The 57,671-nt window shown below is 40.4% G+C and carries 38 protein-coding genes and 2 pseudogenes (2 of these 40 cut by a window edge); 26 read left to right on the top strand and 14 right to left on the bottom strand.

All coding sequences use genetic code 11. The features are described from left to right. The 10 genes from L1283_RS11295 to L1283_RS11250 form a co-directional block, all read left to right on the top strand. Positions 1-156, top strand: the 3' end of a protein-coding gene (locus tag L1283_RS11295; RefSeq protein ID WP_429626107.1) for a TolC family protein. It extends 1,119 nt beyond the left edge of the window; only the last 156 of its 1,275 coding nucleotides appear in the window; its start codon lies beyond the left edge, outside the window; the stop codon is at positions 154-156. Next, positions 153-1,259, top strand: a complete 1,107-nt coding sequence (locus tag L1283_RS11290) for an efflux RND transporter periplasmic adaptor subunit (RefSeq protein WP_088160932.1) — start codon at positions 153-155, stop codon at positions 1,257-1,259. The genes L1283_RS11295 and L1283_RS11290 overlap by 4 nt, the downstream gene beginning before the upstream one ends. Before the next feature lies 1 nt (position 1,260). Continuing rightward, positions 1,261-4,356, top strand: a complete 3,096-nt coding sequence (locus L1283_RS11285; RefSeq protein ID WP_429626106.1) for an efflux RND transporter permease subunit — start codon at positions 1,261-1,263, stop codon at positions 4,354-4,356. A gap of 407 nt (positions 4,357-4,763) precedes the next feature. Beyond that, positions 4,764-5,663 carry a dihydrodipicolinate synthase family protein gene (locus L1283_RS11280; protein WP_075991855.1) on the top strand — a complete coding sequence of 300 codons (900 nt, stop codon included), beginning with the start codon at positions 4,764-4,766 and terminating at the stop codon, positions 5,661-5,663. A gap of 170 nt (positions 5,664-5,833) precedes the next feature. Next, on the top strand, positions 5,834-7,291 hold the full coding sequence (locus L1283_RS11275) for an aldehyde dehydrogenase (NADP(+)) (RefSeq protein WP_088160934.1): 1,458 nt from the start codon (positions 5,834-5,836) through the stop codon (positions 7,289-7,291). A 35-nt stretch (positions 7,292-7,326) separates the two neighbouring features. Then, positions 7,327-8,325: a 4-hydroxyproline epimerase gene (locus L1283_RS11270; protein ID WP_145329514.1), complete on the top strand. Its 999-nt coding sequence runs from the start codon at positions 7,327-7,329 to the stop codon at positions 8,323-8,325. Positions 8,326-8,365: 40 nt separating this feature from the next. Beyond that, positions 8,366-9,628, top strand: coding sequence for an NAD(P)/FAD-dependent oxidoreductase (locus L1283_RS11265; RefSeq protein ID WP_088160936.1), 1,263 nt, complete (start codon positions 8,366-8,368; stop codon positions 9,626-9,628). A gap of 31 nt (positions 9,629-9,659) precedes the next feature. After that, the gene (locus tag L1283_RS11260) at positions 9,660-11,432 is read left to right on the top strand and encodes a DUF885 family protein (RefSeq protein ID WP_198386069.1); all 1,773 of its coding nucleotides are present in this window, start codon (positions 9,660-9,662) and stop codon (positions 11,430-11,432) included. 6 nt (positions 11,433-11,438) lie between these two features. Continuing rightward, positions 11,439-12,863, top strand: a complete 1,425-nt coding sequence (locus tag L1283_RS11255) for an APC family permease (protein ID WP_088163503.1) — start codon at positions 11,439-11,441, stop codon at positions 12,861-12,863. Further along, positions 12,850-15,081, top strand: coding sequence for a S9 family peptidase (locus L1283_RS11250; protein ID WP_088160937.1), 2,232 nt, complete (start codon positions 12,850-12,852; stop codon positions 15,079-15,081). The genes L1283_RS11255 and L1283_RS11250 overlap by 14 nt, the downstream gene beginning before the upstream one ends. 251 nt (positions 15,082-15,332) lie before the next feature. Here the strand turns inward: L1283_RS11250 and L1283_RS11245 are convergent, their stop codons facing one another. From L1283_RS11245 to L1283_RS11235, 3 genes are all read right to left on the bottom strand, one after another. Then, positions 15,333-17,006, bottom strand: a complete 1,674-nt coding sequence (locus L1283_RS11245) for a M1 family metallopeptidase (protein WP_088160938.1) — start codon at positions 17,004-17,006, stop codon at positions 15,333-15,335. Positions 17,007-17,028: 22 nt separating this feature from the next. Continuing rightward, positions 17,029-19,203, bottom strand: coding sequence for a S9 family peptidase (locus L1283_RS11240; protein ID WP_088160939.1), 2,175 nt, complete (start codon positions 19,201-19,203; stop codon positions 17,029-17,031). Positions 19,204-19,281: 78 nt separating this feature from the next. Continuing rightward, positions 19,282-20,670, bottom strand: coding sequence for an aminopeptidase P family protein (locus L1283_RS11235; RefSeq protein ID WP_088160940.1), 1,389 nt, complete (start codon positions 20,668-20,670; stop codon positions 19,282-19,284). Between the two features lie 506 nt (positions 20,671-21,176). Between L1283_RS11235 and L1283_RS11230 the strand changes: the two genes are divergently transcribed. The 4 genes and pseudogenes from L1283_RS11230 to L1283_RS11215 all read left to right on the top strand — a co-directional run. Then, entirely contained in the window at positions 21,177-22,061 is an 885-nt protein-coding gene (locus tag L1283_RS11230; RefSeq protein ID WP_088160941.1) for an AraC family transcriptional regulator, read from the top strand. 614 nt (positions 22,062-22,675) lie between these two features. Further along, positions 22,676-25,909 (top strand): SusC/RagA family TonB-linked outer membrane protein, encoded by a 3,234-nt coding sequence (locus L1283_RS11225; RefSeq protein ID WP_088160942.1) that lies wholly within the window; start codon positions 22,676-22,678, stop codon positions 25,907-25,909. A 44-nt stretch (positions 25,910-25,953) separates the two neighbouring features. Next, positions 25,954-27,465, top strand: coding sequence for a SusD/RagB family nutrient-binding outer membrane lipoprotein (locus L1283_RS11220; RefSeq protein WP_088160943.1), 1,512 nt, complete (start codon positions 25,954-25,956; stop codon positions 27,463-27,465). A 59-nt stretch (positions 27,466-27,524) separates the two neighbouring features. After that, positions 27,525-27,686, top strand: a pseudogene (locus tag L1283_RS11215) (transposase); the annotation flags it as partial. Between the two features lie 546 nt (positions 27,687-28,232). On the opposite strand, the gene fabF reads toward L1283_RS11215, so the two are convergent. The 3 genes from fabF to L1283_RS11200 form a co-directional block, all read right to left on the bottom strand. Further along, positions 28,233-29,471: a beta-ketoacyl-ACP synthase II gene (gene fabF, locus L1283_RS11210; RefSeq protein WP_145329506.1), complete on the bottom strand. Its 1,239-nt coding sequence runs from the start codon at positions 29,469-29,471 to the stop codon at positions 28,233-28,235. 61 nt (positions 29,472-29,532) lie between these two features. Next, positions 29,533-30,126, bottom strand: coding sequence for a TetR/AcrR family transcriptional regulator (locus tag L1283_RS11205; protein WP_075991866.1), 594 nt, complete (start codon positions 30,124-30,126; stop codon positions 29,533-29,535). A gap of 84 nt (positions 30,127-30,210) precedes the next feature. Beyond that, entirely contained in the window at positions 30,211-30,837 is a 627-nt protein-coding gene (locus L1283_RS11200) for a helix-turn-helix transcriptional regulator (protein WP_145329500.1), read from the bottom strand. A gap of 187 nt (positions 30,838-31,024) precedes the next feature. On the opposite strand from L1283_RS11200, the gene L1283_RS11195 reads away from it, so the two are divergent. From L1283_RS11195 to L1283_RS11170, 6 genes and pseudogenes are all read left to right on the top strand, one after another. Continuing rightward, positions 31,025-31,651 (top strand): superoxide dismutase, encoded by a 627-nt coding sequence (locus L1283_RS11195; RefSeq protein ID WP_145329497.1) that lies wholly within the window; start codon positions 31,025-31,027, stop codon positions 31,649-31,651. A gap of 1 nt (position 31,652) precedes the next feature. Beyond that, a complete protein-coding gene (locus L1283_RS11190; protein ID WP_145329494.1) occupies positions 31,653-32,150 on the top strand; it encodes a DUF2480 family protein in 498 nt (165 codons plus the stop codon). Then, entirely contained in the window at positions 32,150-32,704 is a 555-nt protein-coding gene (locus tag L1283_RS11185) for an NADPH-dependent FMN reductase (RefSeq protein ID WP_286851331.1), read from the top strand. The genes L1283_RS11190 and L1283_RS11185 overlap by 1 nt, the downstream gene beginning before the upstream one ends. 329 nt (positions 32,705-33,033) lie before the next feature. Then, positions 33,034-33,558, top strand: coding sequence for an IS110 family transposase (locus L1283_RS11180; protein ID WP_286851333.1), 525 nt, complete (start codon positions 33,034-33,036; stop codon positions 33,556-33,558). Beyond that, positions 33,555-33,998: a transposase gene (locus L1283_RS11175; protein WP_286851335.1), complete on the top strand. Its 444-nt coding sequence runs from the start codon at positions 33,555-33,557 to the stop codon at positions 33,996-33,998. Before L1283_RS11180 ends, L1283_RS11175 begins: the two co-directional genes overlap by 4 nt. A gap of 69 nt (positions 33,999-34,067) precedes the next feature. Further along, positions 34,068-34,361 (top strand): annotated as a pseudogene (locus tag L1283_RS11170) (integrase core domain-containing protein). Between the two features lie 335 nt (positions 34,362-34,696). Here the strand turns inward: L1283_RS11170 and L1283_RS11165 are convergent. The 5 genes from L1283_RS11165 to L1283_RS11145 all read right to left on the bottom strand — a co-directional run bounded on the left by L1283_RS11165 (position 34,697) and on the right by L1283_RS11145 (position 41,880). After that, a complete protein-coding gene (locus L1283_RS11165) occupies positions 34,697-35,986 on the bottom strand; it encodes an HlyD family secretion protein (RefSeq protein WP_286851336.1) in 1,290 nt (429 codons plus the stop codon). Beyond that, positions 35,987-38,173 (bottom strand): peptidase domain-containing ABC transporter, encoded by a 2,187-nt coding sequence (locus tag L1283_RS11160; protein WP_286851337.1) that lies wholly within the window; start codon positions 38,171-38,173, stop codon positions 35,987-35,989. 160 nt (positions 38,174-38,333) lie between these two features. Next, on the bottom strand, positions 38,334-39,995 hold the full coding sequence (locus tag L1283_RS11155; protein ID WP_312352239.1) for a vitamin K epoxide reductase family protein: 1,662 nt from the start codon (positions 39,993-39,995) through the stop codon (positions 38,334-38,336). A gap of 99 nt (positions 39,996-40,094) precedes the next feature. Continuing rightward, a complete protein-coding gene (locus L1283_RS11150; RefSeq protein WP_429626105.1) occupies positions 40,095-41,507 on the bottom strand; it encodes a TlpA family protein disulfide reductase in 1,413 nt (470 codons plus the stop codon). 184 nt (positions 41,508-41,691) lie between these two features. Continuing rightward, complete coding sequence (locus L1283_RS11145; protein ID WP_286851340.1) at positions 41,692-41,880, bottom strand: hypothetical protein; 189 nt, start codon at positions 41,878-41,880, stop codon at positions 41,692-41,694. A gap of 1,176 nt (positions 41,881-43,056) precedes the next feature. Between L1283_RS11145 and L1283_RS11140 the strand changes: the two genes are divergently transcribed. Further along, on the top strand, positions 43,057-45,024 hold the full coding sequence (locus L1283_RS11140) for a sensor histidine kinase (protein ID WP_286851341.1): 1,968 nt from the start codon (positions 43,057-43,059) through the stop codon (positions 45,022-45,024). Positions 45,025-45,036: 12 nt separating this feature from the next. Beyond that, entirely contained in the window at positions 45,037-45,663 is a 627-nt protein-coding gene (locus L1283_RS11135) for a response regulator transcription factor (protein WP_088160951.1), read from the top strand. A gap of 9 nt (positions 45,664-45,672) precedes the next feature. On the opposite strand, the gene cydB is transcribed toward L1283_RS11135, so the two are convergent. Both cydB and L1283_RS11125 read right to left on the bottom strand, forming a co-directional pair. After that, positions 45,673-46,749, bottom strand: coding sequence for a cytochrome d ubiquinol oxidase subunit II (cydB, locus tag L1283_RS11130; RefSeq protein WP_088160952.1), 1,077 nt, complete (start codon positions 46,747-46,749; stop codon positions 45,673-45,675). Between the two features lie 6 nt (positions 46,750-46,755). After that, on the bottom strand, positions 46,756-48,093 hold the full coding sequence (locus L1283_RS11125; protein ID WP_088160953.1) for a cytochrome ubiquinol oxidase subunit I: 1,338 nt from the start codon (positions 48,091-48,093) through the stop codon (positions 46,756-46,758). A 226-nt stretch (positions 48,094-48,319) separates the two neighbouring features. On the opposite strand from L1283_RS11125, the gene L1283_RS11120 reads away from it, so the two are divergent. The 4 genes from L1283_RS11120 to L1283_RS11105 all read left to right on the top strand — a co-directional run bounded on the left by L1283_RS11120 (position 48,320) and on the right by L1283_RS11105 (position 55,893). Next, positions 48,320-49,306, top strand: coding sequence for a hypothetical protein (locus L1283_RS11120; protein ID WP_088160954.1), 987 nt, complete (start codon positions 48,320-48,322; stop codon positions 49,304-49,306). A gap of 438 nt (positions 49,307-49,744) precedes the next feature. Then, positions 49,745-52,840 (top strand): SusC/RagA family TonB-linked outer membrane protein, encoded by a 3,096-nt coding sequence (locus L1283_RS11115; RefSeq protein WP_313262709.1) that lies wholly within the window; start codon positions 49,745-49,747, stop codon positions 52,838-52,840. Between the two features lie 34 nt (positions 52,841-52,874). Next, the gene (locus tag L1283_RS11110; protein ID WP_286851347.1) at positions 52,875-54,485 is read left to right on the top strand and encodes a RagB/SusD family nutrient uptake outer membrane protein; all 1,611 of its coding nucleotides are present in this window, start codon (positions 52,875-52,877) and stop codon (positions 54,483-54,485) included. Between the two features lie 73 nt (positions 54,486-54,558). Continuing rightward, entirely contained in the window at positions 54,559-55,893 is a 1,335-nt protein-coding gene (locus L1283_RS11105) for a sulfatase-like hydrolase/transferase (RefSeq protein ID WP_286851349.1), read from the top strand. Positions 55,894-55,976: 83 nt separating this feature from the next. Here the strand turns inward: L1283_RS11105 and bglX are convergent, their stop codons facing one another. Continuing rightward, positions 55,977-57,671, bottom strand: the 3' portion of a protein-coding gene (gene bglX / locus L1283_RS11100) for a beta-glucosidase BglX (RefSeq protein WP_312352241.1). The gene runs 582 nt beyond the window's last position; only the last 1,695 of its 2,277 coding nucleotides appear in the window; the start codon falls outside the window, past its right edge — the gene reads right to left on this strand; it ends in the stop codon at positions 55,977-55,979.

Here is a 57,671-nt window from a genome sequence, read left to right as displayed (position 1 = left end):
CGCAATTTCCAACAACGGAGACTGACCATCGTTGAATTTATAGATTTTATCAATAATTATATGGAAAACAAAGAATCAATATTGGAACGCAGGGCGAAATATCTTCAGTATAAGGAGGAACTGATGTACTTGATCGGAAAGGATATTTTCTCATGAAAAGTAATTTTTTAACGCCATTGACACTGCTGTCTATTTGTTTAGTGTGGAGCTGTCAGCCGGCGAAAAATGAAGAGCAGCCTATTCCAGCTGCTAAAGGCTTTTGTCTTAGCGCCGACTTTAAAAACCAAATTAAAATTGATTCGATACAGAAGCGAACGGTATTTGAACAGATCGCTTTAAATGGGGTTATCCAATACGATCAGGATGAACTTGCAGCGCTAAAGAGCCCTATACCTGGTATCGTGCAGTCTGTTTCGGTCAAGATGGGCGATTATGTAGAAAAAGGACAGATTCTGGTATCGCTTAAAGGGACCTCGGTCAATGATTTAGGAAAGGAACTGCGGGAACTTGAAAATAGCAAGCGGTTGACGGAGAGTAAATTGTTTAACCTGCGTAGCCTGCTGAAAGATGGTATGGCTTCCCAGCGGGAGCTGGAAGAGATGGAAAGTGAATTGAAAGCCGTGCAGATTGGAATCCGCCATGTGAAAGCGAACATGAGTTTGCTGAATGGTTCCTCGGAAAATGGTGTGTTTTACATCCGTGCGCCCAAAGCTGGCTATATCGTAGATAAAAAGGTGAGTCCTGGTATGACTGTTGGCGATGACGCCGATTTGCTGTCGGTCAGTAAGCTGAATGAGGTATGGGTTTCGGTCAATATCTATGCAAATAATTTACCTTTTGTTAAAAACGGGGCTCCTGTCAAGATCACTACACTGGCTTATAAAGGTGAAACTTTTGACGGTTATATTGATCAGGTCGCCAACTTCTTTGATCCGGAAGAACGTGTGGTCAAAGCGCGCGTGAAGTTGTTGAATAAAGACCTGAGATTGAAGCCAGGCATGAGCGTGGATGTGCTGGTCGAAAAGGCCGTTTCGGGACAGGAAGAGCGTATGCTGGCAATTCCGAAAGATGCCATTATCCTCCATAACAATCAGAATTTCGTTGTACGCTATAAAAATGACTGTGACCTGTCGGTTAAAGCTGTTGATATTGTCGCTGAGAATGAAACATACGCTTTTGTCAAATCTGGTGTAGTCGAGGGAGATCAGGTGCTGACGGAGAATGAGCTGATCGTATTTGATGAACTGATAAATAGGTAGGATGAAGAAAGTTGTACAAAATATTGTTTCATTCTCATTGAAACATTCCTTGGTCGTCCTGTTTTTTACGCTGGCATTATTGTTCGGCGGGATATATGCCTACCTCCATACACCGATTGAGGCTTTCCCCGATGTGACCAACACACGGGTTAGGATTATCACACAGTGGCCCGGGCGCAGTGCTGAAGAAATAGAAAAGTTCGTTACACTGCCTGTTACCAAAGAAATGAATACCATTCCAAAGAAAACGGATGTTCGTTCCATCTCCTTGTTTGGGTTATCTGTTGTAACGATTCAATTTGAGGATGGGGTAGCGGATTTTTATGCCCAACAGTATGCGGGTAATAAGATGCGTTCCATTGAGTTACCGGAAGGTGCTGAGAGTTCAATCGAACCACCATCTGGTGCTACCGGAGAAATTTTTCGCTATGTGGTGAAAAGTAATCTTCCGATCAAGGAAGTCTCTGCCATTCAGGATTGGGTGATTGAACGGGAGCTTGTCGGTGTGCCCGGCGTGGCGGATGTCGTCAGCTTTGGGGGGGAGGAAAAGATCTATGAAATAAAGATCAATCCAACAGAGTTGGCCAATTATAACCTGTCGCCACTGGATGTTTATGAAGCCGTATCACGTTCGAATATAAATGTCGGCGGCGATGTGATCCAGAAAGGAAATCAGGCTTATGTTGTGCGTGGGGTAGGCCTATTGGATAAGATCGATGATATCGGTAATATTTTGATCAAGGTGGTCGGCAATACACCGATTTTAGTCAAGCATGTTGCAGAAATAGAATTAGGCGCAAAACCGCGACTCGGACAGGTGGGACTCAACCAGGAAGATGATCTTGTCCAGGGAATCGTCATTATGCTCAGGGGAGAAAATCCATCTGCAGTTGTGACAAAGTTAAAAGAAAAAATAGTGGAGCTGAATCAACGTATTTTACCTGCAAATGTCAAGATTGAACCCGTTATTGATCGCACAAAACTGGTGAATAATACCGTGCATACGGTTTCCAAAAACCTGATAGAGGGGGTTCTTCTGGTTTCGATTATTGTCTTTATCTTTTTGAACAACTGGAAGACAACCTTTATCGTTGCATCGGTGATCCCATTGGCCTTCCTATTTGCGATTATTTGTTTGAAAATACAGGGGCTCCCTGCAAATTTGATTTCCATGGGGGCATTGGACTTTGGATTGTTGCTCGAAGGAACGCTGGTCATCGTGGAGACTGTTTTTGTCTCTTTGGAAAAAGAGGCTCATCGGCTCGGGACGGAACGCTTTAATAAAATCTCCAAACTAGGGATCATTAAGAAAGGTGCCGGCTCTGTAGCAGGCTATATCTTTTTTGCCCTATTGATCTTGATTGTCGCATTGACGCCGATTTTCTCTTTTCAAAAGGTGGAAGGAAAGATGTTCTCACCATTGGCCTTTACGCTCGGCTATGCCTTGTTGGGGTCCTTGATCCTGAGTTTGACCTATGTGCCCGCGATGTGTAAATACTTATTGAAAAAGAATATCAAAGAAGATGAGAATAAGATCACTAAGGTCAGCCGCAATGCCATTTTTAAAGGTTTTAGGAAAGCTTTCGACCATCCAAAATGGACATTGTCGATTTTTATTGCTGCTTTGCTCGTCTGTATTTTTCGGTTTAGCCATTATGGTTCAGAGTTTCTTCCGAAACTGAATGAAGGTGCAATTTATGTCCGCGCAACCTTACCCAATAGTGTCAACCTAGAAGAATCTGTGAAGCTGACCAAAACCATGAAAGCAAAATTGATGAAGCAGTTTGACGAGATTGATTTTATCATGACGCAAACAGGCCGCCCCAATGATGGTACAGATCCAACCGGTTTTTTCAATATTGAATTCAATATTGAATTGAAACCCGAAGGCGAGTGGAAAAGAAAACTGTCAAAAGAGAAATTGATTGGTCAGATGCGGGATAGTCTACAGACTTTTCCGGGAATAAATTTCGGTTTTAGCCAGCCGATCCAGGATAATGTAGAGGAGTATGTAGCCGGAGTAAAAAGTCCGCTGGTAATCAAAATTTTTGGTGAGAATTTACAAGATTTAGAAAATAAAGCCAATAAGTTTGCCGAATCACTTAAAAAGGTGAACGGTATTACGGACATCAATGTTTTCAAAAATATCGGTTTGCCTGAACTAAGGATTCAGCTGCATGATTCGAAAATGGCCAAATATGGTGTTTCGACCAAGGATGTGCAATCTGTGATCGAAATGACTATTGGCGGGCAATCTGTGACACATTTCTATGAAAACGAGCGCATCTTTGATGTACGTCTCCGCTTCCAAAAATCGTATCGTGACAATCCTGAGAAGATCGGAAATATCATCATTCCCACGATGAATGATCAAAAAGTACCACTGCGGGAGATCGCAACAATAGATTATCATACCGGTCCGGCATTTATTTACAGAGAGGGCAATTCCCGTTATATTGGTGTTGGCTTCAACATTGAAGGTCGGGATTTGGGAAGTACAATTGCCGATGCAAAAAAACAGATAGAAAAAGATATTAAACTGCCCAAATCTTATAAGGTCGTGTGGGCCGGAGAATTCGAAAGTAAGGAACGGGCTACAAAACAGCTGATGAATGTTGTGCCAATTTCTCTTATTTTGATTTTACTCTTGCTGTATGCCAATTTTGGCAACGTCAAAGATACGTTGATCTCTTCGCTTACACTGGCATTTGCATTTATAGGTGGTTTTGTATCGCTGTGGGTTACTGGGACGACATTTGGAATTTCGGCGGGTATCGGATTTATTATTCTCTTTGGTGTAGCCACGATTGACGGCATTGTTTTAATAGGGATAATGAAAGAAAATCTGTTGAATAAAATGAGCTTGAAACCCGCTATTTATGAAGCTGTAAAAAGCCGGATCAGACCCATCCTAATGATTGCGTTAATGGGGGCAATGGGGTTATTACCGGCCGCACTTTCAAACGGAATGGGATCTGAAATCCAAAAACCCTTCGCTATTATGATTGTCGGCGGATTGATTATTTGTATGATTCTATCGTTTTCTGTACTGCCAGTCGTTTTTTACTTCTCTTATAAAAAGGAGAACCGCGATTAGTTACCCATTTTTAATTATTATATACGATACAAAGGTTGCCTGTCAGACAGTGCAACCTTTGTTATTTCTAATCTGCAGCTATACATTCCATAATAGCTGTCGAAATTTTACGCCGATAAACATGTATATATATCTTTTACATGCTATTTTTTGTAAATCTTGTTATAAATGTTGAACTTACATTTAAGTTACTGAAGTCAAATTTCAACTTTAAAGGCACTAATCTGAAGTTTTGCTGAAATAAGTTATAAATCTGTATTTAAAATTAGAAAGCCATTCTTCCGCTTCTTCATGAGTTGTATTTACTAGAAAAGGTCAATATTAGGTCAGTGTTGATTAATTCATAAGAAGATTGACCTCGCTATTCCAAATAGATTTGTGATAAAGAAATATTAAAATAATACGCTATGGCACAATTTAAATGGGAAGGAATTTATCCTGCAATGTTATCACCATTTGATGAAAATGGAAATTTGGATTTTGATATGTTTGGTAAAAACATTGAAGCACAATTGGATGGAGGTGTTCACGGTTTGATTATCGCTGGATCATTGGGTGAAGCAAGTGTTTTGAGTACGGAAGAAAAGTATGATTTATTGACATATGCGTTGAAGGTTGTCGCTGGGCGTGTACCGGTGTTGTTGAATATTGCAGAAAATACAACTGCTGCAGCGATCAAAGTGGCTCAAACGAGTGAAGAATTGGGCGCAGACGGTTTGATGTTATTGCCACCGATGCGCTATAGAGCTGATGATAGAGAAGCAGTCGCTTATTTTCGTGCTGTTGCACAAAGTACCAAATTGCCAATTTTAATCTATAACAACCCTGTTGACTATAGTACTTATGTATCGCTGGACATGTTTGAGGAACTCTTATTGGAACCAAATATTCAGGCGGTGAAAGAGTCTACACGAGATTTAACAAATATCACGCGTTTGAAAAATCGTTTTGGTGATCGATTAAAGATTATGGCTGGTGTAGATACCTTAGGACTCGAGTCTTTGATGTTAGGGGCTGATGGTTTAGTTGCTGGACTGGTCGATGCATTTCCAAGAGAAACTGTGGCCATGTACGATCTTGTAAAGGCTGGCGAGTACAGCAAAGCTGTAGAAATATACCGTTGGTTTATGCCTTTATTGGAATTGGATATTCATCCTAAGTTGGTCCAATATATTAAATTGGCAGCGACAGCCGAAGGAATTTCAACACCTTATACACGCGCTCCCAGATTGCCATTGATCGGCGAGGAAGAACAACGCGTTAAAAAAATTATTGCAGATTCAATCGCAACCAGACCACAATTATAGGAATGCTTCTGAACTTTCTGGACGAAGGTTCAGAAAATTTCCTTTTTTAGGGCCGGATAAAAATAGGCGAAAAGGACCTTCTTATTATATTTAATGCCGCAAGGAATGAAGATATCGGGAAGGTTTTTATTGATTTTTGAAGATAGATACTTACAATAAAAACAAAAGGAATGGATAGAAACGAAAATGAGATTGATTACGTCGTAAAACAGGCGGAGGCTGGGTTTCAGTTTCTTCAAAAAACTGATGTCATTGAACGGGCGGAATTGATGTATGCCATTGCCGCAGAAATTGAGGCATTGGGAGACGTCCTGATTGAAACGGCCCATCTGGAAACGGCCCTTCCTTTGGGAAGACTGCAAGGTGAAAAAGCGAGAACGGTCAATCAGTGGCGTCGATATGCCGATGCTGTGCGAACTGGTTTATACAGTGAAGTACGCATTGATCGAGACCCAAATGGCCAATTTGATTTACGGAAGTATAATAAAGGGCTTGGTCCTGTTGTGGTTTTTGGCGCAAGTAATTTCCCTTTCGCTTTTTCAACAGCAGGTGGGGATACCGCCAGTGCCATTGGTGCGGGCTGTTCAGTTATCGTAAAAGCGCATCCCGCTCATCTTAAAACCTCGCAATTAATGGCTGACGCTATTGATCGGGCGATTTCAAAACAAGGAGCTCCAACTGGCGTTTTTAATCATGTGCTGTCGGATTCATTTGCTACTGGACAACAATTGGTCCGCCACAGATTCGTAAAAGCAGTCGCATTTACAGGTTCTTTCCGTGGCGGGAAAGCTTTATTTGATCTGGGCCAGTCAAGACCTGATCCTATTCCGGTATTTGCCGAAATGGGGAGCGTAAATCCGGTTTTTCTTTTACCGGACTACTTAGCTAGCAATCTGGAACCTTTTGCTAAGCAGTATATTGCCTCATTGCTTTTAGGTGTTGGTCAATTTTGTACCAATCCAGGTGTTCTGGTAAGTATTGGCGGCGAACAGCTAGATCTTCTTAAAGCGGCGTTGAAGAAAGAACTTCAAGCTGCCGCGACCGGCAAAATGCTGCACGCAGGAATATTGGATAGCTACAACCGTTTAAAAGGGGAAATGGTTCAATACGATGGTGTCAGTATATTGGAAGAAGGGCAGGATAATACAGGGCAAGATTTTGCGCAGGCCCTGCTTGCTGAGGCGGAAGCAAGCCAAGTTTTGGCTAATCCTAAGTTATTGGAAGAGGTTTTTGGACCTTTTGGGCTAATTATATCTTGTGCGGACCTCAATGAAATGAAAAATGTAATGGAGCAGCTCGAAGGACAGATTACCATCACTTTTGCGGCATCGGCGCAGGATATCCGCGAATGCCAGGCACTCTTTTCAATTGCACAGGACAAATGTGGAAGGCTTTTGTTTCAGGGGATGCCAACTGGGGTTGAAGTACAGTATGCTATGCATCATGGCGGACCTTATCCGGCAACCACAGATGCACGTTTCACTTCTGTCGGGCCCGATGCAGTAAAGCGCTTTATTCGTCCCATTAGTTTTCAAAATTGGCCAAATGAATTTTTGCCTAAAGAACTGCAGGACGGAAACCCATTACAAATTGACCGTTTGGTCAACCAGCAATGGACTAAAGCATAATAGAAACAAGTGACCATATAAACAAGTAACCAGAAATGAAGAAGACTTTTTTTTGTATTGATTCGCATACCTGTGGTTGTCCCGTGCGATTGGTGGCCGGTGGAACCCCATTGTTACAAGGAAACTCGATGATGGAGCGCAGGTTACATTTTATACGTGAATACGATTGGATCCGTATGGGATTGATGTTTGAACCAAGGGGCCATGACATGATGAGTGGCAGTATGCTTTATCCACCCTTTGATCCGCAAAATGATATTGGTGTCCTTTACATTGAGACCAGTGGTTGTCTACCGATGTGTGGACATGGGACTATTGGTACAGTGACGATTGCTATAGAGGAGGGCCTAGTTCAACCTAAGGTTCCCGGAAAATTAAGGTTGGAAACTCCGGCTGGACTTGTACATATCGACTATGTCCAAGAGGGATCTAAGGTGAAAAGCGTAAAGCTTACCAACGTCAAATCCTTTTTATACGCTGAAGCCTTAACGGTCGATTGCCCGGATCTAGGCAACATCAGCGTTGACGTTGCCTACGGTGGAAACTTTTACGGCATTATTGACCCACAGACTAATTTTCAAGATATCAGTTCTTATTCAGCAAGCCAGCTCATTCATTATGGAAAAATAATCCGGCAGCTGCTGAATGAAAAATATTCTTTTGTTCATCCCGAAGATGCTAATATACATGGATTGACTCACATCCAATGGACGGGAAATCCTAAGCTTCCTAACTCATCAGGGCGTAATGCTGTATTGGTTGGCGATAATGCATTAGACCGTTCTCCATGCGGTACAGGTACATCAGCCCGTATGGCGCAATGGTATGCTAGAGGGAAACTCAAGAAAGGGATGGAGTTTATACATGAAAGTTATATCGGGTCACAATTTACCGGTAAAATTGAAGCTGAAACAACCGTCGATGGCAGACCGGCCATTGTCCCATCCATAGAAGGCTGGGCACGGATAACAGGCTATAATACCATTTTCTTGGATGATGAGGATCCTTATTTTGGCGGTTTTCAAGTGATTTAATAGTTCAGGTGATTTAAAAAAATAATAAGACAAGAGCAACGTGAAAGAAAATAATAGAGGTACGGTTGTCGTCGTTGGTGCAGGAATTGCAGGACTTGCTTCCGCCTATTACCTTGTAAGAGACGGATGGAATGTGAAAATCCTCGAAAAAAATACCTTGGACAATAACTGTTCTTATGGCAATGCCGGCATGATTGTCCCCAGTCATTTTACGCCCTTGGCTGCCCCTGGTATTGTAGCGCAGGGGATAAAGTGGATGTTCAATAGTAAAAGCCCTTTTTATGTACGGCCTTCGCTAAATCCACGAATGATCAATTGGGGATTGAAGTTTTTAAAACATGCTAATCGCTCACATGTAGAACAGCATGCGACTGCAATACGTGATTTGAATCTCTACAGCAGCAGATTATATGATGAATTGGCGCAGGAGGAAGGGTTTGATTTTGAACTGAAGCAGAACGGGATCCTGATGATGTATAAATCTAAGGAAATGAAGCATGAAGAAATTGAATTGGCTCATCGTGCTCAGGATCTTGGACTTGATGTCGATATTCTAGAGGGAAATGCCGTTCAAGAACTGGAGCCTAATCTGAAGCTGGATGTTTTAGGTGCTATACTTTATCGCTGTGATGGAAAATTATACCCACCAAAGTTAATGCGGCAATTGATTCAATATTTGAAAGCCGCAGGGGTCGCTTTTTTCGAAGAAACAGAGGTCAGTAAATTTATAACAGCCGGAAATAAGGTGAAAGAGGCGATCAGCAACAAAGGAAGTTTTCAGGCGGATGCTTTTGTCTTGACTGGTGGCGCTTATTTACCGCAGCTGACATCAAAGTTGCACGTAAATACACCGCTTATGCCAGGAAAAGGGTATTCTTTTATGTATCAGCCCGAGAAAGAGAATACATTGAATCATGCGGCATTATTACTGGAGGCTCGTGTTGCTGTAACCCCCATGAATGGCCAGATCCGATTCAGCGGTACGATGGAATTGGGACCAGCAAATGACAAAATTTATGAAAACCGTGTCCGCGGAATTGTAGAATCCATTCCTAAATATTATCCGGAATTGAAGGTCGATTACCCAAGCGAAAAAATATGGTATGGTTACAGACCCTGCTCGCCTGACGGATTGCCCTATCTGGGAAGATTGAAAAAATTTGATAATGTCCTAGTTGCCGGTGGGGGTGGTATGATGGGCTTGAGCTTGGGCCCTGCCTATGGGAAAGTTGTTGCAGATTTATTGGCAGGACAGAAAATAGAGTCTGAAATCACTGGTTTTAGACCTGATCGTTTCGACTGATAAAATTATGATATAAACCAACACCCGAATTATGAATCGTTCTTTTTCTTTTATAGCCCCCAAAACATTGTTTTATGGACTGCTCTTTCTATTCCCGGTCCCCATGCATGCACAAAAGATGAAATTATACGACCATACAACTCCTATAGAGCCTTATATTGTACAATATGGGCATGATGTTGAGGCGATCAACTATTTTTATGGCCCTATGCCCAAAGGCTGGGGCAATCAGCGGGCTGCCGCTTCGCCCGAACAGTTAGCACGTCTTCAACGTTTGGATAACGAATATTTGAACAAGCTGGACAAGTTCCCCTATGAAGAACTCGAAACATCGGGGCAGGTAGATTTTATCTTACTGAAGCGCAAACTAAAAAGTGATCTCCTTTCATTGAAAGAAGATGAGTCGAATTACAACCGGTTATCTGTGTATTTACCTTTCGCACAGCGAATTTTTGCACTTGAAAAGGAACGCCGTAGGGGGAAGCGTCTGGCAGGAGAAGATGTCGCGAAAGAGCTGACGCTGGTTGCTGGTGAAATCGATCGGTCAATAGCTGCTCTACAGGAAAAGACCAATATTCCTTATTCAGATGTCAACTTTCTGGTTACCTTATTAAATTCACTGGACTTAAGGATCACCAGCACCTTCGATTTTTATAATGGATACGACCCTGAATTTAGCTGGTGGGTACCGGCTATATTTCAGCAGGTGAAAGGCAAGCTCTCGGATTATAAGGAGAAATTGGCTGCAAAAAGTGATTGGAAAGTGTTTGATGACGGTAGTCAGATTGCTGGTTGGCCTATTGGGGAAAAAGAGATAAACAGAAGACTCAAAGCAGAAATGATCAGTTATACCGCTGCCGATCTTTTAAAATTGGCCGATCAGGAGTTTAAATGGTGTGAGGCCGAGTTATTGAAAGCGAGCCGTGAAATGGGGTTCGGCGATGATTGGCGGGCTGCACAGGAAAAGGTTAAAAACTCCTACGTACCCATTGGACAACAGCCGGAGCTCATCTTGAGATTGTATAACGATGCGCAGCAATTTATTGAACAAAATAAACTCATGAATATTCCTGAGCTGGCAGACGAGACTTGGGGTATGATCATGATGACACCTGAACGGCAGCGGGTCAATCCCTTTTTTACAGGCGGACGGGAAATTAGCATATCCTATCCGACAAACACGATGGATCAGCAGGCGAAATTGATGAGTATGCGTGGCAATAATCCTTATTTCTCCCGAGGCACAGTCCAGCATGAATTGATTCCCGGTCATCATCTGCAATATTTTATGAATAGGCGTTACAAGCCTTACCGCGAAGAGGCATTTAACACGCCATTTTGGACGGAAGGATGGACACTGTACTGGGAACTGCTGCTGTATAGCAAGGGATTTGCAAAAACTCCAGAGGAGCGAATCGGGATGTTATTTTGGCGCATGCACCGCTGTGCAAGAATAACCTTTAGTATCAAATTTCATTTAGGTGAGTGGACGCCGCAGCAATGCATCGATTATCTGGTAAACCGCGTGGGATTTGAGTCGGCTAATGCGCATGGTGAAGTAAAGAGATCGTTTGAAGGTTCCTATGATCCTTTATATCAGTTGGCCTATCTCGTAGGCGGCTTGCAATTGATGCGTATCAAAGAGGAGGTCGTAGATCAAGGGAAAATGTCATTTGTGGAATTCCATGACCGTGTGATCAAAGAAAATTATCTACCGATGGAAATGTTGAGAGCGATTATCAAGGGCGAGAAGTTAAAGCCCGATTACGAGACAAACTGGAAGTTTTATCATTTTAATAACTAAATGTTTATGAGTGAGTCGAAACAAACTTTTCAAAAGTCCCTCGGGTTGCTGGATGCTACTATGCTGGTGGTTGGAAGTATGATCGGCTCTGGGATTTTTATTGTATCTGCGGATATCGCTCGTAACACGGGGTCTGCGGGCTGGATGATGGTGGTATGGCTGATATGTGGTTTTATGACATTGACTGCAGCGTTGAGCTATGGTGAATTGAGTGCGATGTTTCCAAAGGCAGGAGGGCAATACATCTACCTTCGGGAGGCTTATGGGCCGGTATTGAGTTTTGTATTTGGCTGGACATTTTTTGCCGTTATACAAACTGCGACAATAGCTGCTGTGGGGGTAGCTTTTGCGAAATTTACAGCCTATCTCTTCCCCTTTATGGATGAAGATGTTTACCTGCTAGAATGGTCAGATTATCGGGTATCGGCAGCGCAGCTGCTGGCAATTACCGTCATTATTGTATTAACCTATATTAATTCAAGAGGCGTAAATAGCGGAAAGCGCGTACAGACATCCATCACATTGATCAAGATCGGGAGCCTGTTGCTCTTGTTGCTCTTTGGCTTCCTGGCTTTGAAACATGAAGTTTGGGCTTGGAACTGGGACAATATATCACTTTGGTCAATGCGCCGTTTAAATACGGATGGAACGTACGCATCTTATGATGGATTTTCAGCAATGGGCGCTTTTTCTGCGGCTATGGTCGGTGCGCTCTTCAGCAGCGATTCCTGGCACTCATCTTCCGCAGTAGCCGGCGAAATTAAAAATCCACAACGTAATATCGGCTTGAGTCTTGCATTAGGGACTTTACTGGTTACCGTAATCTATCTTCTGACTAATTTGATGTACACCGGCATATTGCCTTTGGAAGCTATGGTCAATGCACCAAAAGATCGTGTAGCCATGAGTGTCGCTCAAGAAGTTTTTGGCCCATTTGGGATAACTATTATAGCGATTATGATCATGATCAGCACTTTTGGCTGTAATAATGGGATTATCCTGGCAGGAGCGAGGGTGTATTATTCTATGGCCAAAGATGGTTTGTTTTTTAAAAGGGCAGGTAAGCTCAATGCGCATGCGGTACCTGCCTGGGCACTCTGGATACAATGTGTCGCTGCGTCAATATGGTGTTTAAGCGGAAAATATGGTGATTTATTGGACATGATTACCTGTGTGGTCGTTATATTTTATGTACTCGCGATTGCGGGTATTATTCGTCTCCGTATCACACGTCCAGATTTGAACAGACCCTATAAAGCATTTGGCTATCCTTTTCTTCCCATTCTTTATATTCTGATGGGACTTGCCTTTATTGGGTTGATGGTCATTTTCAAACCCAATTATACCTGGCCGGGCATTATCATTGCACTATTGGGAATCCCGATCTATTATTTAATCAATCCTAAGCGAAGAAAGTATGAAGTTTCTTAGTACAGCGGTTTTGTTGTTGTCTGCACAGTTTCTGTTTGGTCAAGGAACTGTGGCAGATTATACGCGTGCACAAAACTTAAAAAAACAATTGACCAACAAAATTGAAAATCTGCCCGGCCAGTTTTATTGGAATGATAAGGGGGATCTCTTTTGGTATGATCGAAATACGTTGCAGGGAAAAGAGTATATTTTGGTCAATCCCCAGGCAAAAACAAAAGAACAGCTGTTTGATCTGACGAACGTATTTTCGTTAGTGGATGAAAAGCTGGGGCGGAAAATCGAAAATCGTGTTATTTCCAATGATCAGATAAAATTGCTGGATGAGGATCAAGTATCGCTCGATATCGCGGGCTACCTGTGGATCTGGAACCGTCGTTCCTCGCAATTGAGCCAGGGCGCTGCAAGTGGAAATAAAGAACGAAATATGCGATATTGGGGGCAGCGTGAGCAGGGAAATGCCTATAGGGAAGTCGAATCTCCAGATAAAAAATATGTGGCATTTATCCGCAATAATAATGTATTCCTGGCAAAAAAGGGAAATACAAACGAGGCCCGACAAATTACCTTTGATGGCAACACGGCAAATTATTATAGCAATGATATTCAATGGGCACCAGATAGTCGTAAGCTGGCTACAGTAAAAACTCAAAAAATAGAGATCAGGCAACTGACGCTTATTGAATCTTCTCCTAAAGATCAGCTGCAGCCTAAAATTCAGACACGCGATTACGTGAAGCCCGGAGATGAGCTTGCGCAAAAACTACCCATTTTATATGATCTTGAAAAAGACCGACTATCGGTGTTTGATGCTACACTCATACCAAATCAATTTTACCTTTCGGATCTTTCCTGGCGCGATGACAGCAGAGCATTTACCTTCGAGTATAACAAACGGGGGCATCAAGTCTATGGCGTCATGCAGATGGATGCAAATAGCGGTACCTCGAGTTTTCTGATTCAAGAGCAGAATAAGACCTTTATTGATTATAGCGGCAAGAAATACCGTGAGGATCTGGCCGATGGAAAGGAGATTGTATGGGCCTCTGAGCGTGATGGATGGAACCACCTGTATCTCTATGATGGAATTACTGGTAAAGTAAAGAACCAGATAACGAAAGGAAACTGGGTTGTTCGGAAAATTGTGCATGTTGATGCTGAAAAACGAACGGTTATTTTCGAAGGCAGCGGAGTGAATGCTGCAGAAGATCCCTATTTGGTCCACTATTACGCTATCGGTTTAGACGGAAAGGGCTTAAAACTGCTGACCGAAGAAAATGCAAATCATCAAGCTTTTTTCAATAAAGACTATTCGCAGTTTGTGGATACGTATTCCCGGGTCGATCAGCCGCCAATTTCAGTATTGCGCGACAAAAATGGCCGTCTTATCATGGAGCTGGAGAAAACAAACAGTAGTCTGCTCGAAGCTGCAGGGTGGCGTGCACCGGAGGTTTTTAAAGCTAAGGGACGTGATGGCGCAACGGATATCTGGGGGATTATTATTCGGCCGACGAATTTTGATCCTGCTAAAAGCTATCCTGTCATCGAATACATTTATGCGGGACCGCATAGTTCTTTCGTACCAAAATCATTTTACAGCAACCCGAGCGGGATGTACGAACTCGCTGAATTGGGCTTTATTGTGGTGCAGATCGACGGGATGGGGACCTCAAATCGTTCGAAGGCTTTCCATGATGTCTGTTGGAAAAACCTGAAAGATGCGGGCTTTCCGGATCGAATTGCCTGGATGCAGGCCGCGTCAAAACAATATAAATACATGGATATCGGCAGGGTAGGGATCTATGGCACATCTGCCGGGGGGCAAAGTTCAACCGGAGCGCTGTTATTCCATCCCGAGTTTTACAAAGTTGGCGTTTCCTCCTGTGGTTGTCACGATAACCGAATGGATAAAATATGGTGGAACGAGCAATGGATGGGCTGGCCTGTAGGTCCTGAATATGCGGCTAGCTCTAATATTGAAAATGCCGCTAAGCTGGAAGGAAATCTTTTGCTGATTGTTGGAGAACTTGATGATAATGTGGATCCTTCATCCACTTTCCAATTGGTTGATGCTTTGATTAAAGCGCGTAAGAATCATGATTTTATCATGGTTCCTGGAATGGGGCATTCTTCCGGGGGAGATTATGGTGAACGAAAAAGAAGGGACTATTTTGTAAAACATCTTCTTGGCGTAGATCCGCCTGCCTGGAATCAGTATTGATCTTTCATTAGAACAATAATCCGCTAATGCAGGCCTATTTCCTGCTTTTTTTGACGAGTCTGATCTTATTGGCCAGAAAGGACCTTCGGTATGCTTTTATTGCTGTTGGTGTCTGCGAAGTCATGAAGGTTTTATTTCAATTGGGAATAGGTATGAAGCGATAAGAGTGGTTCAAAAACACAGCGCCCCGGAAAGTAGCTAACTTTCTGGGGCGCTGTGTTTATTTCATGTTGGTAACGTTGAAGCTGTTTTTATTCGAACAATACGCCGACATAATAGTTAAACGTATCAATATCGATATTCTCTTTCGTTAAACCGGCTACTTTAATCGGTCTGAAATGTTGGTCCAACTGGATAAGTTCTCTTTTTTGACCTTTTACGCCAATATGTATGGGCATATGGAAGCCTTTGACTTCGCTGATCCAGCGGCCCAATATTCTGCCTGAAGGATCTTGTTTGATTTCCAGTGTAGGAATGGCAGTATGCTTTACATACTGTTCAAACACTTTCAGCAGGTCTAGGCCGGACTGCTGGCTTACGTAGTTGACAACATCAGTATAATCGACTTGTTGGTGATAAAACTTGCTGTTTAATCCCCGCAGAATATTCCGCCACTTTTCATCATTGTCGATCATCGTACGGATCATGTTAAGCATAACACCGCCTTTGGGATACATATCCCCAGATCCCTCTTTATTTACATGGTAAGGGCCCTGGATGGGGCTATCATTTTGGATCCCGCTCCGGATACCATGGGCGTAAGCCTGGCTGGCTTCCTTACCATAGAAATAGTCGATAAATAAGCCTTCGGAATAATTAGTGAAGCTTTCGTGAATCCACATATCGGCCAGATCAGCTGAAGTAATATTGTTGCCAAACCATTCGTGACCAGATTCGTGGACCACAATAAAATCCCATTTATGTCCCCAGCCGGTTCCCGACGCATCCCCGCCGCGATAGCCATTCTGGTAATGGTTACCATAGGCAATGGCACTCTGGTGTTCCATGCCGGTATGGTAGGTTTCAACAAGTTTATAGCCATCTTCATAGAATGGGTATGGACCAAACCAATGTTCAAAGGCTTCTAAGGTCTGGTTGGCGTTTTTCTGAAGATGGGCTTTTTTTTCTGCCGTATCGTTTTCGCGCAAAATATAGTAGTCTATATCCAATGGCCCTTTTTCACCTTTGTATTTTTCCTTAAAATGAACGTAGTCGCCGATGTTGATGGCGACATTATAGTTGTTGATCGGATTGGCAACTTTCCAGTGGTATTTGGTGTAACCATCCTTCATCTTTTCTACCTTGACCAAACGTCCATTGGAAACATTCATCACCTCTTTCGGGACAGCGATGGAAATCAGCATACTATCCACTTCATCGGATTGATGGTCTTTGTTTGGCCACCAGACACTCGCACCCATACCCTGGCAGGCCGTGGCCACCCATGGCTTTCCATTGCTATCTTTTTTCCAGTCAAAGCCGCCGTCCCAGGGAGCTTTGACCGCTTCTGTAGGATGGCCTTCGTAATATACCGTAAACTCTTCCTGTATTCCTTTCTTGATAGTCGCAGGAAATTCGACAAAGACAGCATTGTGTTCTCTGGTAAAGGAAAGTTCTTTCCCCTTATATACGACTTTGTCTACGTTGAGATTTGCAAAAAGATCAAATTGCAGGCGATTAAAATCAGTTGTGGCCTTGAAACGGAAAAGGTTTGAACCCGAAATAAACTTATTGTCTATATCTACCTTAACATCCAAATGGTAGTATTGGATATCGTAGCAGGTTCGCAGCGGTGACAGGTATCCGCGCAGTGAATCCGCTCTTGTGAATTCATTTTTTTCTTTCATCAGCTGGGCCGCTGATTGCTGTATGCCTGCGGTCAGTAGACCGCAGGTTCCCAATGCATATAATAGTATTCTTTTCATCTGTAAATGATAACTATTCGGTCTATCTTCCACCCGGAGGGCAATGTAATTTTAGATAGTTTGTAAATAATGTTTTTAAATGTTCATGTGTACCTTGTCCCTCGCTGATCGAATGGCTGCGGTTGGGGTAAGACATCAACTGGAACTGCACGTTATTTTTGATCAGTTCATTGATCAGGACTTCTGCATTTTGATAATGCACATTGTCGTCTCCGGTTCCATGGATATAGAGTAAATTACCTTTGATGTTTTTTGCATATTTCAGCGGAGAGCCGTTTTCAAAGTCTGCAAGATTTTCTTGGGGGAGGCCCATGTAGCGTTCTTGATATACGTTGTCGTAAAGGAGCTGATTTGCTACAGCTGCAATGGCGATACCCGTTTTATAGATTTGAGGATATTGTCCCAGTAGGTTCAGCGTGCTTGATCCGCCACCGCTCCAGCCCCAGACGGCCACACGTGAATTGTCGACAAAAGGCCATTTCAGGATTTCTTGTGTTGCCAAAGCCTGGTCGCGAATATTGAGCTGCCCGATATTGCGGTAGATGCTTTTTCGCCACAAACTGCCTTTAGGAGCAGGAGTTCCGCGATTATCCAAAGAAATATAAATGTAGCCATCCTGCGCCATATTTCCTTTATATAAACTGTTATAGCCTGCACCGAAATTGTCTAATACAGTTTGTGATGCTGGTTCGCCGTAGACCATAAAGACGACAGGATACCTTTTATTGGGATCGAAATCAAGTGGTTTTACCATCCAGCCGTCTAACTCAATACCGTCCGTTGTTTTAACTTTAAAAAACTCGGCAATACCATCGCTGACTTTTTTTTCACGTTTAAAATCAAAGTCTACGAGTATTTTGTGTGTCGGTAACTCAATAACGGCATTGTGTTTTAATGTTGCCCGGTTGCTAAAGCTGAAGATGGCAATTTTACCGTCTTTTGAAATATCATAATCGCAGGTGCCTTCGTATGAGGCCGGGGTCAGTCTTTTTGGAACTCCGCCTTTCGTCGATACACTATACAGATACTTCTGCGTTGCATTGCTTGGAGAGGCGGTAAAATAAATCGTTTCATTTTTCGGATCGAAAAAGTCAAGATTGATCATATCATAGTCCGCTTTCATAACCAGCTTCTCGTTGCCCGATAAATCAATCTGATAGATTTTGCGCCAGCCGTCCTTTTCCGAGACCCAGATAAAGGCCTTGCCACCTTGAACCCAGTCCCATCCCGAAGGATCGTTGTTGTTCCATCGTGCTTTGATATCAATCCACGAGTCGCTTTGCTCCTGATGTATGTTTTGCGCTTTATTATCGGAGAGAGCTACGGTATAGATTTTGCTCTCATTTTGTTTTCTGTTGAGCTGCTCTAGGATAACCTGCTTGCTATCAAGACACCATTCCATGCGGGGAATATAGTGCTGGTTGGGATCTCCCGGGATATTCAGCATGGTATTTTTTCCAGTGGCGATTTCATAGGTCCATATCGAACAGGCACTCGGCGATTGTCCAACTTTAGGATACTCCACGGGAATGGTATAGGAGTAGAGGCTATCCGTATTGTTGATCATCAGAAAATTACGGATGTTGCGGGCATCAAGCTTCCAATAAGCAATGGAAGCACCGTCGGGCGACCAGCGGAAACCATCTTTACATCCAAATTCTTCCTCGTAAACCCAATCGAAAGTACCATTGATTAAACGGTCTGTTCCATCTTTGGTAACGGAAACGATGCTGCCACTGGCGAGATCTTCCACGTAAACATTATGGTCGGCTTTATTGACGTAGGCGACCTTATCTGCTTGCGGGTTAAACTTCGCAAACATCAGTTGTGAGGCCGGGAATTTTTGGCCTAGTTGCTGCAGCTGATTGGTCTTTTTGTTGTAAACCCAATAATCGCCTCTTGTATTCTCGCGCCATACTCTTTTGCTATTGGTATAGATCAAAATAAGCTCCTTGTTTTTGGAAATGGAAAAATTTTCGACTTTCAAGGCTGCTGTTGCTCCTTTCGGAATAAGCGATTGCTGTGAAAGGAAGATGGAGCGCACCCCATTTTTGGGGTTGACCATTTCTATTCCCTTGTCGGAAAATTCATAATATTGATCACCATGATCTGTCCAGAGTCGCTGCGCAAAAAGGGAAGCTGGAACCTGAAAAATCAGTATTAGAATAATAAAGATCGACTGTTTAATGCTGTTCATTTGTTTATCTGTTTGAGTTGACCCCAAAAGAATTTAAGTTTACTTTTTGGGTTTATCATTATGTGAGTTGTTCGTTAATTAATCAATTGGATTGTCTTTGAGTTGATAGATCTCCTGAATCTCGCGTTCAAGGTATTTTCCTAAACGACGGTATCCATCTGTTTCAATAAGATAATTATCTTCAATACGAATCCCGCCGAAATCGAGATGTTTTTTTAAGAAATCATAATTGATAAAGTCCCTGTGTAAATTTTGCTGTTCCCAAAGCTGCGTTAATTCAGGAATAATATAGATGCCGGGTTCAACGGTTAGCACGTTGCCAGCCTCCAATTTCTTACCTAGCCGCAGCGATTTGATTCCAAAAGTCTTGGTATCTTTTGGCTCAGCTTCAGTATAGCCAACATATTGTTCACCAAGATCCTCCATATCATGCACATCAAGACCGAGCATATGGCCTAGTCCGCATTGAAAGAAAAGCGCATGCGCGTGATTCATGACCGCATCTTGTGCGTTGCCTTTCATGAATCCGGTTTGTATAAGTCCGTCTACAAGCGCTTCACAGGCTTTTAAATGTATTTCTTTAAAACGTATTCCGAATGTCAGCAGCTGCTCTGCAGATTTAAACGCATGTAAGACAATCTGGTAAATTTCCTCTTGTAAAGCCGTAAAACGTTTTCCTACGGGAAAGGTTCTGGTCAGGTCCGAAGCATAGCCCATGGCCGTTTCTACGCCCGAATCATTGAGCAGGAGATCACCTTCATAAAGCTGGTGAAATTGCATATGATTGTGCAGAATTTCACCCCGTTTTGTGACTATCGGAGGATAGGAGAAGGACGTTCCCTGATCTTGCGCAAAATGTTGCATGGCATTGCTGATCTGATATTCGTAACGATCAGGTTTTGTCATTCGCATAGCAATGCGGTGCATATCAACAGCAATATCTACGGCTTTCTCTAATTCGATAATTTCTTCTGCCGTTTTGATACTTCTCTGGGCAACGACAGCTTTAATCAAAGCCACAGAGGGCTGGAGCTGATTTGCGGAACGGCCGGTTAGCTGCTCAAGTAATAACTTATTATGCGACTGATAAGGAGGAAGGTAGTGAACATCTTCCTGTTTTCCTTTGTTAAGATAGTCAAAGAGTTGATTGAAAGGCAGGATTTTGCTGATACCGGAAAGGTCAGCCTTTTCAGCTAAAGTCTGCTGTTGGCCCATCCACACAATATCGTCAATGGTCATTTCATCACCAAATAGTATGGTCTCGTTTTTTTCAGTGTCCAATACAGCCGCCAAACGTGGGCTTTTGATACCGATATAATATAAAAAGCTACTGTCTTGACGGAAGGGATAGGTATTGTGCTCAAAATTGATCGGATTTTCAATGCTGCCTAGCAAAAGAATTTTGCCAGTCGTGATCTTTGATAATAGATTATTTCGGCGATTAAGATATATTTCTTTTTTGAACATAAGTTTTGGGAATTAAAGGAGGTACTGTGTCTGTTGTGCTAAAATCATGAATTGTTTGTAATCTGCTTCGGCTTGAAGTAGAATTGTCTACCTAGCGGTTTATTGTCCAATACGAATATCGTAAAATTTATGCATGTCAAAATCATTTATTTAAAGGTCTATCTTTGATAGTGCGGTGTTTGCTGTTGTTACAAATGAATATGCTCGCCATTTTGTCTCTAAAAAGGTCAAACAACGAAATTAAATAAAGTTCAGCCTTTCTGTTGAATAATAATTTGCACAATTTATCAAAGTCTAATTGTATTTTAACCCATTTTTTTTATGCTGATGAATTTTTGGTGTAAATTATCTGTTTTGGTTTGCGTATTTCTTAGGGATTATTAAATATTGTCGGATTCTAAACATATTTTGGTATAGTATTTTTATGTTTTGTTTGCAAGAAGTAATCTTCCATTGTAGTTGTTATATTTATATTACTAAACAGTAAACATAAAACTAAATAAACTATGAAAACGCTTCAATTTAACGTGCCGACAACCCGAGGGCAAAGTTTAACTGTGCAAGAAGATGTTTTGGAAGCTTTCTATCCCTATTTTCATCGTCATCAGGAGGCTCAGTTAATGTGGATAAAAAAGGGTAGTGGAATTTTGATTGTTGAAGATACGCTCCATCCCTTTAAGGAAAATGATATATTCTTTTTAGGTGCGAATCAACCACATGTTTTTAAGTCTGCGTCCCAAGATGGTCTTTCCAATGAATCACGTTCTGTTTCTATCTTTTTTGATCCCAATGGTAAACTGAAATCACTATTTTCTTTGGATGAATTTGAATCGCTGAATCAATTTATCTATAATAACTCTAGAGGATTTAAGGTGCCGGAAACGTATTTTGAGCAGATATCGGAACGGGTTTGTCAATTGAAGTCAGCTGATCAGATGGATAAGTTAATGCACTTTTTCTATTTATTACGAGCATTGGCAAATATTTCACGGGAGGCGGAAGCACTTTGTAACGAACGGGTAGAAGTTGCCTTTGATACGATGCACGGATCAAATCGCATTAATTTCATCTGCAATTATATTAAGGAGCACTTTAAAGACGAAATTACGCTGGAAGATGTTGCTGACCATGCAAATCTTACTCCGCAGGCATTTTGTCGATATTTTAAAAAGCATTGTGGTGTTACTTTTGTGACCTATCTTAACCGGATAAGAGTCAAAGAAGTTTGTAATCAACTAAACGAAGAACACCTAGACAGTGTTTCGTTTATTGCATACAACAGCGGCTTTAATAGTATTACTAATTTTAACCGAGTTTTTAAGCAAATTGTGGGCTGCAATCCAAAGGAATATGTGCAGCAATATAAACAAACACTCTATTCTGTTATTTAGTTCAAGAAATTCCAATGGAGAATTAGATTGTACCGGAATAAGGAATACGAGTAAATAAGTCTAGATTTCTTAATTAATCTCGCTAGCGGCTCGGTTGGCTAGACTTTTAAACTATATGAATTCGGAAGTAAAATTCTGCTAAGAATGGAACGCATATGGCTATTCTTGGCAGAATTTTATTCTTTTTTATTTAGATGTCTTTTTTCTTTCCTATGTGCCTAAACTTTTTTAAAAGCTATTTATCTTAAGTTTTTTTTGAAATATCTTGTGAAAAATGTAGGTAATTCTCTTTTTTTTGGTTTTTATTTTGGTTTTTTAAAGCTTTTTCCAATAAAATTACCAAAAAATGTAGTAAAATAAATTAGATTAATATGTTTCTGTGGTTTTACTTGTAAATCGGTGTGTGGGGAGTGGATAGGTAGGCTATTGTTGTGAAGATGTACTCGTGTAAGAGTTTTTTATGTTGTGATTGGTTGGGTTAAATTTAGCTATTTAACACTTTGGGTTAATAACTGGGCAATACTTGTTAAAATTTAGTTATCAATGCCAATCAAGTACTTATAACTTAGTTATTACAAAAAGCACTATAAACTAATACATCTGAAACTAAACTTATGAACAGAAAAAGTATCGCTATGCTAGCTGCTACCTTCTTGGTAAGCTCGGCAGTATACGCACAGACAGTTTTGAAGGGGAAGGTGATCGACCAAGACGGGAAACCTATCCCTGGAGTTACAATCACGCTAAGAGATGGAACAGCAACCCAAAGTGGACAAAATGGTGAATTTACGATTAACTATAAGCAGGCGGGGACATTAAGTGTGTCAGCAGTGGGTTATGACCGTAAAGTAGTAAATTTGACCAATCAGACTTCACTTCAGGTCACATTAACGACTGATGAGCGCAATTTGGACGAAGTTGTGGTAACTGCGATGGGAATTACTAGAGATAAGAAATCTTTAGGTTATGCCACGCAGGAAATTAAGGCGAGTGAATTGACAGATGCTGGGCAACATAGCTTAACGGGCGCATTGGCTGGTAAAGCTGCTGGAGTTCAAGTTAATCAATTTGGGGGTGCAATAGGTTCTTCAGCTCGTATTTCCATCCGAGGTAATTCTTCGTTACAGAAAGATCAACAACCCTTGATTGTCGTAGATGGTATTCCCATTACAAATGAAGCACAACGTTCGGGAGATAATACTTATTCAGGGGTTGACTATGGGTCGGGCTTGAATGACATTAATCCAGATGATATTGAAAGCTTAAATATCTTGAAAGGTGGAGCAGCCGCACTTTACGGTATGCGAGCAGGCGCTGGTGTTATTATGATTACTACCAAATCAGGCAAACGCGCTGCCAATGGCGTACAAATTTCGTACGATGGTAATTTTTCTATTGATAGAGTAGTCAATTTACCAAAGTATCAAAATTTATATGGTCAAGGGTCAAGAGGAGATGAATATAGTTACAATACTTTAGGAGGAGGAGAATCTTATCAGGATTATGTAGTTAAGAATTCTTTTAGTTATGTAGATGGTACAGGAGAATTTGGTGTCAACGATAATATTGATGAATCTTGGGGGCCTAGAATGGATATTGGGTTAATGATTCCACAATTTAATAGCCCTGAAGTTAACGGTGTACGCCAAGCAACTCCATGGAATTCCCATAAAAATAATGTCAAGCAATTTTTTCAAACAGGCTTTTCTCAAAATCATAATATTTCTTTACTTTCTAAAACAGATAAGTCTTCTACCCGGGCGTCCATTTCCTTTAGAGATCAGCGCGGGACGGTACCCAATACAGATCAAAAGAAATATACAGCCCAGTTAAATAATGAATATAAGTTAAGCGATAAATTTTCTTATGACATTATGAGTAATTTCACACGTACTGAAAGTAATAATCTCGTAATGCAAGGTTACGATAGTGCTAATCCGATGAATGGGTTGATCTGGTTCGGCCGTCAGGTAGATATGCAAGATCTGAAAAATAATTGGGATCAGCGTGATGAGGCCGGAAATTATACGTACTACAACTGGAATTCCGCCTATCATATGAATCCATTTTATACCATGCATGAGTCTCAAAATGCTCTCAAAATGAATCGTATTTTTGGGAAAACTTCATTGTATTATCAACCTTTTGATTTTTTGAGATTTGAAGGTCGGGTGGGATTGGATTATTATAATACGCATACTTTTGAGACAACCTATTTTAATTTCGACAACAGGAATGGAAAATTCGATGAAATGAAGAATAGTAATTCCGAATTCAATGCAGATTTTATTGCAAACTTCAATAAACAATTTGGAGAACTGAGCTTGACAGGGATTTTGGGTGCAAATTATCGGGATTATCAGTTTGAAACAAACACGTTAGGAGCCAGAGGGTTGAATGTACTAGGGGTCTATACGATCAGTAATAAAATTGGAGATGCCTATACTTTAATGGATCATTCTAAAGGTCGATCAAACTCTGTCTATGCACAAGCCAATTTAGGTTGGCGAGACGAGTTATATTTAGATTTAACCGCGCGGAATGATTGGTCTTCAACGCTGAAAAAATCATTTTTTTATCCTTCAGCAAGTTTAAGTTGGTTGCCTACGGCTAGTTTTGAAGGATTAAAAAGTGATTATTTAAATTTTTGGAAATTGAGGTTCAACATTGTTAAGGTAGGTAATGCAACTCGTCCGTATCAAAACGGAAATTACTACTATGCACAGACAGATTCCTATAATAATTTAGCTCAGATGTATAAGAGTATGACGTATGCAATTGAGGGCTTAGAACCCGAAGCAATTACCTCATACGAAATCGGAACTGAGTTAGGTTTATTCAAAGATCGCCTACATGTGGATTTTACCTACTATAATAAAACCAACAAAAAACAATTGCTTCAGGTGGCAACATCGAATGTGGTTGGTTTTAGTTCTATATTCCTAAATGCTGGTGAAATTAAAAGCAAAGGTGTTGAATTGCAATTAAGAGGCGACATTCTAAAAAGAGGAGATGGGCTAAATTGGACAACGACCATTAACTTCTCAAGAGATAAGAATAAGGTCGTTGAACTTTATCCGCAATTGGGCTTAGAAGATTACAGACTTGGCTGGACTTGGGGTATTTCCAATATGGCATCCGTTGGTAAGCCTTGGGGAACTTTAGTTGGCTCTGGTTTTGATCGTGTAGAAGATGGTCCAATGAAGGGAGCAATAAAAGTCGGTAATAATGGTTTGGTTTCTACACCATTGGATGGTCAGGATATTGGTCAAGCTGTACCCGATTTCTTAGCCTCTATGCGCAACGATTTTACTATCAAGGATTTCAGGTTTGGATTTATGCTCGACTTTAGAAAAGGTGGTGATGTGTGGTCGCAAACTATGGCCCATGGTTATACGACAGGTATTGCAGAAATTACAGCAGCGAATGGCATTCGCGAACGTGCAATTGTAGCTGGTAAGGATGTAATGACAAATGAAAGATTCGCAATGTCGGACGGAAAAGATGGCTGGGTTGAAAATACGATTGAAACTAGTGCACAAGACTGGTACGAAAACGGCGGTATTTCTGAAATGTATGTTTTCGACGGTTCTTTCTTGAAATTGAGAGAAGCTTATGTTTCGTATAACTTGCCTAAACACTTGTATAGTAAGATAAAAGGAATAAAACGTGCCAATATTTCTATTACGGGAACTAATTTAGCTTTGTTATGGGTTCATAAATCTAATACTATGCGTTTGGATCCAGAAGCAGGTGGTGTTTCGAGTGATTCAAGAGGAGTAGGATTTGAACAAGCGACTGTTCCTAATTCAAGAAGTATAGGTCTTAAACTTGGTTTTACATTTTAATTTCTTTATTAGGTTTAAAACGTAATAAAAATAATTTTACACTTATGAATACTTTGATTAAAAAACTTAAATATACACCAATTCTAGCCGCCTTATTGGTGTCGGGATGTACTAAAAATTTTGAAAAAATTAATACCGATCCAGATGCATTGTCAGATGTCCCTCCGCAAAACATGTTAGTAAATGTCATGCGTTATGCCGGAGACCAATTTGGTGGTGACGTTGACGGGTATGGTACATTTGCAGGTTATATTGTTAAAATTCAATATCCAGACAATTTGGGGGGATTAATTCCTTCGAATAATACCTATGGTAATCGCTGGGCTGCTTGTTACTACAATATCACTCAGATGAAGGATTTATTGAAGAAAACAGATGGTGCAGCAGAGAGTTACAAAAATATTCGGATTGTTGCCAGGATATGGAATAATTATATGTGGTCTTATTTATTGGATGGTTGGGGAGATATTCCTTACTCAGAAGCATTTCAAGGGCGTCCAGAGGACGGCTCCATCTTGAAAGCTAAATATGATAAACAGGAAGATATTTTCCCTGCTGTATTGGCCGATCTTAAATCAATTGCGGATGAAATGGCGGCAGGGATAGGTACGGATGAAATGGGGGATTATGATGTGATCTATGGAAAAACCAATAGTGGAAGTGCGGATATAAAGGAGCAAATGTTAAGGTGGCAAAAATTCTGTAACGCGTTGCGCTTACGGATGGCAATGCGGATTTCTTCTGTTGCGCCTGCATTGGCAAAATCGACTATTGAGGAAATTGCCAAGAATAAAGAGAAATATCCTATTATTGAGACAAACGCAGAAAACTGCCAGATGTTTTTCCCTGGTACTTTACCCTATATGGAACCTTGGTATGAATCAGGTATCAACGGTAACCGGATCAATAATTGGGGAATGTTTGATATTTTTATTGATCATTTAATTGAGACCAAAGATCCAAGGATAGCTTCTATCGCCCGAAAAAATAATGAAGGCAAGTATGTTGGATTTGTAAATGGTTCATTGACAAATCCGTCTCCTTCAACCTCGATTTCTTGGATTGGCGATCATTATATCAATGATCCTGCTGGAGCGGTACCTTTCTATAGGGCTTGTGAAACGTATTACCTGTTAGCTGAAGCTGCTTTATCCGGATACAATGTTGGTATTTCCGCAAAAACGGCCTATGAAACAGGGGTTACACTGTCCATGCAAGATAATAATATCGCAACAGATGACATCGCGGCTTATCTCGCTGATGCAGGTAAATTTGATAATACTAAAGACCGTATTTACTGGGACATGTGGGTAGCTTTGTTTAAAGAAAATTTTGAAGCTTGGAACCTGTACAGAAGAACTGGTATACCTAGTACAAACTATCCTTCGAAAATTCAAAAATTCAAAAAAGTACACACCGATCAACCATGGCGTTTGCCGTATCCGAATAATGAGTATTTGTATAATACAGAGAATGTTAACGCGGCTGCAGCTGGAACTGTGGATTACAATTGGGGTAAGCGGTTATGGTGGGCTAAAGATAATGGCAAAGAATAGTTTCACATGTTTATTTTTACGCAGCGGGGTAACTTCGGTTATCCCGCTGTTTTTTTATGATTTCTTTCGATTCTACACCGGTTAGGGTTTGCATGAATAAGCGGATTAAGGCGAATAGAGGGTATTTAAAGGAATAGCCGAAGTTGGAAAATCTACAATGGGCTGGCTACAAGCTTCATTTAGTCATCAATGACAGGGGCGGGATTTTGAATGTTCTGATTATGGCATGGACGCAAGACCTCTGCTTCGCTATCGTTTCGTGTCTCCTCCGATACATCTCCGTATCAGAGTCTGGGTGTATCCGTGGTGAGTGCGACATGAGTCCGTGGTGAGTCCGAGTTATACTCGGAGATAAGACAGTAGCATGGCTGTCAGAAAACGCTCTTATCTGCTCCTAAGTACGAATAAGGCCCGAAAATGCCTCGAATGATCTTCGAAGAAGGGGTTAAATAGTAGATAAGACACGGACTCCGTTCTGAAAAATAACACCAGTGACACACTATTGAAGGTCCTCAACGGATTTATATCTGGTAATGAAGGTCCTCAACGGATTTATATCTGGTAAATGGATAAATGGGCCAAATAGTTTTGTCGTATCGGTTAAAAATAAAAAATCTAGTTTGCTGATAACAAGAATTGAACAGGCATAAAAAAAGGTTTTCAAACGGGGAGAATGAAAACCTTAAATAACCAATTATAAACCTAAATTATGATACAACAAAGATAGTGTGTTTATTACACTTTGTCAAGAGTTATTTCAAAAAAAATTAAATCTTTTTGAAAACGATACTCGAATTGTGCCCACCGAAACCAAAAGCATTGCTCATTGCGGTTTGAACAGCTTTTTCTAATGGCTGATTGACGACAATGTGAATTCCCTCGGGAATTTCGGGATCGATATTTTCGATATTAATTGTTGCCGGAATTACATTATTGTTGATGGATTTTATGGCAATGATTGCTTCGATAGCGCCGGCTGCCCCAAGTAAATGTCCTGTCATTGATTTTGTAGAACTGACCCATGGATTATTTAGCTTTCCAAAAGCTCGTTGTACGGCTTTAAGTTCGGCGATATCTCCAACTGGGGTTGAAGTCGCGTGGAGATTTAAATAGTCGAGCTCATCGGTATTAATTTTAGCCTCCTCCAAAGCCAGTGACATGGCTTTTGCTACGGCTATCCCTTCGGGATGAGGCGAGGTCATATGGTAAGCATCTGCGGTCATTGAAGCTCCGACAAGCTCTGCGTAAATTTTTGCACCTCTTTGCTTGGCATGTTCATATTCTTCCAAGATAAGTGCTCCAGCTCCCTCACCCATAACAAAACCATCACGATCACGGTCAAAGGGTCTGCTTGCAGTCTGGGGGCTATCATGCCGGCTCGACATGGCTTTCATAGCAGAAAAACCGCCAACTGAAGCCGGGGTAATGGGGGCTTCGGAACCGCCGCTTATAAAGACTTTGGCTTTGCCGAGCCTAATGTAATTAAAAGCGTCCATAAAGGCCGTATTGGATGTGGCGCAAGCCGATACGGTAGTGTAATTGATTCCTTTTAAACCATACTTCATTGAAATCATGCCTGAAGCCATATTGACGATAAGTCTAGGAACAAAGAAAGGGCTGAATCTTGGTTTATAATCTCCTGTTACGTAGCTTTCTACCTCTTTTTCGAAAGTTTCCATACCGCCCTGGCCAACACCCCAGATGACACCGATATCAAATGGATCTATAGCATCGAGATCTAGTCCCGAATCTTCCATTGCTTGCGCTGCACTGTATAAAGCATATTGCGTAAAGAGATCACTCCGTTTAATCTCATTTCTATCTAAGTATTTTTCAGGTTGAAAGTGTTTAATTTCACTTGCAATCTGTGTTCGAAACAACGAAGCATCAAAACGGCTAATAAGCGTTGTGTGGTTTTCGCCTCGCAAAATGTTATCCCAAAATATGTCTATGTTTTCTCCCAGCGGGTTAATTGTTCCCATGCCAGTTATTACAACTCTTTTCATCTCTTTTTATTTTAATATAAACTTATAAATATACCAATTGGTATTTGTTTTTGTAAAAAAATTAAGCCTTAATCTCCCGATCCACCATTTCCTTCATTTTATCCAATACAATGGCAAGATCTTTTCCTCGTCCGGAAATCTTGGAAAGCAAGATTCCGCCTTCGACCATCGCCATAAAGGTGATGGCATAATTTTCAGCAGAAATATGCTGTTTAAATTCACCGCTTGCAACCCCTTCTTCAAGAATTAGAATTAACCGCTGTCTCCAAAGGTCAAAAGAACGTCTGACTTTGGGGGTTAAAAAAGATAGCGAATCATCGGCCTCCACGGCCGCATTCATCATGGGACAGCCTCCTGAAGCTGCGATATTTTTGAAATTGTCCTTGTAGAAATCTAGAAAAGACAAAAGCTTCTTTAGTGATGTTTTTTGCTGTATAATCTGCTGATTAACAGCTTCTGAAATTTTTCTGCTCTGATAGGTATAGACATGGGTAGCTAGGTCATCCTTGTCCTTGAAATTACCGTAGATACTTCCTTTTGTTAAACCAGTCGCTGTCGTGATGTCCGAGAGCGAAGTTGCAAAGTAGCCTTTTTTATTAAAGATGGGCGCAGTCTTTTCAATGATATATTGTCGTGTCTGTTCTGCTTTTGACATGTAATTCCTGTTCTTTTAATGCAAATATAAAAAATACTTTTTGGTATATTAATAATTTGTACAGGAATGCCTTAGAAATGGGTTTTATTTCGCCTTTGAAATGCGATAGGTGCAGCGGGGTGCATTTTCGATGATGTATTCTGTTCTGCATATACGATATGCCGGACCGATGAGTTGCTGAAAATTATTCAGTTCTGAACGGCAAAATCCCTGACATTCGGTTGCTGCTGCACATATGGGGCAATGATTTTCAATGAGAAGATAATCGTCAGCCTCTTTTTTCCATTCTGCCATATAACCTTCCGCCGTCCTTTTTGCGGCTATAATTTCAAGTTTTTTTTCGATGGATTCAATATCCGATAGTGCGTCAGTATATTTTTGATATACTTTAGACTCCCGATCACTGATAAGTAGATCCAAAGCATTCTCGCCGAGCACTTGTTTAATCGACTGCAGCAATTGTACTGTAATGTCGGCGTGACTATCTGGAAATCGTGCCATGCCCTGCGGTGACAGACTGTAATAAGTCGAAGGGCGGCCTATCCCTTCGCTCCGGGCATTGGAGACAATCAGGTTTTGATTCGCCAGGTTCAATAAATGTTTACGGGCCCCTTCTTTTGTTATAGCCAACTCTGTTGCAATCAAAGCTGCAGTGGCTTCTCGGCGCATTTTTAATAACATTAATATTCGATCAGCTGGATTCTTCTGCATTTGACAATAAAAAAGTTGTTTTATATAACATCAGCAAAGGTAGTGTTTTTATTTTTTGTTCTAAAATGTGTTTCAAACACAGGTTTATCCTTTTTGATTTATTTTTATGACTTTAATAAAACAACTAATTAGTTGTTTTATTAAGTTTGATTCTCTAGTTTTGACTTATCATAAAAACAATAAAACTATGCACAAATTTCAATTACCCCAGTTGGGATATGCCTATGCGGCACTTGAACCATATTTTGATCGCGAGACCATGACGATTCATCATCAAAAGCATCATCAAGCTTATGTTGACAATCTAAATAAGGCATTGGAAGGAACAGCAGGCGAAGCTGACGATCTATTGGATATATTAACAAGCGTAAGTAAATATAGCCCAGCAGTCCGCAATAACGGTGGCGGTCACTTTAACCATACGCTATTTTGGGAAATTTTATCGCCCAATCCAAAAACGGTACCCACTGGGAAGTTAGCCGATGAGATAAACGCCGCCTTTGGTTCTTTGGAAGAACTCAAAGCCAAGATCAAAAATGCGGGACTTGGGCAGTTTGGTTCGGGCTGGTCTTGGCTCTATGTAAAACATTCTGGCGCCTTAGCTATCGTAGCTACTCCCAATCAGGATAATCCGCTGATGGATACACAATCGATCGGCAGAGGTTTCCCTATTTTGGGGGTCGATGTTTGGGAGCATGCTTATTATTTGAAATATCAAAATAAAAGAGCCGATTATTTGGATGCATTTTGGTCGCTTTTGGATTGGTCTGTTGTTGAACAAAAATACGATACTGTGATTGCAGGCTTGGTTTGATATGTTTATAAATAAAGTTGAAAACACGGGTATATTGGCTTTAGATCTAATTGATTTTAAAACCGATCTTGCTATCCTAAGTTTTGACATCAAAACATTGTTGTATCAGGAAGCAATCGTTAAAGAAAAAGAATTCAGAGAAGCTTTGGCGGCGGTGGATTGGTCTGCTTTTCGAAATAAGGCGGTTGCCATTAGCTGTTCTGTGGACGCAATTATCCCGCCTTGGGTCTATATGGCCCTGGCGGAAAAACTTCATCCTGTTGCAGCGTATTACGATTTTAAGGCGATGGAGGATTTGGAAATAGACCTATGGATGCAGGCTTTACAAGCGATAGATTTGTCGAATTTTCAGCAGCAAAAAGTTGTCATACGGGCCCGTCCTAATATTCCGGCGTCACTTTATATGTTAGCGACAGAACGATTGATTCCTATTGTCCAGACGTTGATGTATGGTGAGGTTGGTATGCCAAAAGTTATTTTTAAAAAAGGGAAAGTATAATGAAAGCATTAATATTCAATGGCGCCTTGGAAAGAAGGCAAGAATCTACATCAGGAAAATTGTCACACTATTTTTCCGACCAACTGAACCAAAGGGGGGTTGAAAATACTATTTTTAATTTGGCTGATAGCGGAATACCCTTATTTGATTTGAGTCTCAATTGGGTACCCAATGCTGTTAAGATTATGAATACCTTGTTTCTTGAGGCAGATATACATTTTTGGTTGTCTCCGCTTTATCATGGAAGTATTCCCGGTGTCATGAAAAACTGTTTGGATTGGCTTGAAGTCAGCGCTAAAAATAAACCGGCTTACCTGACGGATAAACATATCGGACTGGTTTGTTGGGCCGATGGTGTGCATGCACTACAGGGCATTAATGCAATGGATGCTATCGCGAAGTCGCTCCGCACCTGGACATTGCCCTTTAGTGTGCCCATCATGAAATCTGGGCTTTTTGAGTCCGACAATCCAAATGGGTTGTCTTCGGCTTACCAGTGTAAGCTGGACTTGCTGATCGATATTGCTACGAAAAAGAGTAGTGAATCTCGTTGATAAAAAAAGTCACTCAAATTATCGAGGGCACTGAAAAAGTAGATATAAAATAGTCTATAAAAGATAAGCGGATGAACAGCTCGTAAGATGTTCATCCGCTTTCTTTTTTTGTTTTAATGTCTCGTCGTATGTTTGATTTAATCTCATAATATGTTTATTAGATTTGAAGAATGCGTGGTTAAGACAGTTGTCTCGTTGGTAGCAGGATACCGCTCAGGACGTTTCGTCACACGCTTTCTTTCATCTCAAAACTGGATAGTTCGATGGATCTTAAAATCTGCATTTACGACGATAGTTTTATAGATGTTATTTTATATTAAATCAATGCTATGAAATGGATTGGAATTGATGTAAGCAAAATCAGTTTTACGGTTGCTTACCCTACAGAAAACGCTTATCGTTCGGAAATCTTTAAGAACGATTGTAAAGGTATTAAACAGTTTATCACCACACTTCATAAGGACAATTACCAATGTATCCTGGAAGCTACAGGAACGTACAGCACTCTTTTGCTCTATTTGCTCCAAGAAGCACATATAGCTGTGTCCATGGTAAATCCTAAACAGATTAATCACTTTGCCAAGATGATGCTAAGTGTCACAAAAACTGATAATCTGGATGCTAAGTTAATTGCTATGTATGGAGAAAAAATGAAACCTGATATTTATAAGATTGCAAGCTTGGCCATTCAAAGACTTCGGCAAAAACGAACTCTACTTCGACAATTTAAGAAGCAATTACGTATGCTTTTAAATGTTCAGGAATCATTTCTCGCGCTACCAAAAGTCGACCAAACGGCAAACAAAGCTCTAAAAAAGAGTATTGCTTTCATTGAAAAGCAATACAAGAATTGAATCTTAAGATAGTCGCCGTAACCCGTAATGAATTTTCAAAACAGCTAGATCACCTGACATCTATTAAAGGGATAGGAAATGGAGTCGCGACTGAACTTATAATGGCAACTGGTGGTTTTGAGTATTTTAATTCAGCTAAAAAATTCGCAAAATACATTGGCGTATGTCCCAGCTATCAGCAGTCGGGAACATCAATTAAAACTAAAGGAATCATTACTCGTCATGGCGATCCAGAACTTCGCTCGCTACTTTATATTGCCTCCTGGTCGGCAATCCGATATAATACCCAGTGTAGGGAATTATATGAATGTTTAAAAATTAAAGGTAAATCAAGCAAGGTGGCATTAATGGCTGTTATAAATAAATTATTAAGACAGGCCTTTGCAGTTATTATATCGAATACGGATTACGTTGACAATTATACATGTTCAACAGAATAAATAGTTATAAAAAATTTGGAATTTAATATAGTTCGTCCTGAAATGAGTTGACAGCAAAGTTGACTTATTATGAAAAAACAACTCAAAGGCACTTACAGGCGCTCACAACGAGACTACACTTTAGCCTTTAAATTACAGGTTTTGATGCAAGTTTAAAAAGTCGAAGTGACCTACAAACAGGCGCAAAAACACTATGGGATCCAGGGCAGAAGTGCGGTTTTGGCTTGGTTAAGAAAATACAACACTTTCAGACCCCACAGTTGTTTGGGGGATATGACGCCTGAAATGTTTATCGAAAAACAGGTCAAAGGATTTTGCTTAGTTTCGTCTGCACATAGAGTGATCGCATATTTTGGAGAATAGGTTTTAGATGCGTTGTCCGGTTATTTTTAACCGCCCAAATTGAGATTTAAATCCCTTTTGGCTATTGCTTTTTGATATATCTAATTTGGTGTTTGCAGGCTCAAAAAGATTCAGCTGTACAGTTCCGGATTGGTGCCATTTATCTCCTAGAAATGTGCAGTCCTTGAGCTGATAGCGTACATAGTCCAGGTGATAAATATTTTGCACATTGGTATAGGGAGGATCAATAGCTTACAGGACCCTTTTAATCAATATACCGTTGGAAGTTTATAAACATTGTAGTATTAGAGATTTGAATTGTGGTTTCAGATCAATGTTATTCAATCTGTTTCGGGTTAAGCTGTAAATTTCAGCTTCTTTGTCAAATTGTCCCATATCCGCTTAAATATAGATTTATCCTCTGTAATTATTTCAGCATTTCCTAAAACCCCAGGTTTCAGTTTGATCAATGAATCTTGTTTTGATCTGATTAAGTCCACTTTCGTAAAGAATACACTGTCTTTTATCGGTATATCCGACATATATATTATATTTCCATGTAAATATCCATATTCAGTATAAGGGTAACCACGTACCTTTATTAGTACAGATTGTCCCAACTTAACCTTAGCTGATGCATCTTGGGAAAGCAAAATCTCACCGTAGTATTGCTCATTCTTAGGGTTGATATAGAATAGTTTCTGACCCAACGCAACGGACTGGTTGCTCTGTAAGAATTCCCCATATATCAACTTCCCATTTGACGGGCTTGTCATTACATATTGTCTTTTCCAGTTTTCTGCATCACTGATAAAGCTGTTAAGCCCCTGGATAAACTTTTTCTGCTCTTCCGAAATTTGGTTTTCGATGTCGGTCAGTTCCCTAGTCTTTGACAAAAGACTGTTCTGATAAGATATCAGGTTGTTTTCCATTTGTGGGATTGTTTGTCGCTTAGCCAACAAAAGAGTTTCCTTGTCCTGTAATTCAGCTGGACTAATAACCTTTTTATCTGCAAGAATTCTATAACGTTCAAACTCCCTCTCGGTGAGTTCCAATTGTTGTTTCTGAAGCTCAAAAGATTGACTGTTTTTGGCATACTGTTCTTGCGCATTAACAATCTCTTTATGAATTGTTGATCTGCGTTTTTGATAGATTCCATCATCGCCCGAGGACAAATAGTTTAGGTATGTTAGGTAGAAATTTTGATAGCTGGTTTGTAGCTCCCCAAGATTGAGATCTCTTGGTGCAATCAGTTTTTCCAGATTATAAGGCTGCTTTCCGTCCTGACGCAGCTGCTGAAGTCTATCCAAAAGCATTAATACCTGTTCATGGTCAGCTGTACTTTCGAGGTAGGCCAACGGCATTCCCATTGTGACCCATGTACCATCTTTTACCAACAGCTTTACGAGGTTTCCTCCCACTTTTGCAGAAATTACTTTGGGAGCATCAGCGGTATTGAACTTAATTGAGGTACTCACCATTTCGGGATAGCGAATGAATGTCGAAAGTCCTCCAATAATTAATATCGTAAGTAAGATAAACGTAATACCCCTTCTTAAAAGCCAAGAAGGCGGCTTTGCGATGATCTCCTGTAGGTCCTCCGAGTGTATACCAGATTCGGGTATAAATGATTTTTTCTTAGCCATCTAATTTCCTAGTTCTAATTGGTTTTTTACTAATTCAAAGTATTTACCGTGTGATGCTATAAGTTCTGCGTGGCTTCCTTGTTCAACAACGTTTCCTTTTTCCAACACGATAATATTATCCGCGTTCTTGACTGTACTAAGTCTGTGAGCAATCACAATTACCGTTTTTTTTTGAAAAAAACGGTCAAGATTTTCAATAATTATTTTCTCATTATTGGCGTCAAGAGAGTTTGTCGCCTCATCCAAAAATATAAACTCAGGCTCTTTATATACAGTTCTGGCAATCATTAAGCGCTGCCGCTGCCCTTGGCTAAGCCCCTTGCCGGATGTGCCAATTTTGGTAACTAAACCAAAAGGTTGCTCCGCAACGAATTCGTTTAAATTTGCAATTTCTATGGAATTATCTAGTCGTTGTCTATCTACGAACTCGGTATTGACGGTGATATTGCGTTCTATTGTATCAGCATAAATGTAACTGTCTTGGAGCACAGCACCACACTTTTCCCTCCATAGAGAGAAGTTAAACTGTTCCAACCGTTTGCCACCAACAAGAATTTCACCTTCTTCATATTCATAAAAGCGGAGCAGCAGTTTCAGTATCGTTGTTTTTCCACTGCCGCTGGTACCTACAATTGCTGTAGTCTTTCCTGCAGGAAAATACAAGTTTAAACGGTTGAAAATTGGTTCATTGCCAGCGCCATAGTAACGAAAAGTGAGATTCCGAATTTCAATGTCTTTTTTTTCAGGCAAGCTATCTAAATAATCTTTTTTTACATCTTCTTCATCCTCAGATTTATATATTTCATTGAGGCGATTCATACTAATTTTAGCGTCTTGAAAAGACTGAACAAATCCAAGTAACGCTTCCACAGGACTGCTGACCATTCCAACTATATATTGAACAGCCATCATTCCACCAAGGGTCATATCGCCATCAATCACTGCTTTGGCACTGACAAAAGTAATTAGGATGCTTTTGGTTTGATTAATTGCCAAAGAACCGATCGACTGATATTGCGAAAGAGCTAAACTTTTTACCTTGAATCTGAACAATCTCGCTTGTAAAGCTTCCCATCCCCATCGTTTCTGCTTCTGGGCATTATTAAGTTTGATATCTTTGATACTCTGAATCATTTCAACCATGTAAGTCTGATTCTCAGAAGAAATCTTGAATCGCTTGTTGTCGAGATCCTGCCTATATTTCATAAATAGAAGTATCCAAATAGTGTATAGCACAGTAGCAATAAAGAAGATCAAAAAAACTACCTGATTATAAATAACCAATAGCACGCCGAAGATTAGCATATTGACTAAGGAGAACAAAGTATTTAAGGTATCTCCCGTCAAAAACGTTTCAATGCGTTGCTGGTCCGTCATTCGCTGTATCAAATCACCATGCGTCTTTGTATCAAAAAAGCTCATGGGTAATTTCATAATCTTTATTAAGAGGTCTGTGAGGATCGAAATATTGACACGCGTACTAATGTGGAGCAAAATCCAGGATCGGATGAACGATACCGAAGTACTGCCCACAAATAACATGAGTTGCGCGATCAGAATTAAATTTATAAAACTGATGTTTTTAGTATTGATGCCTATATCTACGACTGACTGTGTCAGAAAAGGTGTGATCAGCTGTAGAACTGTGCCTAATACCATGCCCAATATCAGCTGTGTGAAGAGCTTTTTGTATCTATAGAAATAGGTAAACATTTTGCTCCATTTGAGCGAAGGGTCAGGTTCCTCCTCATCGAGTTCATAGAATTCGGGGCTAGGCCCTAGGATTAGTGACAGCCCTGAATGGATATCTTTTGAAGAATACCAGTTACTAGAAAACTCTTTACTATTATAGGTTATCAAACCTGTTGCAGGATCTGCAATATAGTATTTCCCCTTCTTAATTTTATAAAGTATGACGAAATGATTCTGATTCCAATGCAAAATACAGGGTAATTCTGCGTCTTGAAGCTGGTCCAAGTTAAGCCTGACACCATAGGTGCGAAATCCCAATTTCTCGGCAGCCTCGCTAATGCCGAGCATATTGACACCTGTATCCGTTGTTTGACAAAGTTTGCGAATCTTTTGAATAGACACAGAGTGTCCATAATATTTGAATATCATGCGTAGACAGGTGGCGCCACAATCCATCATGTCCATTTGCTCATAATAAGGAAAACTTTTTAGCATCTAAATCTTATACTATCTTTTTCCGAATGCAACCTGCTTGTCCGATGATCGATAGATTTTTCTTTACATATGACATCTACTTGCTCTGAGACATCTTAAGAGGCTGTTTACGATGTGTCGTCTGCTCGTTCAGGTGTTTGTAACCAGCACCGACTTCGTTTTAGAAAAAATACTTTAAATCGATAGGACTGTAAATTTCAGGAAGTTCTTTGCCATTAATGTAAAGGGTAGGAGTAGCACGAATTTTCATAGCCTCGCACCAGTTTCGCATCTCCAATACCTTCTCCGTTTGACGGTTCAATTCTCCATTCATAGGATATTTAACCGCAAATGCATCGTATTTCTTAACTGATGCCAGATACCAGTCATCGAGGGCTTCATGTACCTTTTGTTTTCCATATTTTTCCTGAATCGCCAGAAGGTGTTGGACGGGAGCTGTTTTAATATCTCTTTCGTCACCAGAAGCGGTAAATATAATTCGGAGCTTCACATTGCTATTTTTTCTAACAATTTCTTCAAGGATGAGATGAGTACTAGAACAAGGTTGGCAATAAGGATTACAAACCTTAACAATTTCATTTGCAGCACTTTCATTGCCTATAACCAGACCTATGCCATTGACAGGATAATTAATTGTTTCACTCTTCTCCAATATTGAAGCAAAAATCGTAGGGTTATATAAAAGCTTCTTCCATTTCATCTCATATTCTTTACTATCATTTGCTCGTTTCAAGATTGGAATAGACAGATTAGATGCAAGTAAAAATATAATTCCCAAAAAAATATTTAAAATGAGCTGAAGGTGATTTATTTGCTCGAATTTGAAATCATTATTGATCAGAAACACTATTCCCAAGCAAGCATTTACTAAGATCACAAATTGGGAACCAAGACAAAGCGGGCACCATTGTTGTATAACTCTCGCTTGGTAGTAAATAGAAAAGATCAAATAGGGAGTAATTATAATTGAAGTTAGCGACCAGATAGTCAAATTGCTGGCCTGACTAAAAAATATAAGCTGGCTGATAAAAAAGGTAGCAAAATAAGCCAATCCCCAAACTGACCAACTGATATCCATAAATTTTGATCGTGAAGAAGATAGTACTGCTTCGCAATTGGATTTCTTGCCAAGCATACCACAAACCTCCTTGATAAACGGATCCTGAGAATTCACATCGAGTTTAATCAACAGAGCAGATATGAAGCTTCCAAACAAACTCGTACATAGAAAAGCCCCGCCAATTAAAGTTAATTTAGAAATTCCCTGGCTAAAAAGAAGCAGCAAAGATACAATTAGTATCAGAAGAGAAATGTAAAGTGGTAATTTGCCTGAAAATTCTTCAGTTCGCTCCATTTTTCGATTCTGAACGTATCCAATTTCATTTTTTGCACCAGAACCATCGAGCAAAAGCACTACTCCTTTATCTATGTAGCTAAACTCAACAAAGGTTAATGTATTGATTTTATCTGTTAAGGGTTCTAAATAGGTAATGGAATTATTATCTGCCTTTGAAACTACTGTAAACTGAGAATTTGACCATCCTTCTTTCTGAACAGAACAGATAAAGGGGAGTTCGAAATCATCATAGGAATTATCTCCCTTTCGAAGGGCCGCGCTTTGAATAGCATATTCACCTAATGCATCTTTAATAGATAATAAGGACGGATAATCAACATTTGACTCTAGCAGCTCTTTTAACCTCCTCTCAGTGAATTTTACCTTGTATCTGTTTAAGACATACGAGCATACACTCAAAAGGTTATTGGATTTTTTTAAATTAAAAACACTCATAATTCGAATATCGTATACGGCGCCAAGCAACGCCGGGAATTTTATATTATTAACGCCTAAGCACTCATGGGCTCACGATATGGAGCCATTATTATTCATGATACGTAAAACAGTAATCCTATTTTATATTTAATCGTTGAGGGCTTTCTGAATCCAGGTCTTGGCGGTTTCTTCCAAATTATCTGGAGAAGTACTTCTTTGGCTCATATTTCCATTTTTATCAAAAACGATGTAGCTAGGGATATAGTCAAAGTTGTATTTTTTCATAATCGTAGCGAATTGGTTTTTATAAAGATAATAATGCTCGCCCATAAGCACTTTGGTTAGTTCGTAAAATCTGTTGCGGTCTGAAGATTCGTCTGTTAGATATAGGAATGTAATATCATCTCTATTTTCAAAACTTTTTTTGACCTTTTCCATTGCTGGGGAGGCAGCAAGACAGGGACCGCACCACGTTGCCCAAAAATCCACAAAGACTACTTTACCTTTGTGTTTTTCTAAGATAGTGCTCAAAACATCTTCATTTTTTTTATCGAATGGAAGAAAAAAAGTTTCCTCATTATTTTTCTTCTGATTACGCTTGTTAATCTCAGATTGATGCAAAATATAACTGCTTAATCGATTATTTTTAAAGTGGGCAATGATATCGTGTAGATTCTCGTTGCTTAATTGCTTTCCTTCATTTAAAGCCTTAATGTACGCGCTGGCGGTCATCATGTCAAGAAATAGATTACTATTGTCATGAGATAAATATTTAAACGTATTTTTTAGGCTTTCGGTAAAAACAATAGGACCAACTTTCAAAATATCAGGAAGCTCTAAAAGCGTATCCTTTTGGATGGTAAGCAAAAGGTCAAAATAGCCAGATGGAAGAAGGCTAACTGTATCTAAATATTCAGTTGTTATGAGACGGTCATAATATGACCTTGTTTTAACCGCCAGGTTGACTTCTTTTTTATCATCTATTCCTATCATTCTGTAATATGCCAAAAGGCTTTTTTTGTAGTCTTTTAAGAGTTGTGTAATCTGAAATGTTTTAATCAGTTCCGAATAATAGTTTTTCAGGAATTGGGACGGTGCATTTTTCACCAAAGAATCTTCCATTTGATGCATTTGAAGCATTTTAACTTCTACAAATTCCTTTTCGGAGGCAACTTTAGATCCTCTTTTCTCTACTGTCGGCCGGTAAGATAACATTTTCATAATGAGCTTTTCCTGAAAACCAGAATTGTCAAAAACCTCTTTGTAAGAACCATGATATTCCAGATCAAAATTGGCGGAATCGGTTACATGAAGGTTTATAAAATTGGTTTCATTCGGAATCAAAATAGTTGACAGGTAGCGGCCATTTAATCTAAAAAAAACAGAAGTGGGACCAAATGTGAATTCGGATAACAAAAGAGTCGAATCATTAACGCTCCTAAATGTCACCGGTCGGTCGCCTTGTAAAGGATTACTCATAAAAGGGCCATCAACTTCAACATCTTTAAAATAATTTGGTGATCCCCCTTGTAATATAAGTGAAACATAACCGTCAGACATATAATTACTCTGTGCGAAACAGTTCGATAGTAGTAACAGGAAGGACCCAATAAAAAATAGTCGTATTATTAGCATAATCTTACCCTAAAAAAGAAAGTGAAGTTGTTTTTTTGATGTGGTAAATTTGGTATTATACAATTTCCATAAAAATGAGAGTGTTGCAATAACACTCTCAAAAAATCTGTTATTTAGGGATACATCCCCAAATTCCCATATAGTATCCACAACGTCCTGGTGCTGAATCTGTTGTTACGCAATCTGTCTGATCTGCCCCACGACAAGGAACTGGTTTAAGACCGCCAACAACTGATTTTAATTGTTCTCTCGAAAGAAGTTCTTTACTTTGAATGGATTTTAAATTAATCTTTTTCATAACTTTGTTTTATAAGATTATAATGCCCGCTCACTCCGGGACATTTTCGGAGGGCCTTTTTACAGAGAACCTTCTGATGGCTTAGGTCTGCTTGCAACCTGCCTAAGCCTTTTTTTCTACGTAGTTCTTTAGATTAAACCTTTTTGCCAGCTAGCTGGCAGTTTATACAGCCTATACCGAGCACAATAGAATTAACCGGCCATCTGTTTTTTTTATCTGACTCTTAGATTCGATGTTTTCTGTTCTTCCATGAATCCACATTTGTCTATATAATACCTTTTTATGCTGCAATTTGATGTTTACACCAAAATAATAGATTATCTCGCCATCAAAGTTCATTTTACCTGAATCGAAAGATTGTAGCCATTTCAGCTGCTATGGAGAATATATGAACAGAAGGGCGAAATTGGTAAAAGGGTATTTCATTTTTTGAAAAATGAAATCTTCAATCTTGTATCTTGAAAAATGGTTAATGAATGCATATGTAGAAGTACTGTTCAAATATTGAGACCGCTGTATAGCTCTTTGGAATAAGGTGCATAAGACTTTGCAATGGTTCAATATATATTGACAAGTATCAGTTAGCCTATTTTTTAAGTTAATATTATGTAATAATTTCATTATTATATAACTGAATTAATTTTAGAGTTATTATTGTTGGTGTATTGTATGTCATTGATTGTAAGTTGTTTATAATTTTTTAAAAATAATTGTTAGCTTGTAAGAAAGTAAGTATTCCTTCTATTATGTTAAATTTAACACTTTATTTGAAGTGTTTTATTAATAAAGTAAAAAAACTACACATTTGTGTAATAAAATATTCAAAAATAATTAAACGATTTCTGCGAGACCCTATCAAGTGCCGAAGAAGCTTTCGGATCCGGTCGCTATCACTGTCAATACCCATATATTCAGTTGTCAAACTCAATCTCACTACTTTAAGTCATTTCCTGTCGTATAAGCTTTGTCGGGAATAGCCTATGTATTTATTTTTTCTTAAAATCTCCAATATTCTTTTGTAATTTGCTCGTAAGTTATCTATTCAAAATTGTTTTGTAATTAAATCCAAGTTGTTTATCATTGTAATTGATAACTTAATTTCCTTTCTATTCCTAAATCATGGTACTCAACGGGTTAAGTGGGTTTAATTGTTTAAATGATTAAGATATTGGATTAATGATGTTTCAGTTGAGAGAGTTAACGAAGATATTTGCCTTTTTTATAGTATACTTTACTGTACATGCTGTAGCTGCACAGAGTTTTTTGCCATTGGATGAAAATAAATATCGATCTGAGGCGGAAAAATTATTGCTGTCGAGTTCGGAGGACAGTGTGAAAGCAATGCAGCATTTTTATTTGGCAGATTACTATAGATTTAGAGATACGACCAAATTTTGGGATCATATGCAACAGGGGGAGCGGTTAGCCAAACCGTTCCGGAGCTTACAGGCGATGGGGGCACTTTACAAAAGCTTTTATTATGGGCAATTTCTGGATAGTAAAAATGCAGGAGTTGAAGCCCAACGATGTGTAGACCTCCTTGGAAATGCGCAAAAGCCTTTTCAGCAGGGGCTTTTGGCCAAAGCTTGGTATAATCTGGGCTTAATTCGATTTCCTAAAAAAGGATTTGCTGATTTTCTGGATATTCTTAACGGGAAGTGCTTGCCTTATGCGAAAGCACATGATCCCATCATGGAAGGTAGTATAAATACGATGATCGGCATGACGTTTATGTCGTCCAATCAGCTTGCAAAAGCTGATGAATACCATCAATTGGCCATAAAACAGCTCGAGCAGCAAACGCCGAGTGCCGCACTTGTGGTGGCTTATCTCAATACAGTCAGTAATTATTGCTATCAGGTGAAATCCAAAGAAGCAAGAGTACTGTTGGACAAGGTCAAACAGCTCCTGAACGAATACCCGAATTCTTCCCAATTACCCAACTACTATTACAATGAAGCGCTTTATTTTACCACAAAGCAACAGACTGATGAAGCCCTTCGCCTGTTGGATATCGGTTTGGATTGGTCGGTGAAAATGAACAATTGGAAATTATTCCAGATGATGCGGTTCAGAAAGTTTAATGTGTATCTCTTACAGAAAAAGTATGCTGATGCTAAACTGCAGTTGGAGGAAATCGTGAAAAATGGATTATTAACGCGAGATCTTTACAACAGTAAAATTGTGTACAGTCAACTGGCGGGTGTGAATGAGCTTATGGGTAATTATCAGGATGCGCTGAAGATGTCCAATATGGCAAATAAACTATCCGATAGCATTCAGAAGGTCCAATTGCTGGAAAAAATGAATGAGATGGAGACGAAATATAAGACCGTTGAAAAAGAAAAAGAAATTTTGAATCTACGCGCAGAAAAGGACCGTAACCAATTTCGGATTTTTCTCGTTTTGGGTATTGCCGTTTTGCTTTTTTGTATTGTGCTTTTTGTTGCTTTTTTCTATCGAAAACAACGGAAGCTCAATACACAGATTCAGCTCAACCACGAAATTGTGTTGGACAAATTGGAAAAGGAAAAACAGCTACAAATTTCGGAATCTATGCTCAAGGGGGAGCAGCAGGAGCGTCAGCGTATAGCCCAAGATCTGCACGATAGCATAGGAGGTATGTTAACAGGTTTAAAATTTAAGATTGCCGGCGATGTAGCAAAGGGTACGCTCTTGACTGATGAAGTGCCGCAGAAGTTGAACGACATCTTAGGCGAAGTAAGGCGGATATCCCATAATCTAATGCCCGAATCGTTGCGTCAGTTTGGATTGATAGCAGCATTGGAGCAATTGTGTCTGGCAATGAAAAATAGTCATGTTTCGATCCAATTTGAAAACTATGAACCTGAATTGAATGTGGATTTTCAAAAAGGATTGGCCATATATCGAATTGTTCAAGAGGCTATTTCAAATGCATTAAAGTATGCAAACGCAGATGTAATTATCGTTCAGGTAAGTAAATCGGACGAAGTACTGCATATCCTCGTTGAGGATAATGGCAAAGGCTTTGATTCCGCTGTGTTAAATTATGGATTGGGTTTAAATAATATGGTCAATAGAGTGAAATGGATCAATGGATCAATTGATATTCAGAGTAAGCTTGGATCCGGAACTCAAATCGAAATTGGTGTAACTGTTTAAATAGGCTGAGTCATGAAGATAATTGCAGTGTTAGACGATCATCCTTTATTGTTGGAAGGTGTTGCCTCTTTTCTCAATAATCAGGATGGGTATCTTGTATATCCCTTTTTGGAAGAAATTACGTTAATTGAATTTTTAAAGGTCACGAAAGCGGATCTCCTACTTATGGATATGCAGCTGTTGAAGACAAATGGAGTGGATGTCTGTACTCAGGTGAGGAAACTGTTTCCTATGATTCCTATTGTTGCATTGAGTAATTTGGCCGATGGCAACCTTATTGTTCAGTTTATGCAGGCAGGTGGAAATGGCTATATCTTAAAGGATGTTAGCAACGAAGAATTCCTGGGCTGTGTACAGCTCGGATTGGACGGCAAAGAAGCAATTTGTGATCGGGCAAAAGAACTTTATCGTGGCGCAATTTCTACCATCAGCAGTCTACCTAGGCTTACACAGCGTGAAAAAGAGATTTTGACGTTGATCTCCAATGGACTTACTACAAACCAGATTGCCGAGCGTTTATTTTTAAGTCCAGTTACCGTGGAAACGCATCGGCGCAATCTCCTAACTAAATTTAAAGTTAAAAATATGATTGAACTTGTACAGCTTGCGATGAAACATAAGTTGTTGGGACTCGAATAGAGACCGCCCTTAGTGTTCACCGTAACCGACGTCATCAAGCTTACCTTTGAATACCCTAAATTGGATAATAAAATAGGCAACTACCAGAATTGCTGCAAACATAAACCAGCCTAAACCTACTGAAAGACCATATTCATGTGCTGCAGCATTTTGAATCGTCAAGGAAGGATTTACGTCATTCGTTGAAGGCAATAATATAGGGAACATGGAAGCAACGGTCGTGGCAAAGCTCCCCAGTATAAACAGGGAAGAAAATAGGAAGCCAATACCATCTTTCTTAAAGGTTTTGATCCAAAATTGTCCAAGTAATCCAACGGCAGCAATCAAAGGAAATATCCACAGCCAATAATGATTTTGAAGATTGTTTAAGGAAATGGGTTTCACATAATGCCATACATAGGCCGATAGTAGGACGAGAATAAGCAAGACAAAGTTGAGTTTAAAAACAATATCCTTTAATCTGGTATTTAGTGTGCTGGATGTTTTCAGAATGACCCAGCCTGCACCGTGGATTGTTAATGTAACGACGGCAACTAAACCTAATATGATGGTGAACCAGTCTATAATGCCTTGATGTTGGGCTAATGGGTCAAATGTCGGATTCCAAAGCGCTAAAAAGAAATAATGTGGCTCTTGGGTCGATACACCATTTTCTACCATACCTAGGTTTACTCCGCGAACGACATTGCCTAGGGCGGCGCCAAAGAAAAGTGCCAGCAACAGGCTTGCTAGACCAAAAGCTTTATCCCATAAAGCCTCCCAAAGACGATGATGAACCTGCCCTCTGAGTTCAAGACTTATCGCTCTAAAAATAAGCAGCCATAATACAAGCATGAGCGGCAAGTAAAATCCACTGAAAGAGGAGGCATAAAGTGTTGGGAAAGCAAAGAATAGGACACCGCCCGAAGCGATGAGCCAGACTTCATTGGCATCCCAAAACGGCCCAATAGCGTTAGTAACAGCTTTTTTCTCCTGTTCGGTTTTAGCAAAGAATAGATGGACGATTCCCGCCCCAAAATCGTACCCATCGAGTACGATATAAATTCCCAGCATGAAAGTTAATACGATAAACCAGAATATTTCCATAGCTAATTAGGTTAATGCAACTGTCGTTTCAGGGCCTTTTCTAATGATCTTCAAGACCAGCATCAGAAATAACAAACCCAAAAGAATGTATAAACCGACGAAGCCGAGAAAGGTAAATAATGTATTTCCAGAAGATACAGTAGGGGATACACCGTCTACCATGCGCATGAGATTATAAACTAGCCAAGGTTGTCGTCCCAGTTCCGCCGTATACCAGCCTGCAGTATTCGCGATGTAGGGGAAAGGAATCATAAACATAATGATCCACAACAACCATTTCGTTTGATACAGCCTGTTCCGCCAAAGCAGTAGTGCTCCAAGGACCATAATGCCAATGAATATGGTACCCAAACCTACCATGATGTGATAACTGTAATACAGTCCGGGCACGTTCGTTGGATGTAAAGATTGGTCAAATTCATTTAATCCTTTAATTTCTGCATCCCAACGCTGGTAGGTCAGGAAGCTCAATACATTCGGTACGGCTATCTTATTGTCCAATTTTTTGTTTTCCATGTCCGGTTGACCGATTAGAATAATCTCCGATCCGCCTTTCTCAGTTTTGAAAATTCCCTCCATGCCAGCAAAGGCTGCGGGTTGATATTTGACTACGTTTTTGGCTGCAAGGTCTCCTGTAGGAAACGCCAGCATAACGGAGGAAATAGCGCCAAAAATAACGCCGCTTTTAACGAATATCTTTCCAAACTTACTATGCTTGTCACTTAACAAATAGAAGGCTCCAATAGAAGCAACGAAAAACGAGCTGGTCACCAATGAAGCGGCTTGATTATGTAGATAAGATGGCCATAACCATGGATTACTGAATAATGCACTAAAATTGTTCAGTACAAATTTGCCATTTTCAAGAATCTCATACCCAACAGGATGCTGCATCCAGGAATGCGTGGCGATAATCAGGAAACCACTGGCCCAAGATCCAATAAAGACCATGAGTCCGGATAAAAAATGGAGCTTATGCCCCAGCAACTTTTCTCCAAAAAGAAACATCCCCAGAAAGGAAGACTCCAGGAAAAAGGAAAACATACCTTCCATGGCTAAGGTCTGTCCGATAATACCACCCGTAAGTTCAGAAAATTTGGCCCAGTTGGTACCAAACTGAAATTCCATGGGAATGCCTGTTACAACGCCCATGGTGAAATTAAGCGCAAAGATTTTCATCCAAAACTTGGAAGCATGGTTGTAGTCTTCATTTTTTGTTTGCAGAAATTTCCATTTGAAATAGACGATCATTAAGGATAAACCCATGGTCAATTGAGGGAATAAATAATGGAATGTAATTGTAAATGCGAACTGAAGTCGATTATAGAGAATCATATCTTCCATGTAGCCGAAGTTTTGGTTAAAAGACAGTTAAATATAGCCATTTTATTTGCGTATATATCCATGAAACTGTTTTATTTTTTGATAAAATAACTGGTTTTTTATTGTTTTCTGTCCTAAGTGTAAAATCTGAAAATCAAAACAGGGCATCCGCCGCTGTAATCTCTTTTTTATCTTATCTTCGTCCGAATTTAAGATAACGGTGGAAGGGTAGAAGAGCATTAGGGAAATGAAGAAAGTGCTAATTTTGATGGGTGTTTTATTGATCCCTATACTTTTTATTATACTAAATAATACGGGCCGGGGAACAGTCGCTAAAGATAATATTGTGTTTCGGGATAAATTATCTGATTACAATTTATTCAAGGGCAAAATTGCTGATCTTGTTCCAAATGACCAGGGGGTCTCTTATGAATTAGCTTCGGCCCTATTTACAGACTATACCGATAAAAAGCGTGTCATCTTTCTTCCTAAGGGAGGAAAAATGATCGCCACAGACGATGGTTTGCCCAGCTTCCCCGATGGTACCATCATTGCCAAAACTTTTTTTTATCCCCCGAGAGATGCGGTAGGGGACTCGAGACAGTGGCTGCTTGAAACGCGGCTTTTGATTCATAAAGACGGACAGTGGAACGCAGCTACCTATCAATGGAATGCGGCCCAAGATGAAGCTTTTCTGTTGATGGACAGTGCTTCCGTGCATGTCTCCTTTTTGGACAACAAAGGTGTCGAGCGACAAACAAATTATATTATTCCTTCCCGAAAGGATTGTATGGCATGCCATCGACAAGGAAATCATTTGCTCCCGATAGGTCCGAAGATCAGAAATCTAAACCGGATAATCGTTCACGATGGTGACAGTATCCAGCAATTGGTCCGGTTGACTCAGATGGAGGCTCTCGATCTGAAATCGTTCAAAGTTTCCAATAGTTTGCCCGGTTATGAGGATATTGGTCAATCGACTGCAAATCGTGCCCGAGCTTATCTCGAGATCAATTGCGCCCATTGTCACAACCCTAAAGGAACGGCTTATATGACCATGCTGGATCTGAGGTATGAAAGCCCGTTGAATGAAACTGGGATTTGGTTAAAACAAGCTAAGATTATTGGACGGATGTCTACATTGGGAGAGATACATATGCCTCAAAAGGGGACTACTGTACTTCATGATGAAGGAATACTGCTGATTAAAACCTATTTAGAAACACTACAATAGAATCTTCTTGCTTATCCCTAATCGACAATCTTTTAAGCCTGCCAGCTCGCTTTTATAGCCCCGCTGCATATCCTATTTATTTCTTTTAATAAAATCTATAGAATTAGTAGATTATATTAAAATTACTTCTATATTTGTGAGAAGATAACAGGTCGCGAATGAAAACATGTATTAATTTCAGGGCGGCGAATTAACACATTATTATGGAACATATCAATATTAGTAAAAGCACATTTTTCGTAAGTATTACTGCAAAGTCTTTGAAGGCTAAATCCCCTGATGTAAGAAAGATGCGAATGTGCCATATAGGATAATTTCCCTTATCTTTTCTCAAACTGACAGCAGGGGAGGCGCTCGCTTCCCCCCATGTCTTCAAAATAAAAACAAGTTTTCGATTGGCGTTGGCACTTGTTCGTATTCACCATTAACACTTTATCTATGAAAAATCTTAGGGTACTCCGGTATTCTACCTTGTCGCTATGTTTACTATTATCTGGCGTTGGGCATCAGGTATATGCGCAAACAGATGTCAGACCGATTATCAATGCATCCTTATCGGGATATGTATATGATAGCCAGCTTAAACGACCTCTTGAAGGCGTAACCATTCAACTCGAAGCCGTAACTCACGTTGTTACAACAGATCAAAAAGGTTTTTTTCAAATTGTAACGGGACAGAAATTACCCTTTTCGATTACACTCTCGCGCATTGGTTACAAAAAAAAGACCGTGTTAGTTTCCGAATCTCCCACGAAAATTGAATTGGATCCAGTTACACAGGACCTTGATGAAGTGGTCGTTGTTGGCTATGGAACGCAGAAAAAAATCTCGTTGACCAATTCAGTCGCCAGTATTGATGGTGATAAACTGACGAAAAGACCGGTTTCTAATACGCAGCAAGCTTTACAGGGCCTATTGCCGGGGGTAACTGTGCAAGACCTTGGTGGAAAACCAGGACAATCAGCTGCCAATATTCGAATCAGAGGATTGACTACATTTAATACCAATTCGAGCAGCACCAGTGGATATGATCTCAGCAAGAATAATGCTTTGGTCATCGTGGATGGAATTGAACAACCCTGGTCCAAGTTAAACCCCAATGATATTGCCTCAATTTCAGTCCTAAAGGATGCGGCTTCCACGGCGATATATGGATCACGCGCGACCAACGGTGTAATTATTGTAACCACCAAAAGTGCAAAATCTGGACATGTTGTGATTGATTATAATGGCTATTACGCCTTACAGAAATCAATTAATAAGCCAAAGCAGATGGATGCCGTATCCTACCTCCAATTGCAACAGGACGCCTACCGTAATGCGGGACTGGTGGTACCAGCGCGATTTAGTGACGAATCCATTACGGCCTACCAAACGGCAACTGATCGTGAAAAATATCCTTTACCGAATACATGGTTTGACACGCTGTTGAAAACAGCTCCTCAACAAGATCATGCCTTGTCATTCGCTGGTGGAAATGAGATCCTGCGCTCTAGATTGGCCGTTCGTTATAACAAGCAGGATGGTATTATTGAGCATTATGGTGCTGAATTGGCGGATATCCGGCTAAACAACGATTACAAAGCAACCTCTTGGCTTAATTTTACGGGAAGTATAAACTATCGATATAGCAAAGCCGCCGAGCCCGGACGTGATCCGATCAATAACTTTCTCCATGGCTCGATGTGGGTGGTGCCTAAATATGATGATGGTACCTACGGATTAAGTACACAAGGAAATAATCCTTTAATGTTGATTGAAAAAAGTGGTTTTAAAAAGGTAAATGAAAACTACCTAAGCTCCATCGTTAAAACGGACATTCAATTAGTGAAAAATTTGTTGTTTACTTCCCAATTTGGTGTTAGGGTAAACTTCAACAACAGCAAAACCTTTTTGAACGCTTTTGACAATAAAGACCGAAATACAGGGATAGTAAAGAGCTTTCCGATCAATTCGTTAACCGAAATTCGTGATAATAGCAGCGAGTATACATGGAACAACCTGTTGACCTATCAGTTGACGACCGGGCCAAATCATATCAAGGCATTAGCTGGGTATTCACAGATTCACAATTACGAAAATTATCTTACGGCCTATCGCGAACGATTCTACAACAATGACATTACCTCTATTGGACAGGGGGCTGACGACGCTACAAAAAATAATAGCGGTTATGATGTGCAGTATGGCTTGCGTTCTTTTTTTGGTCGGGTAAACTACGATTGGAAGGGCAAGTACCTGCTTGAAGTGAATGGCCGCTATGATGGTTCATCCCGTTTTACGGGAGACAAACAATACGGTTTTTTCCCTTCTGCATCAGCAGGATGGCTACTATCCAAGGAAGAGTTTTGGAAACCCATAGGGAATTGGTTGAACGAATTCAAGTTGCGTGCTTCCTGGGGAAAGACGGGAAACCAATCTGTCGACTTGTATAGTTATTATTCGGCCTTAATTGCAGCAGGATATGATTTTGGGGGTAAATCTGTACAGGGTTATCGGCTGGACAGTTATGCCAATCAGCAATTGGGTTGGGAGTCTACGACACAGTATGACTTGGGTGTGGATGCTGCTTTCCTAAACAATCGCTTGACGTTTACCTTGGATTATTATAACAAGGTTACCGACGATATTTTACTGAATCTGGATATTCCTGCCGTTTTGGGATTAAAACCTTCGCCCCAAAATGCTGGTACGGTACTGAATCGTGGCTGGGAATTCAGTGCAAATTATCAGCAAAGACCAAGCGCTCCTGGGGCTTTTGCGTACCAATTAAATGCAAACTTTAGTATCAACCATAATGAAGTAACAGATCTAAAAGGTACAGGACCCTATATCGCAGGGTCGGATATTGACCCAAGGTATATCATTGCCAAAGGGCTCCCGATCAATACCCTTTGGGGATATAAGACCGACGGTATCTTTCAGTCTGCGGAGGAAATTAAAGCTTATGGTGCTACGTATGCCACCAATACGAAGCCCGGAGATGTGAAATATGTGGATTTGAATGGCGACGGTATTATCAATGCAAATGACATGGCCGCCATCGGGAATTCCTTTCCCAAATATACGTTCGGAATTAATGGGAGTTTCAGTTTTAAAAATTTTGATCTTGATCTCCTTTTTCAAGGAGCAGCGAAAGTTGATACGCGATTGTCCGGTGCATTGGCGGAGATGGGAAATCAGGAAGGATTTACACATGAAATATTTACAGGCAATTATTGGACACCGACACATACCGATGCACGCTTTCCGCGTGTGGTCAAATATGATTTGCGCAATGTCGCAACGTCGGACCGTTTAGTGGTCAATGGTTCTTATCTGCGTTTGAAAAATATACAGGTTGGGTATACAATACCCCTAAATGCAATCGGAAAGACAGCAATCAACAAACTACGGGTATACCTATCCGCGACAAATTTATGGACAATTTCAAAATTGAACGAATGGAATTTGGATCCCGAAGCGGAATCTGGTCGAGCAGTATATTATCCGCAAACTGGACTTTATACACTGGGTGTGAATTTGACCCTGTAGTGTGATTGTTACTATACTATTTAATTGAGGACTCATGAATTTTTACAAATATCTATATCAAAAAGGAAACTGGATTTTCAGTTTCGGATTGTTTTCGCTTATGCTGATGGGCTGTGATAAGAATCTGTTGGATGCCGTACCAACTGATCGTCTGTCAGAAAATATATTTTGGAAGAGCCAAGCCGATGCGGAGCTTGCTGTAAATGCGCTCTACAATGATCTTGATGGAGCGGAAATCTTCTATTCGGATGCATTGACGGATATAGCGCATGTCAATCAGCCTTTCGCTGTGGATGCGTATATCGAGCTTGGTACTTATGACGCTTCAAGCTCCCGATTGTACAATACCTGGAGTAGTGCCTATAAAGGAATCGGTGCGGCCAATTACTTTTTGGCGAATGTTGGTAAAATCGAGGGCAGCCGGGATGAAGCACTAATCGCCAGATTTATCGGCGAAGCTCGTGTGTTAAGAGCCTATCAATATATCAAATTGGCCTATTTATTTGGCGGAGTACCTTTGGTAAAAGCGCCGCTGACTTTGGAAGAAGGAAGGGCTGTACAACGCGCCGACCTTAAAGAAATTTACGATTTTATTGACACCGAATTGGAACTGGCTGCGGCAAGTTTGCCTGAAAGCTACTCCAGTAACGATGTGGGGCGCATAACCCGTTGGGCCGCATTGGGCCTGAAAGCACGGTCAGATTTATATGCAGGGCGATTTGAAGCAGCAGCAAAAGCCGCAAAAACGATTATCGATAGCAAACGATTCGAGCTTTACCCCCTTTATGCAAATCTGTTTACGTATGCGGCTGAAAATAACAAAGAGGTGCTGTTGGATAAGCAATTTCTGGAAAATATATACACACAAAGTGTTTTTAGCCTCTTAGCCCCCTATAGCCAGCAAAATGGGCAGAGTACCTATGTGCCTACCAAAGCCTTGACAGATAGTTACGAGACTTCCAGTGGCTTGGTAATTACGGATGCCAATAGTGGTTATGATCCCAAAAATCCCTATAAAAATCGCGACCCGAGGCTTGCTTTGTCAATTTTTTTGGATGGCGATCCGCTTCCAAATGGCGCTATTTTTCATCCGGCACCCAATAGTGGGACTGCTGATGCTGTGGGGAGTACCTATATTGCTTCCACAACAGGTTTCAATATAAAGAAGTATATCGATAAAAAAGATTTGGCAAACCCCTCAAAAAGTGGGTTGAATATCATGCTATTGCGTTATGCCGAGATATTATTGACCTATGCGGAGGCAAAGATTGAGCTCGGCGAAATTGATGGCAGTGTTTACGAGGCCATTAACCAAATTAGAAATTCACGAACTGACGTAAAACTTCCACTAATAAGTAATCAAGTAAATCAGGAACAACTTCGCCAGTTGGTTCGTCGCGAGCGTACGGTGGAACTGGCATTTGAGGGATTGCATCTCGCGGATATAAGACGATGGAAAACTGCTGAAAAGGTTGTTCCTGGTAAAGTGTATGGCATCACCTATCAAAATAACAACGGAGAGGCAGCTGTCGTTGAAGCAGCCTCCGAAAGCCGTGTTTTTGATGCGAAAAAGCATTATCTCTGGCCCATTCCACAACGGGAAATTAACCTCAATCCGAATCTAAAACAGAATCCAAATTGGTAAAAATTGTTATCTTGTGGCACGATTCCAATTAACTCATACAAATATGATGCGATACACTAAACTTATGACCTCTATGGCTTTATTTTTACTGGTGGCTTTTGCCAATGCCCAGCAAAAAAAGCCTAATATTATCTTGATTCTGACCGATGATCTTGGTTATAGCGACATTGGTTGTTATGGAAGTCCGAATATCTCAACCCCTTTTTTGGACTCGATCGCCAGTAAGGGCGTGAGAGCAACAAACTTTATGGTTTCTACGCCCTCCTGTACACCGTCAAGAGCGTCTTTATTAACCGGAAGATATGCTTCCCGTTATAATCTTCCCGCACCGATCGGTCCAGGATCCAATTTAGGTTTGCCTGACGATGAGGAAACGATTGCCGAATTATTAAAAAAGGTAGGCTATAGAACTGCGTTAATCGGGAAGTGGCATTTAGGGGATAAACAGACTTACCATCATCCTAATCAGCAAGGCTTCGATTCTTTTTATGGCATGCTGTATAGCCACGACTACCGCGATCCCTATGTAAAAACAGACTCTGTCATTAAGATCTTCAGGAATCGGAAACCCGAAGTCGTTGCGCCCGATGATTCGGACCTGAGCGCACTTTATCACAAAGAAACAGTGAAGTTTATAGAAGACCAAGATAAAGATCATCCATTCTTTTTATACTATGCGCATAATTTCCCGCATCTTCCTTTGGCATTTGCCAATAAAAAGAACCGATTTGCAGATCAGCAAAATGCAGGCCCACTTGGTGCGGTGATGCAGGAGTTGGATCATAATTTTTCGGAGCTCTGGAAAGCGGTTGAGCGAAAAGGCCTCGCTGATAATACCATTTTGATTTTTTCAAGTGATAATGGGCCTTGGATATCTTATCCATCGCGGATGTCTGACGATCATGCCACAAAAAATTGGCATGTGGGTACCGCAGGTGTCTTCAAAGGTTCGAAAGCCGAAACAACAGAAGGTGGTGTCCGCGTACCTTTCATTGTATATGGCAAAGGCTATGCCCAAGAAGGAAAAGTTATTCGGCAGGCAATAAGCAACTTGGATGTGTTGCCTACTATCGCCAAATGGACTGGTGCATCATTACCGAAGAAATCCATTGATGGCCAAGCGATCGATTCTTTGTTGAATGGGAAATCGGAAGATTTAAAAACAGCACACAGACCGATATTTTTGGTGAATTATGGACATGTTGAGGCTGTTCGGTCAGGCGACTGGAAGTATCGACGGATAGCAGGCGGAGTCAATCAGATTTCGGGCAAACCCTATGATGCTATTGAAGAATTACATAACATTGCCTGGGATCCGAGTGAAAGAACCAATATTTTAAAGGATTATCCAGAAAAAGCGGCGGAATTGCGCGTATTGTTTGAAAGCTTTGATGGGAATATGAAATAGGTAGGCGTAACGACAGTCTAATATAAACAAGGCAGCCCTTATTTCCTAAAGGCCGCCTTGTTTTTTATACAGATGCAATAGATTTAAAGCAATTCAAATTCTTTTTCTTTTACATCGCGACTGTTCGAACCAATATAGACTTTGAAATTCCCTGGTTCGGCAACATAATTGAGGTTGTTGTCGAAGAATTTAAGATCGTCTACTTTGATGTTAAAGTTTACGGTTTTTTGTTCTCCTTTTTTGAGGAGTATTTTTTGAAACCCTTTTAACTCTTTTACGGGGCGAGTAATAGAGCCAACTAAGTCCTGGATATAGAGTTGCACCGTTTCTTCCGCATCATAATTTCCGGTATTACTGATGTCGATACTTGCTTGAAGAGTACCTTTATCGTCGATTGTGTTGCGGTCAAGACGGATGTCACTATAGGTAAAAGTTGTATAACTTAATCCGTAACCAAAAGGGTAGAGCGGGGAATTGCTTACATCCAGGTAATTTGATTTGAATTTTTCAAAATCACCCGAGTTTCCATAAGGTCTGCCGGTGTTTTTGTGTGCATAATAGATCGGAATCTGACCAACATTGCGTGGGAAAGTGGCCGTAATCTTTCCTGAAGGAACAACATCCCCAAATAAAACATCGGCTACTGCTTTTCCTGTTTCCGTTCCGCCAAACCAAACGTTTAATATTGCGGGTACGTGAGCATCTTCCCAGGTGAGCGTTAGCGGCCTACCTGTAAACAATACCAGTACAACTGGTTTTCCTGTTGCTAATAGTGCTTTTAATAGCTTTTGTTGATTTTTCGGAATATCCAGTTCTGAGCGACTGGAGCTTTCACCTGACATTTCAGACGCTTCACCAAGTGCGGCCACAACGACGTCGGATTGTTGGGCAACTTTCAGGGCATCAGCAATGATCTCTTCTTCTTTTCGGGAATCGCGTGCGATGGTACGGCCGAACATGGTTGCGTGGTTTTGGTAAATCGGATCCTCCAACAGATTACTTCCGAGATGGGTGAGAATATTTACTTTGTTGCCTAACACGGCCTTCATTCCCTCAACTAAAGAGGCTGTTTTGTCCAATTCAGCACTGACACTCCAGGTTCCGGGCATATTTGGACCTGAATTGGCTAATGGGCCAATGACAGCAACTGTTCCTGTTTTTTTTAATGGAAGCACTTGGTTTTCGTTTTTCAACAAAACAAATGACTTTGCTGCAATTTCCCGGGCTTTGGCATGATTGGCAGCCGATCCGATCACAGTTTTTGCACGTTTTTCGTCACAATAGCGATAAGGATCGTCAAATAAGCCTAATTTATACTTTGCCTCCAAAACAAAACGGCAAGCCCTGTCAATATCTGCAATTTTGACTTTTCCAGCATCCAAAGATTTTTTTAACGTCGTCAGAAATCCTTCACCGACCATATCCATATCAACGCCAGCATTCAGGCTTAAAGCAGAGACCTGCTGGAGATCACCAAGACCGTGTGCTGTTAATTCGTTTACAGCAGTGTAATCGGTTACGACCAATCCTTTAAAGCCCCATTGCTTGCGTAAGACATCAGTCATTAACCATTTGTTTGCCGAGGCAGGGACTCCATTGATATCATTAAAAGAAGTCATAATACTTCCCGCTCCAGCATCTAATGCCGCTTTGTAAGGCGGTAAATATTCATTGTACATGCGGTGGAGGCTCATATCTGTGCTGTTGTAGTCACGGCCACCTTCAGCGGCACCATATAAGGCGAAATGTTTAACACAGGCCATCATGGTGTTGTGTGC

The organism is Sphingobacterium sp. HSC-15S19 (assembly GCF_050433745.1).
GTDB classification, from domain to species: Bacteria; Bacteroidota; Bacteroidia; order Sphingobacteriales; family Sphingobacteriaceae; genus Sphingobacterium; species Sphingobacterium siyangense.
Note: the sequence above shows the minus strand (reverse complement) of the source record. Positions and strands in the feature narration are given on the sequence as shown.

Excerpts from the sequence above, each read along its gene's own strand:
- L1283_RS11290 (WP_088160932.1), top strand. The coding sequence starts at position 153 with ATGAAAAGTAATTTTTTAACGCCATTGACACTGCTGTCTATTTGTTTA.
- L1283_RS11285 (WP_429626106.1), top strand. The coding sequence starts at position 1,261 with ATGAAGAAAGTTGTACAAAATATTGTTTCATTCTCATTGAAACATTCC.
- L1283_RS11280 (WP_075991855.1), top strand. The coding sequence starts at position 4,764 with ATGGCACAATTTAAATGGGAAGGAATTTATCCTGCAATGTTATCACCA.
- L1283_RS11275 (WP_088160934.1), top strand. The coding sequence starts at position 5,834 with ATGGATAGAAACGAAAATGAGATTGATTACGTCGTAAAACAGGCGGAG.
- L1283_RS11270 (WP_145329514.1), top strand. The coding sequence starts at position 7,327 with ATGAAGAAGACTTTTTTTTGTATTGATTCGCATACCTGTGGTTGTCCC.
- L1283_RS11260 (WP_198386069.1), top strand. The coding sequence starts at position 9,660 with ATGAATCGTTCTTTTTCTTTTATAGCCCCCAAAACATTGTTTTATGGA.
- L1283_RS11255 (WP_088163503.1), top strand. The coding sequence starts at position 11,439 with ATGAGTGAGTCGAAACAAACTTTTCAAAAGTCCCTCGGGTTGCTGGAT.
- L1283_RS11250 (WP_088160937.1), top strand. The coding sequence starts at position 12,850 with ATGAAGTTTCTTAGTACAGCGGTTTTGTTGTTGTCTGCACAGTTTCTG.
- L1283_RS11245 (WP_088160938.1), bottom strand. The coding sequence starts at position 17,006 with ATGAAAAGAATACTATTATATGCATTGGGAACCTGCGGTCTACTGACC.
- L1283_RS11240 (WP_088160939.1), bottom strand. The coding sequence starts at position 19,203 with ATGAACAGCATTAAACAGTCGATCTTTATTATTCTAATACTGATTTTT.
- L1283_RS11235 (WP_088160940.1), bottom strand. The coding sequence starts at position 20,670 with ATGTTCAAAAAAGAAATATATCTTAATCGCCGAAATAATCTATTATCA.
- L1283_RS11230 (WP_088160941.1), top strand. The coding sequence starts at position 21,177 with ATGAAAACGCTTCAATTTAACGTGCCGACAACCCGAGGGCAAAGTTTA.
- L1283_RS11225 (WP_088160942.1), top strand. The coding sequence starts at position 22,676 with ATGAACAGAAAAAGTATCGCTATGCTAGCTGCTACCTTCTTGGTAAGC.
- L1283_RS11220 (WP_088160943.1), top strand. The coding sequence starts at position 25,954 with ATGAATACTTTGATTAAAAAACTTAAATATACACCAATTCTAGCCGCC.
- fabF (WP_145329506.1), bottom strand. The coding sequence starts at position 29,471 with ATGAAAAGAGTTGTAATAACTGGCATGGGAACAATTAACCCGCTGGGA.
- L1283_RS11205 (WP_075991866.1), bottom strand. The coding sequence starts at position 30,126 with ATGTCAAAAGCAGAACAGACACGACAATATATCATTGAAAAGACTGCG.
- L1283_RS11200 (WP_145329500.1), bottom strand. The coding sequence starts at position 30,837 with ATGCAGAAGAATCCAGCTGATCGAATATTAATGTTATTAAAAATGCGC.
- L1283_RS11195 (WP_145329497.1), top strand. The coding sequence starts at position 31,025 with ATGCACAAATTTCAATTACCCCAGTTGGGATATGCCTATGCGGCACTT.
- L1283_RS11190 (WP_145329494.1), top strand. The coding sequence starts at position 31,653 with ATGTTTATAAATAAAGTTGAAAACACGGGTATATTGGCTTTAGATCTA.
- L1283_RS11185 (WP_286851331.1), top strand. The coding sequence starts at position 32,150 with ATGAAAGCATTAATATTCAATGGCGCCTTGGAAAGAAGGCAAGAATCT.
- L1283_RS11180 (WP_286851333.1), top strand. The coding sequence starts at position 33,034 with ATGAAATGGATTGGAATTGATGTAAGCAAAATCAGTTTTACGGTTGCT.
- L1283_RS11165 (WP_286851336.1), bottom strand. The coding sequence starts at position 35,986 with ATGGCTAAGAAAAAATCATTTATACCCGAATCTGGTATACACTCGGAG.
- L1283_RS11160 (WP_286851337.1), bottom strand. The coding sequence starts at position 38,173 with ATGCTAAAAAGTTTTCCTTATTATGAGCAAATGGACATGATGGATTGT.
- L1283_RS11150 (WP_429626105.1), bottom strand. The coding sequence starts at position 41,507 with ATGTCTGACGGTTATGTTTCACTTATATTACAAGGGGGATCACCAAAT.
- L1283_RS11145 (WP_286851340.1), bottom strand. The coding sequence starts at position 41,880 with ATGAAAAAGATTAATTTAAAATCCATTCAAAGTAAAGAACTTCTTTCG.
- L1283_RS11140 (WP_286851341.1), top strand. The coding sequence starts at position 43,057 with ATGATGTTTCAGTTGAGAGAGTTAACGAAGATATTTGCCTTTTTTATA.
- L1283_RS11135 (WP_088160951.1), top strand. The coding sequence starts at position 45,037 with ATGAAGATAATTGCAGTGTTAGACGATCATCCTTTATTGTTGGAAGGT.
- cydB (WP_088160952.1), bottom strand. The coding sequence starts at position 46,749 with ATGGAAATATTCTGGTTTATCGTATTAACTTTCATGCTGGGAATTTAT.
- L1283_RS11125 (WP_088160953.1), bottom strand. The coding sequence starts at position 48,093 with ATGGAAGATATGATTCTCTATAATCGACTTCAGTTCGCATTTACAATT.
- L1283_RS11120 (WP_088160954.1), top strand. The coding sequence starts at position 48,320 with ATGAAGAAAGTGCTAATTTTGATGGGTGTTTTATTGATCCCTATACTT.
- L1283_RS11115 (WP_313262709.1), top strand. The coding sequence starts at position 49,745 with ATGAAAAATCTTAGGGTACTCCGGTATTCTACCTTGTCGCTATGTTTA.
- L1283_RS11110 (WP_286851347.1), top strand. The coding sequence starts at position 52,875 with ATGAATTTTTACAAATATCTATATCAAAAAGGAAACTGGATTTTCAGT.
- L1283_RS11105 (WP_286851349.1), top strand. The coding sequence starts at position 54,559 with ATGGCTTTATTTTTACTGGTGGCTTTTGCCAATGCCCAGCAAAAAAAG.